The sequence below is a fragment of the Microcoleus vaginatus FACHB-2002 genome (assembly GCF_040004035.1).
GTDB lineage: Bacteria > Cyanobacteriota > Cyanobacteriia > Cyanobacteriales > Microcoleaceae > Microcoleus > Microcoleus vaginatus_C.
Genome location: NZ_JAMPLN010000018.1, coordinates 1 through 55,090 on the forward strand (window position 1 = coordinate 1; position 55,090 = coordinate 55,090).

Below are 55,090 nucleotides of genomic sequence, written 5' to 3' on the forward strand. Positions count from 1 at the left end.
GATGTTCCCACCCCATATCCTGCTAACTATTAAATGTAGCTAAAGATTCCATCCTGTTTTGAATAATGTTTTTGGCTCTTGATCGCTACATCATACATCAATTCAGCAACGCCAGAAACCGGATTTGGCATTCTCAGGCTATACACTAAGTTGGCAATCTTCACTCTTCCTTAGAATCATCATTTTTTTCTCCCCATTTTGCCGGTGATTCTGCTGCTTTTTTAGTCGCCTCCCGATTAACTCCGTAAATCGGTGTCGGTTTGATAGTTTCTAATTGCTGATATTCTGGCTGCGGCGGTTCTATTTTTGTTTTTACTTGGGGTTTGTGAGGCTGCATTCCTCCTCGGCGGCGTTGAGAAGTTCTTTCTTCGCTGGTGTCTTCGGTGACGACTTCGTAGAGAATTGCTAACTTATTTACATCGCTGCTTTTGCGGAGAACTCGACCCAATCGCTGAATGTATTCGCGTTCGCTGCCGGTACCTGACAATATGATAGCAATTCTGGCATCGGGAACGTCCACTCCTTCGTTGAGGACGTGGGAGGCGACGAGGGTTTTGTATTCGCCGCTGCGAAAGCGTTCGAGGATTTCGTGGCGTTCTTTGACAGGGGTTTGGTGGGTAATTGTGGGGATGAGAAATTCTTGGGAAATTCGGTAAACTGTGGCGTTGTCTCCGGTGAAAATTAGCGTGCGCTGGGGAGAGTGTTCTGCTAGTATTTTGGCTAAGATTCGCAGTTTTCCTTCGGTACAAAGGGCGATTTCTTTGGCTTGGCGGTGGGCTAGCATGGCGCGCCGTCCCAGGGGCGATCGCGCGCTTGCCATGATAAACTGTTTCCAACCTTCGAGGCTCGATATTCTGATGTTAGACTGTTTTAAGAAGTCGTTGCGAATGTTGATTAATTCGGCGTAGCGAGTTCCTTCTTCTTGTGACAGTTTTACCATAATTTGAACTATTTTATGTTCGGCTAAAGCATCCCCTGCCAAATCTTCGGGTCTTTTGCTAAATACTGTCGGGCCGATGAGGAAATGCAAATCGCTGTGGCGGCCATCTGTGCGATCGGGTGTGGCTGTCAGTCCGAGTCGAAAAGGCGCGATCGCATATTCGGAAATTACTCGATAAAAGTCCGTTGGCAAATGGTGGCATTCGTCAAAAACCAGCAAACCGTATTTATTGCCCAAGGTTTCTGCATGGATACTTGCACTGTCGTAGGTAGCCACTAAAATTGGCGTTTTGTCCCGCGAACCTCCGCCCAACAATCCGATTTCGATGTCGGGAAAAGCTGCTTTTAAATTAGCATACCACTGGTGCATTAAATCGAGAGTTGGTACTACAATTAATGTACTGCGACCAGTGACTTGCATGGCTAATTGTGCCAGATAAGTTTTGCCGGAAGCGGTGGGGAGGACAACTACTCCTTGGCTTCCTGCTTCCTGCCAAGCTACGAGGGCTTGTTCTTGATGTGGGTAAGGCTGCATTTCCACGCTGGGTACGAGTTCGAGTAGTTCGTATGCCCTAGCTTCGTCGGTGAAGTGAATGCACTCGGCTTGGAGGCATTCTACCAGCGGGCGGTAGTGAATGGCTCGAATGCGGTATTTTTCCACGCGATCGTCCCATGTTGCAAAGTCCACCCAGTCTCTGCCTTTGGGCGGCGGGTGTAGCAGTAGCGTTCCGCGATCGAATGTTAAGGTAGGTATCCGTGGCATTTGTTTAGATAGGGGGGCGAGTTATGCCTGTTAAATTATAAGTTACAGATCAAATATATTGACTCTTCTTGAAATTATCTGCGTTACTCTGCGTTAATCTGCCCTACATCTGCGGTCGATCTATCAATCAAAAAATTATGTAATTCAACTCTAAATTGAGGAAATTGCGCTCGCAGTGGATAAAAATTAAACAAATATTCTCCTAGCCGGATTGGCGGATTGCCAAATCTAAAATCTACAATGGTATTATCCCGCTGGGGATGGTTTTTAGGTTAGATTCGATCTACGTATGCCTGAGATTAGAGGTTATAGATGGAAATAGGCGTCCCCAAGGAAATCAAGGATTTGGAGTTTCGAGTCGGGCTAAGTCCCACAAGTGTCCGGGCTTGTTCGGACAAAGGTCACGCAGTTTTTGTGGAAACGAATGCTGGTGCTGGGGCCGGTTTCGCGGACGAGGACTACGTTGAAGCAGGGGCTAAGATTGTCTTAAAGGCTTCAGATGTCTGGAATCGCGAACTAATTGTTAAAGTTAAGGAACCGCTGCCTGCTGAGTATCCGCTGATGCAAAAAGAGCAGTTGCTGTTTACATATTTGCACTTGGCGGCAGATCGCACATTAACCGAGCATTTAATCAGCAGCGGAGTCCAGGCCATCGCCTACGAAACCGTCGAACTCCCGGACAGAAAATTGCCACTGCTGACGCCGATGAGCATTATTGCAGGGCGTTTGTCCGTGCAGTTCGGAGCTCGGTTTCTGGAACGACAGCAAGGTGGCCGGGGCGTACTTTTGGGTGGTGTACCGGGGGTAAGACCGGGTAAAGTTGTGATTTTGGGCGGCGGCATTGTCGGCACAGAAGCAGCCAGAATTGCTGTAGGAATGGGCGCGAGAGTGCAGATATTAGACGTAAATGTCGATCGCTTAGCCTACTTGGAAACTCTGTTCGGTTCCCGAGTAGAATACCTCTACAGCAGTCCTTTGCAAATTGAAGCAGTTGTTCCGGATGCTGATTTGTTAATCGGTGCGGTTTTGGTATTGGGCAAAAAAGCTCCGGTGCTAGTTTCTCGCGAATTTGTTGGGAAGATGCACCCCGGTTCTGTGATTGTTGACGTAGCGGTTGACCAAGGCGGCTGCGTGGAAACTTTGCGGGTAACTTCTCACACCAATCCTATTTATGTTGAGGAAGGAGTTGTGCATTACGGCGTGCCGAATATGCCGGGTGCTGTGCCTTGGACTGCGACTCAAGCTTTGAATAACAGCACTTTGCCTTATGTTTTGCAGTTGGCAAATAGCGGGATTAAAGCTTTGGAAATGAATCCGAGTTTGGCGAAGGGATTGAACGTGCAGAATCACCGATTGGTGCATCCGGCCGTGCGCGAGGTTTTCCCCGATTTGGCCGATTAGATTCCCATTTTTTCAGCAAATCCCGTAGGGTGCGTCAGATCAAAGCTTGTGGATTATTAATAACCGGACGCGATCTGACGCACCCTACTCAACTACACTGCATTTTGCGATGTTTAGCTAACAGTAAATCCTCGAAACTAAAGCATTTCTCAACCCCAACAGTAATTTGTGCAAAATATTACTCGCAGCCCACAAAAAAATAAATTCCCCAAAACACTTGACAGATTAGCGAACTTATGGCAGAGTAGTAAATCGTGACCGATGCGGAACTGGCGGAATTGGTAGACGCGCATGATTCAGGTTCATGTGGTGCAAGCCTTCCGGGTTCAAGTCCCGGGTTCCGCATTCCAAAGGCAGAAGGAAGTTTGGGGTTAACCCGATACAGGCAATAACCCCATTCGCTCTGCTGAATTAAACAATGCTGACAAGTATTCAAAACCCCCTAGTTAAAGAAATTCGCAAGCTGCACAGCTCGAAGGGACGCAGGGAACAACAATTATTTTTACTCGAAGGGACGCACTTGCTGGAGGAAGCTTGCGCTGCCAAATACACACTAGCAACGGTGTGCTGTACTCCCGAATGGCTGGATCAGCACGGGGAACTTTGGGAGCAAGTGGGTAATTTAGCCGATCGCACAGAATTAGTAAGTGCAAAAGTGTTAGAGTCGATCGCCACTACAGTCCAACCCGACGGCATTGTCGCCACCGCACCCCGCACTGCAACAGAGCTCGCAAAATTGTCAACTTTAGGAATAGCCCTAGAAACCATCCAAGATCCCGGCAACTTGGGGGCGATCGTCCGCACGGCTGCGGCTGCTAATGCCGACGGTTTGCTGCTGAGCGCAGACAGCGCCGATTTAGACCATCCCAAAGTGCTGCGCGCCTCGGCAGGAGCTTGGTTTAAGCTGCCAATGGCAGTCAGTCCAGATTTAACCGCCGAAGTCTCGGCCTATAAAAATCGAGGAATGCAAATTTTAGCAACCGTCGCCGGGGCCAGTTTAAGTTATTGGGAAGTAGATTTGCGAGTGCCGACTCTGATAGTTTTGGGCAACGAAGGCTCTGGTTTGTCGGAAGAATTGAGGAGTTTGGCCGATCGACAAATCCAAATCCCCCTGAGTCGTGGCGTAGAATCTTTAAATGTGTCGATCGCCGGAGCCCTCATCTTGTACGAAGCTCAACGGCAAAGAACTGATTAGACTTATTGCATAAATTTTTGATTGATAGAGAAACCGCAGATAAACGCAGATGCAACGCAGATTCATTTCCAGATAGGAGAGCGAATGCCTGCCATTCAAATCTCTTATTTAATTGTTAATTAATCCTTATCTGTAGGGCGGGTTCATCAATATCTGTAACTTCACATTTATACCCTTGGACAGACGGCTGGCCTGAAACCGGGTTTTTCAACCAAAATACCTCGTTACAGCCCGCAGATTCCGTAAAAAGCCCGGTTTCTTGGGTCGGAGTGCGATCATCAACTGAAGCTGCCGGGCCTTTAAATTGTATTTTTCACTTCGCTGTCCCCCCAGCGTTTCCTCCCCCTCTACCAATCTCCCCCTCTGAGATGTGGCGGATTTTGTTTATATTGATGCAAACTGTAAAGCCAGGAAAGCGGATACTCTCGTATCAAAAGTTCAGGCTGGCATGAAATAAATATGAAGAAGTGTAGGCAAGTGCTCTCACAAATGTTAAGATTCTTAACATAACGTAGTATTGTGCACGCCCCAACCAAAACCTAACCTGAGACGGTGCTGACTGGGAGTAGTAGCTAGCTACCATAAAATTAAGCCTCTTTAAATGGAAGGAAAGCGCAAGTCCCCGCCCGCTTTCCTTCCCAGCTAAAGCTAGGGGTTTGCGACTACCGCAAACCTTTAGAGGCACAGATCCTCAGCGGGAAAAGCTCATGAAAACTCTTAAGTCCTCAGATACAGATTCTGTTCGCGCTTACTTGCGGGAAATCGGCCGCGTTCCCTTGTTGACCCATGAGCAAGAAATACTCTATGGAAAACAGGTACAGCGCTCAACCGCACTGCATCAGGAGAAAAATATTTTAGCCGAAGAGTTAGGCCGCGACCCGACGGCGGCTGAATGGGCACAGGCAGTTGGGCTGTCTGAGGCACAGTTGCAGCGGACGATCGAACACGGGGAAAGGGCAAAGCGCCAAATGGTGGAAGCGAATCTCCGCCTGGTAGTGTCTGTTGCCAAGAAATATATCAAGCGCAACGTAGATTTACTGGATCTAATTCAGGAAGGCACGATCGGGATGCAGCGGGGAGTAGAAAAATTTGACCCGACTAAGGGCTACAGATTTTCTACTTATGCTTATTGGTGGATTCGTCAGGCAATTACTCGGGCGATCGCCGAAAAAGGCCGCACCATCCGCTTGCCGATCCACATCACCGAAAAGCTCAACAAAATTAAAAAGGCTCAGCGCCAACTTGCTCAACAGCTCGGTCGCGCGGCCACGGCTGCTGAATTGGCATCAGAGCTAGAATTGACTCCCAAACAGATTCGCGAATATCTCGATCGCGCGCGCCTGCCACTTTCCCTGGACTTGCGCGTGGGAGACAATCAAGATACAGAGTTGGGCGATTTGTTGGAAGATACGGGTACTACCCCGGAAGATTTTGCCCTGCAATCTTCCCTGCGGACTGACTTAGACCACCTGATGGCGGAACTAACTCAGCAACAGCGAGAAGTGCTCGCCTTGCGGTTCGGTTTAGAAGACGGGCAAACCTTAACTTTGGCCAAAATAGGCGATCGTCTCAACATCAGTCGGGAACGAGTGCGGCAAATAGAACGGGAAGCTTTGACCAAACTCCGCAAGCGCAAGCAAGATATCAACGATTATCTAGCCAGCTAGCTAGATTGGGGATTGGCGATCGGGTCTCCCCCCCCTGGCAATCCCCAATCTAAAATCGTAAAAACCGCCGCTTTTAATTCGGTTGTGCCCACTTGGTTGCTATGACTGTCCTGCTACATTAGTAATTACTTAGTAATAAAGATCAGCAGCGATCAGATAAGGGTTATTTAATTTAACTGCCCGCGTCTAACATAACAAGCTGTGTCTGAAACGGAGGTACTCGTGAGCAACTCATCTAATAAATCCCCAGAATTCTTTGAAGAAGACGGAGAAAATGCCAACTTATTATGGCAATACGTGCAGTCAATGGCTCCCGACACAGTTTCTCAGTTGTCTAAGCCGACTTCTCACGAAGTGTTTCAAGTAATGGAGCGAAATATTGTTGGACTTTTGGGGAATTTGCCTTCGGAACACTTCGGGGTGACAGTGACTACCAGTCGCGAACATTTGGGTAGATTGCTCGCCTCAGCTATGATTAGCGGTTATTTTCTCAAAAATGCCGAACAGCGAATGACTTTTGAAAAGTCCCTACAAGCCAGTGAGAGACACGGCTCGGACGATTAGTAGATTGTTAACATTTAAGTGATCCAAGTGTCAAGCCCCCCCTCGCAAGATGGGGGCTTAATATTTTAGATTTTAGATTTTAGATTTTAGATTTTAGATTTTAGATTTTAGATTTTAGATTTTAGATTTTAGATTTTAGATTTTAGATTTTAGATTAAATAATTGAATAATTATTGATATTATTCTTAAATTCCCAATACCCAATTCCCAATACCCAATTCCCAATTAATATGTCTCTTCCTCCTTTGGCCCACAAAGTTATCGGCGTTGCTGCAATCTGGAACGATCGCCAACAAATTTTGATTGACAAGCGCCGACAACATGGACTGCACGGGGGTTTCTGGGAGTTTCCGGGCGGAAAAATAGAGCCTGGGGAAACAATCGAAGCTTGCATAAAACGGGAAATTATGGAGGAGTTGGGGATTGTCATAGAAGTGGGCGATCGCTTGATTACAATTGACCACGACTACACTAAATTTACAGTTAGATTATACGTGCACCACTGCCGCCACGTCAGCGGTGAACCGCAAACGATCGAATGCGATGAAATTCGCTGGGTGACACTCGACGAAATTGACCAATTTACTTTTCCCAAGGCAAACGCACAGATTATTGCTGCACTGCGGAAAAGTTGAGCTGTAATAGAAAATTCGGTTGCTACTTTTCAAGTGACAAATGACAGCTAACTTTTATTTTTGGACGGGCAGGGTAAAGTGAAAACAACTGCCTCTATCGGGTATAGAATCTACCCAAATTTGACCGTAGTGGGCGCGGATGATGCCTTGACACAGAGACAGTCCAATGCCGTAACCGTCTGTTGATTTATCTCGCTGCAAGCGAAAGCTGTCTTCAAAAATGCTCGCGCAATCTTCTTCAGGAATTCCCGGCCCGCTGTTGCAAATGCTGACTTGAACTTTGTAAGCGGTGCGGTGGAGAATGGAAAGATTAACAGTTCCTCGGTCTGGGGTGTATTTGCTGGCGTTGTCAAGCAGGTTGACTATGACTTGTTTGATGCGATCGGGATCGGCATAAACCAAGGGTAAATCTGCAGGAATGTCTGTTTCTAAGTTCAGACTTTTCGCCTGAAATTTGTCTTGAAATTGCCCTATTACATCTTGACAAATCGGCCGCAGTTCGATTCTTTTTGGTTCAATGTGGAGTTGGGCATTTGTACCCCGGGCTGCTTGCAGGATATCTGTAATCATACGATCGACAATTCGGATTTGGCGGCGGGCTTGCTTCATCAAATGAGCCGCCAGACTCGGTGTCAAACGCGACTTTTCCCCCTCTTTCACCTTCTGACTTGACTCCAAAGTCTCCAAAGCCAAAGATGCTGCCGTTAAGGGATTACGCAAGTCGTGAGCTAGCATCGCAATAATCCGGTCTTTCAACTGCAACTGCTCTTGCAGGTGTTCTTTTTCCTGTTTGAGGCGAAAAACTTCATCAGAAAGCTGCACAAGTTCGGCGGCGCAAGCAACGGAATAGAGTGGTTTTGGGTTAGTCAGGCTTTCAGCAAGTGCTGGGGCTGACTGCTGCTGAGCTGCGTATTCCTCTACAGAACGCTTCCAGCGGGGCCACCAGTGTTCGAGTTGGGCGATTAAATTGCTGCCGGCGAGAGTTTGTCGCGGATCGGGATGAATTTTGAGCAGCGAGGGAGTGGCTACAAGTTTAAAGTGTTCGGCTAAATCGGGCTGTTCTCCTACGTCGATGATTTGAAGCTCAAAGTCGCAGTCTGCTTTCAAATCCTTTAGGGACTTGCGGATGTGTCTGGTCTGTTCTCGGGAAGAGGAACGCTTGTCTACAAACAGCAAAAGCTGTAAAAGCGGTGCGGAATTGACCGGCTGTTCGGGAGAACAGTCAGTGCCGCTGGTGCCTGGTGTTGGATGGACGCTGTTGAGCTTTTCGATCGGGTGAAAATAATTGAGCATTGCCGAGCCGAGTTATTTCACTTCTACTTTAATTTAATACTTACTTTAGATTTATGCTATTGTCCGATAATTTCATTACAGGCGGGCAGATGATATTTTTGAGATGGAAGAAAAATGAGTCGCTGCGGGTGGTGGTTCAAGTGGCGGCCGCCTTTTTTGTGCTGTGCCTGTTGCTGACGCTGCACCGCTACTACAGCTTTTACGCTACTTACGACCAAGGCATTTTCAATCAACTTTTTTGGAACGGCACTCGGGGTCACTTGTTTGAGAGTTCCCTCTCTTCGGCGTTGTCCACTAATGTGGTTCACCAAAATCAGCTCCCGGAAGTATCTTACTACCGGTTGGGGCAGCATTTCACCCCGGCGCTGATGTTGTGGCTGCCAATTTACTCGCTGTTTCCCTCGCCCGTCACTTTGACTGTGTTGCAGGTGACTTTAATTACGGCGGCTGGAGGAGTGCTCTATGCTCTCGCCAGACACTATCTGGAACCAAAGCTGTCGGCGACTATTGTTGTGAGCTATTACTGCGCTAACGCTGTCATCGGCCCGACTTTGGGTAATTTTCACGATATTTGTCAAATGCCGCTGTATGTCTTTAGCTTGCTGCTGGCTATGGAGAAGCGCTGGTGGCCCTTGTTTGGGATTCTGGCAACTTTAATTTTGGCCGTGCGAGAAGATGGGGGAGTTGTTTTATTTGGCGTCGGAGTTTACCTGATTTTGAGTCGGCGCTACCCTCGGACTGGTTTAGCGGTCTGCATACTCAGTTTTGGTTATATGATCCTCCTGACTAATCTGATTATGCCTTTGTTTTCTGCTGACATATCCCAGCGGTTTATGATGGAGCGCTTTGGGCAATATGCCGATGGAGATGAAGCTTCTACTCTAGAAATTATTTGGGGAATGGTGAGCAATCCCTGGCGGTTGGTGGCTCAGTTATTTACGCCGTTTTTTGGTAAGATTAGATACCTGCTTGGCCAGTGGTTGCCATTAGCTTTGGTTCCTGCTTTCGCGCCTGCATCTTGGATGATAGCTGGATTTCCGCTGCTGAAGCTATTTTTAGCGAAAGGAGAGTCGGTGCTGGCAATTAATATTCGCTATGCGATGACTGTGGTTCCAGGGCTTTTTTATGGGGCAATTCTGTGGTGGGCCCAGCGTCAAAAGGAAGAAGATAGAATGGTGAGAGAGGAAAGAATGTTTTTGCGTTTTCCTTCTGCTTTATTTCCTCTGCCTTCGTCTTCAAAGTTTCGCCGCTTTTGGGCGTTTTGCATCTGTTTGTCGCTATTTTTTACCTTCACTTCTAACCCAAATCGGACTTTTTCTTGGATTTTGCCCGATGCGATCGATCCTTGGGTGCAGGTTCCTCTCGTCAGACAATGGCAGCACGTTTTGCAAGTGCGGCCGCTATTGGCTCAAATTCCTGCTGATGCTAGCGTGGCAGCGACGAATACTATTGTGCCGATTTTGTCAAGCAGGCGGGAAATTCTTAGGTTTCCGATGTTTGAACTCCGCAATGATGCGGGGAAGGCAGTGAAGATGCAATATGTAATTGCCGATATCTGGCAGTTGCAGCAGTATCAGGTTGCGTTTCGCGGGGAACGGGGACAGTTGCGGGAGATCGTACCGGCGATCGATCGAATGTCCAAATCAGGAGATTACGGCATTGTTGGCTTTGAAGACGGCGCGATTTTGATGCGTCAGGGTGCTGTTTCTAATTCTGCATCTGCTGCTGCTTGGACCCGTTTTCGCGGCGAATTGGAGCCGATTTTGAAGAAACGGTAAGCGGGTAGGCGCGATCGCCATTGCTGCCCTCAGTGGCTCAAGTCTTGAGGAAACCTGTTTTTTTCAGGTAATGGCGATCGAGCAGTTTCATGCAAAAACTAGGTTTAGGCATGATTTTCTGTCTTTGTTGCTGCCAAAAGTCAGGCATTGGGCATCAACTTACGATCAACTCAAATTTGAGGCTGATCATTTTACAATAAATCAGTTAATCCTAAACATTAAGTTATATAAATTATTTGGAGGAAGAAAGATGAAAATTTTGGTATTGGCATGGGAGTTTCCTCCCAGAATCGTAGGCGGTATCGCCCGCCACGTATCGGAACTGTATCCTGAATTGGTAAAGCTGGGTCACGAAATACACTTAATTACAGTAGAGTTCGGCCACGCGCCGATGTACGAAGTGGTGGAAGGAATACGTGTGCATCGGGTGTTGGTGGGGCACGCCAGGGATTTTTTTCACTGGGTGGCGAATCTCAACCAAAGCATGGGTCACCAAGGCGGGAAACTGATGCTTGAGGAAGGCCCCTTTGATATCATCCACGCTCACGATTGGTTAGTGGGAGATGCGGCGATCGCCCTGAAGCATACCTTTAAAGTACCGCTAATTGCCACCATCCACGCCACCGAATACGGGCGCTTCAACGGCATCCACAATGAAGGGCAGCGCTATATAAACGCCAAGGAAAACGACCTCGCTTACAACGCTTGGCGGGTAATTGTTTGCAGTGATTATATGCGGCGAGAAGCCGAACGGGTACTATCGACTCCGTGGAACAAAATAGAGGTAATTTACAACGGAATTAGACCAGATAAAAAGCCCCGGTGGCACGAATTTGACGCGATGGATTTCCGCCGCAGGTTTGCTGCTGATGATGAGAAAATTGTCTATTATGTAGGAAGAATTAGCTATGAAAAAGGTATTGGTGTATTTCTAAATGCGGCACCTAAAGTAATTTGGGAAATGGGGGGTAAAGCAAAAATTGTAATTGTTGGCGGTGGCAATACCGACCAGCTTAAACATTTAGCTTGGCATTTAGGAATTTGGAATAAGTGTTATTTTACTGGGTTCATGTTTGAGGAACATCTTGATAAATTTCAGACGGTGGCTGACTGCGCGGTTTTTCCCAGTCTTTACGAACCTTTTGGGATTGTAGCGTTAGAAAGCTTTGCTGCAAGAGTGCCTGTGGTGGTTTCGGATGCGGGCGGACTTCCAGAGGTGGTGTTGCACACTAAAACTGGCGTTGTTACTGAGGCAAACAATCGGGATTCTTTGGCCTGGGGAATTTTGGAAGTTCTCAAAAATCCGGGTTACGCGCAGTGGTTGGTTGACAATGCTTATCAGGATTTGGAACGCCGGTTTAGTTGGCCGAAGTTGGCGATAGAAACCGAGTGGGTTTATGAACGGGTGGTGCAGGAAAGGGCTGAGGTTGATTGGTAAGAATGCTGACTGTTGACTGTTGACTGTTGACTGGGGATCATCCCGGTTTTGCAAAAGCCTCAAATGGCTAAGAGGTCGTTGAGGTAGGCACAACGAAGTTTTAGCATTTGATTGACATTTTTTTTCATTGAGAAAAAACCAATTCTCAACTTTCTATCTATTTGTTTGACCGTCGATTCCACCGATCCCGAACCGATGGAACAAATCTTGTCTTGTGAGAATTGCTCATAGTTAACAATTCGATAGCGATGCTTTTCTAGATACTTGCAAAAGTTTTATGCAATCCGACAATAGTTTCAAGAGTTGGCTCGGCGACTTAGCACTAGCATTGTTACTCTATTCAATAACTTAGAAATAGCAAAAAATCGGGGTGGAATTGGGACCGGTGGACTAGGTATTGCTTCATCAATTAACTCAGATATTGGAGGTCTGGAGGTTTTATGGGTGGTTTAGGTTTTGGTGGAAGCGATCGCTAATTCAATGAGTAACGGGTAAGCGCAAAAAAACCATAGTAAGTAGTAAATACTATGGTTTTGTCGCGGTGCGTGACAGCCCATAGTCCCACCGCGACGAGTTAAAGTTTTCCCGTTGTCACGCACCCTACGACTCCAGGGATTGTAGTGCGATCGATGTTTGAGAAAAATCAACGGGCGATCGCGGATTATCTAGAGGGCCGAGGGGCTAAAGTTAAAACAAGAAGTAGTTCTCAAGTCAGCAGCGCGGCGGGTTTTTATTCGGGGTATGAAGTGGGCGACAAAATTAGTTTGCACAAGCAAGTGCAGCCGCAAGGGGATATGAAGCAACTTAATGAATGTCTTTGAGTTCTGGATAGTAATTGATGGATAATCAAAACAGGGATAAAATCAAAGCAAATTACAAGTTATGTCAGTTGGCGTACTGAAAAGTTGAGTATCATGCACCTTGATCCTGACTATTCTTAAGAGTTTTGAAAACTTCCCACAAGATAAATGTAACCATTACGCTGATGAAAAGTGCAGCCAATCCCCAAATTATCACTGATAGAATAACAGAAAATATTCCGATTAAGGCTAAGGCAAATAATAATCCAATAAATATTGGTATAACCAACCAATGTTTAAATGCCAGTCGAATTAAAGATTTAAATAACTTGGAATATCTTTGTTGTTCTAAATACAGAAAAACCAATTTAATCAGTATTGCTATCTCTCGTTCATATTCCCCAAGTTCCTTGGCAATTGGTAAGGTCTGCTCGTATAACTCAATAGCTTGTGGTTTGTATCCTAGTTTTAAATTGGTAGATCCTAAACGAGCCAATGCTACCATTTCCATGTCACGAGTCCCTGTTGTTTGTGCCAATAATATAATCTGCTCGTAACAACTTTTTGCTTTTATGTAATCTTCTTGGTCAGAGTAAATACCTCCCACACTAACCAGAGCCAAGATTTCGGCTTCACTGTTATTGATTTCACTTAGAAGAATTAATATTAGCTGATAATACTCTATAGCTTTAGGATAGCTTTTTAGTTCCTTATAAGCTTCTGCAATACCCAATAATACAGCTATTTCTCCCTGGTTGCCCATCTGTCGCACAATTGGTAAAGCCTGCTGATAGCACTCAATTGCTTTGACATAATCTTTTGAAGCTACATAAGTTGTTCCCAGACCAAACAAGACCAAAAACTCTCCTTCAATGTCGCTTTTTATTTGTCGCGCAATGCTCAAACTTTCCTGGTAAAAATTAATGGCTCGATCGTAATCCTGTTGTAGGTAATAAATCCATCCCAAATCTGCTAGTGCCTGTCTCTGACCCAATGGATCTTGTATTTCTTTGGCTAGTGATAAATGCTGATTGTGACACTCAACCGCATTCGTATAATCTTTGAGACGGCGGTAACCTGCACCCACATTCATAAAAGACTTTTCCACACCTTTACTGTATTGAATGTCTTGCATTATATTCCTGCTTTCCAGTAGGCATTGCATAGCTGTAGCATATTCTTTACGAGAGCGGTAAACCACTCCTAAACCTCCTAATGCTGCTCCTTCAAGTTGGCGATCCGAAATTTCGTGTGCAATGAGTAAACCTTGGTTTAAATACTCTATTGCTTGAGTAGAGTTACCCTGGGTATGGTAAAAACCGCCCAAATTTGTTAGTGCCACGCCTTCCATACGACGGTCTGGAATTTGCCGTGCAATAGCTAAACTAGCCTGATAGCAATTCATTGTTTTGGAAAACTTTCTTTGAGATAAATAAGTATTTCCGAGACTTACCAAAACTATCCCTTCTAGATAGCGGTCTTGAGTTTCCAGTGCAATACTCAAGGCTTGCTGATTGTATTCAATCGCTATTTCATAGTTTCCTAAAGCTTGATACGCATTGCCCAGACCATTTAAAAAACTATAATTTTTTATACCGTTTAACTTATGTAAAATCCGGCTATAAACTTCAATTTGTTGTAAATAGTATCCCCAATTACCCAATTGATTGTGTAAATTTTGATGGGTTTGTGTATCTAAAGAAGTAAAAAGAATTTCACTAGCTCTTTCCCAGTCTTCGACTTCACAAAGATGGTAAAACGCTTCCAAATATCCCCGGACTTTCTCAAGATTGGAAGCATCTGACTTCGGTTTATAATCAGTTAGCCACTGTACAACTGCTCTGTACTGAAGCCGCTGCTCGCGAGTGGGAAATTGGGCCGGAAGATTATGAGGATTGATACCTAACTTTTCCACAATCAACTCACCAGATGGGAGCAGGTTATTTTGCATAGTAAGTTTCTCCGATTTTTTCATTTTTATGGAAGGATTAATCTGTGAGCGATCGCCACACTGCGAATCAAATTATGTTGTCCCACCAGCCTATTATCTTCATCGTCAATTCCTCCATCTTCAACTAAATAGCGCTCGCGCAGAGTTTGCATTGCTGCCTTTTGCTGTCCCTCACTGTAACCCTCGTCTTCTAAATTAATCAGCCACCACTTTTCTTTGACTTCGCAGCGATATATTGAGGCAGTGCAAAGCAAAACATAGGCATCATAAACATCATTTTTTAACCGTTCCAATATATTGTCAATCCGTTCCTTAACTTTTCTTCGCAAGACTTTCGTGTATGATGCTAACTGCCACCTATCCTCATCGCCTTTAACTATTCCTTGGTTACGAGCTTCGTCTATAGCCTCTTTTACCTCTTCAATATAACGACTGTTATCTTTCCAGTAAGCTCTAACTTTCCCACCATAAGAACCCTTAATTTCTCCGGCAATTGTCCGCAAGGCTAAAGGATGCCCGTCATAAACTTCCCCAATTACTCCCAGGGGACTATCTGGTGATTGTATATCGCCATCTAGTTCAGCTTTTTGGAATAACGCTATTTGCTCAGTTCTTTCTAATCCTCTTAAGAGCTGGCAATGCCAGAGATTTTTGTAGCGATCGCACTCTGCTGTCTCAAATTTAGTTGGCAAATCTTGAGATGTGAGGATGAACCGACTTTTACAAGATGGTTCATACAACAAACTTACAAAGAACTTCCCCCACTCCTCATCCGCAAAATCACCCCATCCATCATCTGGATTTCCCGTAAGTAAGTATTCAATAGAATCCATTAAGATTAGATGCTGATGATTACATAAGCGTTCGACTAAGCGTTGTCGCAGATGCTGTGGCTGACGCTGATCTTGTGGAACATCTACTTTCCACTTCTCCAGCCATTTAAGCGCAACACTGGCAAAATCTGGAACTTGCTCCCTGCTTTCAAAATTCTCCTTGTCTTCCCTCCAGTTTCCCCGCAACTCCTCAACTAACCTCTCAGCAAGGGCAGTTTTGCCAATCCCTGTGATGCCCACCAGGATCAAGACGCGACAAGACTTGCACACCTTAGTGCTCAAGGCTTCAATCAGTTTCTCCCTTTCTTCCCCTACCCAGTTATCGTCATAGACCGAAAAATCTATGTATGAAGCTGTTGGCTGAATTGGACTGTCATCCACCATTTGTTGCCAGTCTTCTAAACCTACAGCCCTACAAATATCGACAAAGTGTTCTTGCACAATTGGTTTGCCCGCCCAAAACTTTTTCAAGGCGTCTTCTCCAACCTTAGCAGTCAGATACCAAGCAGCAGCCCTTTTTGTCCAGCCCTTCTTCTTTCTAGCCTGATCAACTTTCTCTCGCCCTTGTATGGATAATCTCAGAGAGCTTGCCATTATACCACCTACTTGGCTCTTTATGCGGCTTACTTTTGGGGGTACTGGCCCCGTGTGAAAAAAGTACAGCCATAGAACTTTTATACCTCAAGGATTCTAGAGATGTACACAACTCCAAATCAGGATTAAGACTATGCAAGCACAAAATTTCGTTCAACTGGAACTACCAGGCGTTTTACCTAAAAAAAACGACACCATTAAACAAATGGAAGAAGCAATTCAAAGTATGCTAGGTCTGACATGGAAAACAGTGCTGCTTCACATATCACCGCGCAGCACTAAAGAACTGATGCGACAACACGGAAAACTGATTGCTCTCAATGATGGCGAAGCCCGAATTAAAGTTTCCTCAACACCAGTTTTGCTAATGGCAATTCAAAAACTTCCCGATGTTGAATCAGCCTTCAGAAAAGCTTTTGGCACTACAGTCAAAATCCGTCTCGAAGTGTAAGTGATATCGTTTCCGGTGACAGCGTATTATTCAATGCTTTTCCCGCGTGCGGTGCGTGACAGTCAATAGTCCCACCGCCGCGAGTTAAAGTTTTCCCGTGGTCACGCACCCTACGACTGATATCTTGCACAGAGTACGATCGCCCTCAATCAATCAATCAATTCCGCTTCTTCAAAAATCTGTCTAGTCGTCAACTCCAAACCAGGCAGCAACTCATCCACAATCGGTGTATTATCCGTATAAACTTGACTAGAACCATCGGTCAAAAAACTTTTAATTAAAATAGCCTCTGGATCAATCACCCAAACTCGCGGAACTCCCGCCGCCAAATAATCTTTCGCCTTCTCTTCAAATTCCTTCATACTTTGATCGGGCGATATAATCTCAATCACCAGTTCAGGAATTGCGGGACAAGCTTCATTTCGCCGCCAACTTTTCGGCAGACGTTCATAAGAAATGTACGTTAAATCGGGAACAGGTGCCCAATCTTTATCCTGACGTTTTAACAAAATTGCCCATTCTGGAAGCACTCGCCCGCGTCCTTTACACCATACACGAATCAGGCGACACAAAGTAAACTGTAAAGTCGAATGAAAATATTTTGGAGACACTTTGGGGACTGCTTCACCATCTACAAACTCACAATATACATCTCCGTCGGGCAAAGCTAGAAATTCTGCTAAAGTGAGTTTGGTTCCGATGCCTACCATGACTCCCAGCCCTCTCGCTAATTAATTCAAATATCAATTATACAAAATTTCCCAACTTTCCTAGAAGTACGATCGCCCCTGGGCCTCTATTCCAAAAACAGAATAACAAAATCCCCGACTTCTTTAAGAAGTCGGGGATTTAACAGCGATCGCATTTTAGGTTAGGCGTTTCGCCTGTTTCTATGCCAAAACAGGCACGGGCTGCGGCCAACGACCCATGACTTTACCAATCACCGCCAATTCTTCCATCAACTTGTCGAACTGATCCGGTGTTAAAGATTGCGGCCCGTCAGACAAAGCTTTTTTCGGATTCGGGTGCACTTCAATCATCAGCGAATCAGTACCAGAGGCGATCGAAGCAAAGGCCATTGACGGTACAAACTGCGCCCAACCGGTGCCGTGACTGGGGTCAACCATAATCGGTAAGTGAGTCAGAGTCCGCAATACTGGTACTGCCGACAAATCTAGCGTATTGCGCGTATATTGCCTGTCATACCCGCGAATTCCGCGCTCGCACAAAATCACGTTCGGATTGCCAGAAGCCATGATATACTCAGCAGCCATCAACCATTCTTCAATGGTTGCGGAAATGCCGCGCTTCAGCAAAACAGGTTTGTCTTGAGCTCCGACTTTCTTCAACAGTGAGAAATTCTGCATATTTCTCGCCCCGACTTGGATTACATCGGCTACTTCTGCGATCGCACTTAAGTCCGCCGCATCCATAACTTCGGTGATAATTCCCAAACCGCTAGCTTCCCGCGCCGCCGCTAGCAATCCCAAAGCACTCTCGCCGTGGCCTTGGAAAGCGTAGGGGGAAGTTCTCGGTTTGTACGCGCCACCACGGAGAAAATGAGCTCCAGCAGCTTTGACGCGCATTGCCGTTTCGACAATCATTTCTTCGTTTTCGACCGAGCAAGGGCCTGCTACGATCGCGATCGGGTGATGCAAGCCGATCATCACAGTTCCTAAAGGAGTAGCAACTTCTACTGTGCTGGGTTCTCCTTGGCGGTACTCCAGAGAAGCGCGTTTGTAGGGTTTTTCCACGCGCAGCACTTCTTCAATCCAGGTGCTCATTTCGCGCAGTTGCAGAGGTTCGAGCTCGGCGGTGTCGCCTACCAAACCCATCACAACTTTGTAACGGCCGACGATTTTTTCTGGTATCAAACCCCAGTTAGTGCGGAGCTCTTCGTCTAGTCGATCGATCTCGGCTTCTGGAGTGCCGGCTTTCATTACAATAATCATATTTTTTTTGCCTTTTTAGTTGGGCTAGAAACGGATGATGACTCTGATGCACTGAGAAAAATAGATGCAATGGCGATCGAGAATCTATTTATATCAGTATTTTTAGCATTGTTGTGGGGCGGGTTCTTGTTCCCTCCCCAAAAACAAATTCTAGATGGTTAACATTTTAGTTGTTAGCTAATGACTAATGACTAATAACTAATAACTAATGACTAACTTTTTGGCTTGGCGGCGCGCCACGCTTCTCGCATCCGTCCAAAATTGGTATTAAATTCTTCCCACCCCAGACTGCTTCCTGAAATTTCTTCATCCCAGGAAGCCGAGAGGACTCCGTAGCTTAATCCCAGAACGCCTAGACCAAAACAGCCCATGCTTACCAGCAATACTGCTGTGTTGGGCAGATCAAACAAGCCCTTGCTGACTACGAAATAGCTTACAAAAAATGTGCAAATTCCCAGCAGGGTCGGTATGCCGCAGAATACCGCTATGCGAGATATCATGCGTTGGCTGACTACTTCTGGGATGGATTGCGACTGTTTTCCGGTTTTGTTAGCTTTCGGCTGCTTATCGGCAGAATCCGACTCTAAGGCTAAGCTTGCTTGGGGTTCTGGGGGCTTTTTAGGCGTTTTTTTACGATTTGTTGCCGGTTCAAAGGGCAAGCGCTTGCGGGGTGGTTCGGAGGACATATTTTATCTCTAACCTGAAATCTCGAACATTTTTCAATAAGTCTTGGTGTTTGCCCAAGATTAAAGAATATTGTCGCAAATTTTGGCTTTGGTGTTTAGCCGCGAATGCCTAGACGGGCAATCAATGCTTTGTAGCGATCGACATTTTCCCTTTGGATGTATGCCAGCAGGCGCTTGCGGCGGCTGATCATCATCATCAAACCGCGCCGGGAGGCGAAGTCTTTTTGGTTGATTTTCAGGTGGGCGCTGAGTTTTGTGATGCGATCTGTCAGCATCGCGACTTGGACATCTGCTGAGCCTGTATCGGTTTCATGGGTTTGGAAGTCGCCCATGATTTCTTGTTTGCGCTGTTGTGTAAGAGCCATGAATTGATTTTAGGTTTTTTTGTACGATTGTCACAATCTGCAATTGTACCACAGGGAATGGACAAGGTTGCAGCGTGCGGGATGAAATTTTTGCTGCAAAAGTTCGCAGACCGAGTTTCAATCCCCTTGCGGGAAAAAGTGAAGTGCGACAATTCTTAAAGCTGATTAATTGCCCTAAAGATATTACAGAGAGTTTTAATCCCCTTGCGGGGAAAAGTGAAGTGCGACATTGAAACCAGCGAGCGCCAACAGTACCAAATTCTTTAGCGCCAGCAACGGCGCGCACTCTCTCTGTCTGGCCCCCGCAAACAACCCCGAGAGTTGCGATGACCCCTCTAATAATGTCGCAAGCTATTTCTATAATGGTTGGTGGATAAAGGCCCAGTGCCCTGCATAAATGCTTTTTATGGCACCCACCAAACGTAATAAAATTCTGGCCGCTGTGGTGGGTGACCGCTTGCGCGCTCGACACAGCAAATGCACAATCAGAAAAACCCCGGAACAAAATGGCAAAGCCACCCGGTCTAAAGACCTTCCCCAAGTTACTGTCTCAAAAAGAGGTAGACCTCATTGTGGCAAATGACGAGTACACCAAGAACCCAGGCGATGTACTCTTTCGCTACTACGGAGACTTCGGACACAACACCCCCGAGCCAACCACACCCCCAAACGCCGACGCGCCCATCCGTCGCGGAGCCCCCGGCAAAGAGACCCCGCCACCAAGCCCCTGGATGCTCGCTTGGGGGAAGACCCTACAAGACCGTGGGTTCTTCGATGAGATGCCCAATCAATACCGCGTCACGGATTGGTTCGGCAGCCTCTCGGCCCAGTTCAAATGGCACATCGACAACCACCGACACGGAGAGAGAATCCTCGCCATCAGCCTCTCCAACAACCGGGTCATTGGCTTTCGCAAAGATGCCAATAGCCCCGTGTTTGAACTCGAACAACATGCAGGAGACGCCTATTTAATCGCTGGTTCAATCCGCTGGAGTTGGCAACACTGCGTGCTGCCAAGAGGCAAAGACAAGAGCGGAGGGAGAAGTTTTGTGGTGAGCTTTAAGCGCCCCGCGCAATAATCAGCCACGCCCCCTTCCTTCACTTCAATTAAAGAGTTTCAATCCCCTTGCGGGGAAAAGTGAATCGCGACTTGCGATCGACTCAAAGTCTCGTATACATCAACAGAAGCTTGTTTCAAGTAGGGAAACGGCATTGCCCTGTCCAGAGTTGCTATCGGCTCAAATAGGCGATCGCCTCACGTATCCAATCATCCGCATCACCTTTGGCGGACAAAGTGCTGTCTTGACTGAGGGTTTGCAGCGCTTGCAAGACTTCAGCCGCAGTGTATCCCATCGCCAGCAGGATCATCTCGACTTCTTCTTGAATAGCTGGGGGGACTCCGGCGGCGACTGAAGTTGTCAAACCTGCTTGCTGTCGCCATTCCGAGAGTTTGCTTTTGAGTTCCAGGGCGAGACGTTCTGCGGTTTTTGTTCCCACGCCCGGAGTTTTGGCGAGGATGCGGGTGTTACCGCCGACGATCGCCTGGACTAAATCTTGCAATCCTAAAGTATCGAGAAGTGCGATCGCCAGTTGAGCACCGACACCGCTGACACTCGTCAACTGCCGAAACAAATCGCGTTCGGCCGCGCTGCCAAAACCGTACAATACGATTTGGTCTTCTTTAACTTGCTGGTGGGTAAAAATTTGGGCGACTTCCCCGGATGCTGGCAATTGACCGGTCACGCGGGGCAAAATTTGGATTTCATAGCCAATTTGATTGACTTCCAGAGTCAATATGACGCGGTTGCTGCCTTTGGCGATATCGGCGACTGTGCCTTTGAGATAGCTAATCATAGAGTTAATAATACACCGCTATTGGCTTTCATCAAACTCGGCGATGATGCTGCGGATTTCGTTGAGGCTGATATCTGTTCGATCGGATTTTGAGTAAATGGTTAACAAAAGTACGATCGACGGCGATTCGACTTGATAAATCATACGATATCCTGCACTTTTTCCTTTTTGGATGTTGCTGTTTTTCACCGGGACTTTTAAGATGATATAATCTTCGCCCATTCCGGGAATGCGATCGCCAATAAAATTGCCAGCCTGTATTTGTTCAATTACGGGCTGGACATCATTGCGGATACTGCGATATCTTTTCGCGATGGCATACAAATTTGCTTCAAAGTCCTCCGCAAATCTGATCGTGATTGCTTCGGCTTCATTCGGCATCGATTCTCTCCCACAATTCAGAGATTGGTCGGGTTTGTCCGGCTTTGGCTTGCTGCAACGCTCTTCTGAGACTGGCTTTTACTTCTTCAACTGGAGTATCGTCGGGGTCGTCTTCACCTTCATCTGTAGGTTCCTGAAAGAGGACGATGATTCGCACGGGGCCCGGAGTGTCTAGTGTTAAAGGTCGATCGAGAATTAATTGACCTTTTTCGTCGATCGTTCCTGTGACTTCAAAGGCTTTCATTTGTTTGTCCTGGATTTTTTTAAATTAATACTATTATATAACCCTGTCGGAGCAATTTTCTTATTCTCAAGTCAAAATAAGATGCTCTTTAACCAAAGACAAATCCGTCTTACCAAAATTCACAACCAAAGCCACATTGAAATTTTCCAACGATTTTACAAACCACATAATTTCATTAGAAGCTTTACCTTCATAGTGATTAAACAAAATAGAAAATCGCTTTTCCAACTCTGGTTTGACTTTGCCCGAAAGCAGTACAAGTTTCAGCAGTAAACCCATTGTCCTGCTGGCGCCGAGGTTGTACACTAAATCGTAAAAAACGTAGTGGCTGGGATGTTGGGAATTTTCCACTACTAAGAAGTTGAACAACTGGTGGCAAGTACGAACTAACAATGGATTATTGAATTTCACCGAGTCATTTTCTCGCAATGTATTTTTGATTTGTTTGTACAAACGGTCATTAAATTGACGCCCGCCGTATTCTGGTTCGATCGACGATATTAAATATTCATATAAATCAACTTTAAATGAGGCGTAAGATGGAGTTTTTCTGGAATCTCTCAGGAAAAATTGAGCTGCTTCTTTGTAACTGCGATCGCCTGCTACTTTTCCGGCAAATTCCCTGACCGCTAAGTGCAGTTCTGCATCGTTCAAAAGTGTGGGATTAGCGGCTCGCTGCACAATTCCTATTTCTGTATTTCTCGGCTCAACCAAATAATTTAAATATTGAGACAAATGTGTTTCAAATTGTCGCTGTCTTTGAAATGCCAGTTTTTGAATGGTTTGTTGGTCTTCCTCAATGCTGCCCTTACTCAGCAGAGAATACCCGTACAAATAAGGATACCGACAAATCAATTCGCCCAAAGGAGAATCTGTATCTTGTTGCTGCGGTTCCGACTCTCTATCTAAGGCTTTTACTAAGCGCTCTAGGGTCTGAAATTCTTCACTTTTAGTAAAGAAAGCTATTTGTTCTTGTAAGCGCTTGACTATGTAAAATTCCGTCCCGAATCGGGGAGAAGCCTGCTTAAATAAAGCTACCAACTTGGCGATCGCGAACTGGTTGTGTGATTGCAATTGCCAGCGGTTGATCGGGATATAACAGCAGCGGTGGAGGATATATTTAAAGTGCTGATCCAATCGCTTGACGGAGACTATACTGTACAAAGTTGCTTCAATCTCTCGATCGGGATAGCCCATGCCGTCGATAAATAGCTTTCGGAACCGCTCGATCACCTGTGCGGGGGATTCTGTTTCCACGCAGGAGACGATGTGATCGTACAATATCTGTTCGTTGCTGCCAGTTGGAACACTATCTGAGGGCGGGGTGAGGATGCGGCTGTCTGCATCTGTGTCTACGCTGCTGTCTGCAACTTGTGCGACAACCACTGTCGGTTTTTCCTCAAAAGTTCGATCGGGATTCAAGAACCAATAGTGTTCTTGGCTTAATTGTTTGTTGGCAGCCCAATCCAAAGCTGACTGTAAACTTTCCCCTGTCAATAACAGCGATTCATCTTCGCGGTTTGAAGCCAGCCATGCTGCTAGTGCCGAGTGGTAGGGAGCCAATTTTCCCAGCTCTTTTTCCACCCAGAATCGATTAAAAACTGACTGATAAATTAGGTTGGAAACTATTAATTTACCGTGAGACTTAATAACCAGTCCTGACAGTTGCAATTCGATTTTTTCGGGAGAGTAATCTGCTGGTACTCCCTGGGATTCCCCCGGTTTCGTTGCATTGATCGGTTGCAAAGCTTGCTGGTACAGCGTTAACAGCCGCGTCAGGTCGCAGTGGCTATGGAAAATGCGATCGCGTATGGGTATCAAATGTTGGGGTTCGTCTTCTTCTTCCCAATTTTTAATAATTCTGTGTTTGACGAGTTTTTCAACCTGCTGAGCTTCGGAATTTCGGCCAATGAAAGGCCCGTATTCAAGTACCAAGTGGCAAAGTTTTTGAGTTAGAAACGGTTGGCCTCCCGTCCAAGCTAATATTTCTTGGAGCACTTTTTGGGGGCGAAAAGCTTTCAGGGCTAATCCTTTTGCTAGTGGCAAACTTTCATGCAGTTGGAATCGGCTTAAATGAATCTGTCGTCCAATATTAAAAGGATTGCATCTGGGATCTCGGATCAATTCTGAGGGGGCTGCTACTCCCATAACAGCAAAAGTCAGGCGATCGTATTCCGGTTGATCTGCCCGTTTGGAGTAACAAGCCCGGATCAAAGCAAAAAAATCGCTGGTTCTGAAATTTAGGCTGCTGATGCTGTCAATGTCATCTATGAAAATAACCAGATTTTGCTGAAGTGACTTGAGCAAAACTTTTTCGATAAATATCTCCAATCGCTGCACCGGCGATAGCAGTTCGCGATCGTTCCACCACTTGATGGCATCAAACCTGTTTGTAATGTGTAAGCTGCTTGCCATGCGGTACATGATTGCTGCGTACCACTTTTGGGGGGAGATATCTGGGCTGCTGATGCTTCTCAAGTTGATGGCGGCAAAAACTGTACCTTCGGCTTGCAACCTTTTGGCCGTTTGCACTAGCAGGCTGGACTTGCCCATTTGTGGCGAACTCAACACGTAGCAGAAGTCTCCGGCTTTGAGTCCTTCGTAGAGCTCGCTGTCTGCCGATCGCCTGACATAGGTGGGCGCAGCGGCAGGCAAATATCCTCCGACTTGATATTGGTACGTTGAGTTGACTTCTGCTGTCATCTGGGAATTCATCAAGATTTTACACCCCTATGCTGTGCGATCGAAAGGTTACAAATTGCAATTATGGCCCGCTTATAGCATTTTAGATTTTAGATTTTAGATTTTAGATTGGGGAAGGACTTATTCAATAAGGGTTTGGAGTTTGCCTGTCGCATTTGCATGGTTTTTTTTGAATCGGCCTTACTTTGGTGGAAAATTTTTCTTCCTCTTTCTCTATTGTCTACTAGCTCAGCTTTCTTCTCGTCAATCTTTACCGTATCTTTGCAAGCGTTCACCCCAAATCTTACGATCGGCCCAATCGTACCCCGCCACTTGATTATTTACACTCGTTCACATAATTAGATGAATTTTCACTCGATCGGATTCAAAAGGCTAAAACGCCCTTTTTTTCACATTTTTTTACAATAATACTTTAAAATTCACCCGGTGGTATGATGTGGGCAGGGAAACTCCTAACCACAGCGCCGTCAACCTTCTGCCTTCAGATCCGCCTGCCGGATGCCCCAGAAAAAGGCTGAGCAATGGCTGCCAATAAAAAACCCCAGCGTTTGGCTGAGGACTGCTTGAGTGGGAGATATCGTTAATCTGCGTTTTTTTAGTTGACTTAGATTGCATGGAATTCCATGCTGCTGACTTTCCCCGGGCTTTTGCGTTTGGGGATTCCTCAGAACAAACTTTTCAGGATGCATCCACAAAAAGTTTAATTCTTAAAGGCTTTGTCAGTACCAGGCTAACCACTCACTCAACTATAAAAGTTAAGTCGGTGGCTAATTGTAGAAGATGCGCCCTGATGGCTTAACTACCCGATGGATTAGCACCCTGATGGCATAACTCCCTGATGGATCGACGCCCTGATGGCTTTCGCTCCACTACCCAAAAAATTCGGGTTGGTGGATGATCGTGGACATTAGTAACACGTCACTTCCGGCGTTTCCGATCGCAAGCGGGTGTGCCTGTCTGAATTGATTATGGCAGGCAGATTTATCAGAAGACAAGTGGGCTATTGCATCAACCCATTTCTGACAGATCGGGTTAGCCAAAAAGTGTCAATCTACGCAAATCAGGGTCATCGAACATGAAAAACAGCATCTTAGTATTAGGGGTAATTGCCTCGGCTGGCTTCGGCTTTTTCCAGGCAGGCAGCGCCAGCGCTTTAGCGATCGCCCCACAACATTCATCAGCCAGCAGTTTGACGGCTTGGGAGAGTCGTCCCGACTTTAACTACACTGGAACGAATGAGGATGGGGAGCAAGAAGAGGTAAAAACGCGTAAAGGCAGGAAATAATTGGCGCTATTGTGTGGTTCGCTCTGATGCGGTTGTGGTTGTTGTTGTGGTGCTTGTTGTCCCAACCGCCTCTGATCGAGGTAGTTAAAACTCGATCCCAAGATCAGTCTACCTAATCCCAGGGGTGGGGATCAGTTTCAGAGAACGGTGGATGGGAAAATAAATAGGTAAGGCGAGTCTGTCGGTGGAGTTTCCCCGCCTATCAACTTCCTTACCTTCTGATGTTCGGGATTTGGATCTGGCACAATCGTATTTCATCTCGTAAAAACCCAATGGAAAATACTCTCGAAACTACCCGCAGACAGCGCGTATTGACAAGAACCCAGGAACGGCGTCAGGCAACACCCAAAGAAAAACAGTTAATTCATCTGCTAGCCAATATGGCTTGCAGTTTGATTAAATACGACTACAAACACGCAGCGGGCAAGGGTACTCTCCCGCCTTCGGAAAGCAAGCGTTTAGCGGAATGGCACTACCTGCGAGTTCAGCAAATTCGCCGGATCGAACGCTCATTGGAGCCCGTAGCGACCCTTAAGCGCGTGTACTACAAGAGCATCCTCAGTCCGAGAGATCTGAAGTCTTTGAAACTTCTGTGGCTGGAGGAGGACAAAAACCGTGTCAAACGGGTCGATCCTGAGTTGGACGACATCCTTAGCGAAGCTTTGGATCGCGGAGATACTTTAAAACAGCTATTTCACTCGATCGAAGTCAAAGAACGCACCTTTTCTGAAACTCCTCGCCCCGGCGCCGTGCCGCTTTGGGTCAAAGAGTGGGAAGACTCGGAATATGACATAAACTTTTTTCCGCCTTCGTTCTCTGCATGGGTTTCCATCGTGGACGACTAGGTTCAAGAAAAACTCTTTGACATGGCATCGATCGTAAAATTCAGATGGTAGACTTATTTGCTATTGCTGCCATTGGCGAAGAGGGTGGGGGCGTGAGGCTAAACTAGGCGGCGTTGCGCGCAGGCCTGCGAGTACAGAGAAGTGAATCGGAGTCAGTACCATTGTACAATGGGGGAAAACCAGGGCTTCAGCTAATAGCTGATAGCTGATAGCTGATAGCTGATAGTTTCTCATGACTGACTCGATTTCTACTTCTCCTCTAGACTCGGCGGCCGATACAGCCGAACTCCGCTCTCAGTTGAGGTCGGGTTCGGAAAAAGCTCAACTGCAACTGCTACAACAACAAATAGCAGATTCCGGTTGGGATGTATTGATGGAATTTTTATTAGAGCGCAAGTCAGAGGCACCGACTGCGGTAATGGGTAAGGCTTACCAAATTCTTTACAGTGCTAATTCTCCGAGAGCGGCGGAGTTTTTGCAAGCGAATTTTCCAACTGGGGTTGTGCCGCTGCGATCGGACTCTAACGTTGATTACACTCCGCTGCAACAATTATTGGCGTTACAGGAATTTCAAGAAGCCGATCGCTTGACTTTAGACAAGCTTTGTGAATTGGCGGGTGATACAGCTTCCGTGAGAAAGTGGCTGTATTTTACGCAAGTTGAGAGTTTGCCGGTGGCGGATTTGCAAACAATTAATACCCTGTGGAAAGTTCATTCCGAAGGCAAATTTGGATTTTCAGTGCAGCGGGAAATTTGGCTAAGTTCTGGCAAGAATTGGGATAAATTGTGGCCGCTAATTGGCTGGAAGAAGGGGAATAATTGGACGCGGTATCCGCAAGAGTTTATTTGGGATTTGAGCGCGCCTAGGGGTCATTTGCCGCTGTCGAATCAGTTGCGGGGAGTGCAGCCTTTTGCAGCTTTGATGGCTCACCCTGCCTGGTTGAAGTGAATGGTTTTGGGGCTTTTGGAGAATGTGGGGCGGGCTGGATGTCCGGCCCGACATTTGTTGGTGAGGGGGTGTGGGTTCTGACGGTAACACCCCCGTCATAACATAGATAGGGCTTGCTGGATAAGTGCAGAAAGGTTACACTGCCTGGTTATGCGATCGTGCGATCGAGAAAAGTATGCAACCCACATTCCGCAGTTCTGGCTGTGATGACTAAGGATTTTCATACATTCATTGTAGGAAAAACATTAGTGCCTACCTTTTCTAATTTTAGTATCATTATTTTCCGATTTTGGCGAGATATAAGAAATTTGAATTCACACATATTTCCTAATATATTCCTTCGCCAAGGTTTGAACTCATTTTCCATAAATTAGATATACATCCAAATTCCGGCAACATGATTGTTATGTTGCCAATGATTTAAATTTATTCAACAATATTCTCCGGCTTAGGTTTATTTTGATTGTTACCCATCTTCAACTATTAAATAATAGTGACCGCCAACCTTCCGTAAAAATAATTTAATATCTCCTGTTCTTTGTTAAGTTGCTCACCTGTTCGGCTCCATTTAGGTTGACTAAATGTACGGCTTGAAACATCTGGAATACCCACCGCATTATCGGTTTATTTGTCATTTTCTTGACCTGGTTTCTGATGCTGTCATTCGCTGATTCTAAATTTCCTGGCTCTTTCGGCTATCTTATATCCTTTTTTTGAGCTTGATTGCCATTTGCTTTCTGGGATTTATAAGATTTTATATTGGGCTGATTTGAGGCTGAAGGGGACTCTGGTTATCCATTTGATTCCTGTCATTGCTGAGAGGTTGTTCCTGGTATATAATGCGCTGTCTGCTACGCAGATTCCTTCAAATGTCCACTGTTTTTTGAATTCTTTTAGTCTTTCTAAAAATACGCTCTTGTCGTCGATGTTCCCTGAGTCTATTTTTAGATATAGTGGTATGTCTCCGTCTCTTGTTACGATCATATCTATGATAAATTGTTTGAGGCCTGGTCGATGGTCTCTGGAGTATCCGTGTACTATTTCTATTGGTTTCATTTCGGATGTTTCTGGTTCGGGTTCTTTTTCTGTTTGATTGGTGTTTTCGACTTCATTTTTATATTCTCCTTGTACGTACATTAAACTTCCATCTAAGTGGAGGCTGTTCCTTTTTACTTGAAGTTTATGGGCGGCTTTTATGGCGATTGCTGTGAAGATTTTTGTACTTCCTATTTGATAATATTTGTCGAGGGATATTCCGATTCTATCGTCGTTTAGATGTTTTTGTAGTGTTCCTTTTCCGATTAAATGTGATCTTTTTTTTCGTACGAAAAATTACTCAAATATGTATAACGGTGCGCTTAAAAATCCTATTCCATTCAAAATCATTGCTTTCATGACTTGTCCTGGGCTGAGAATTTATTGGGTTGTTATTCCTACTATGAAAGTTGACTTCTTCTACTAATTTCATCTCGTCTATAGCCATCCTAAATCATTTGTGAATTTCTTACTCCTTCCCCTTGATAAGGGGATGGTTGGGGTGGGGTCAAAAATTTACGACTCCTGCAAGGATTGCTATATTATGCCTGCTACTATTCCTAGATGGTCTAAATTTAGGACTTTTATGGCTTCTTTAGGCTCATTCATGGTTTTTTTCCTCTTTGACCTTGAGTCGTTCATTTTAAATCAAAAAAGCCTGGAGTGCTTGCCCAGCAATGACTTCAAGCTTAAATTTTTCAATTGTATAACCATCAATTCTGTTTAAAGACCTGCGGAATGTGGGTTTAACCTAGGATGCAACTCGGACGCTAATTAAAGCAATAGAAATCCAACAGCAACCCAGCCGCGAAGGGATGCAGAAAACTATTGCGAGTCCGAATTTTAGCGCCACAGGAGCAACCGGAACTATTGAGTGTGATCCCAATGGCGATCGCCAAAATGTTCGACCGGAGTTAGTGCATATTGTCAAGTGTGAGAAAGAAAAGTTTGGTGTAGCTTTTGTTCCCGTCAGTCAAATATCCGATGGCAAAAGCGGCGCGGCAGGTTTAAAGTCCGATTGAACTCGTTTATGATGGTTTCTGTGCCTTATTCCTGACTTATTTGCCCAATTCTTGAGAACGCAAACAAGCTGCTTTCACTGCTTCGATCAGCGCAGAACGAAAGCCGCTACTCTCTAATTTAGCAATTCCGGCAATAGTCGTGCCGCCGGGACTTGTAACTTGATCTTTCAATTGGGCCGGGTGCATTCCCGTTTCTTGCATTAGCTTCGCCGTACCGAATACAGTTTGCAAAGCTAATTGAGAGGCGATCGCCCGTGGCAAACCTGCACAAACTCCGCCATCTGTCAAGGCCTCAATCAAAATTGCTACATAACCAGGCCCGGAACCCGAAAGCCCTGTCACCGCATCCAGCATACTCTCAGGTACTTCTACCACTTCTCCCACGGCCTGAAAGATGCGCTTTACCAATTCTAAATCAGCCGGTTGAACAAGTTTTCCCGGAGCGATCGCGCTCATTCCCGCCCCCACCGTCGCCGGAGTATTCGGCATCACCCGCAGCACTCCCCGCCCGGGAAAAGCCGGTTCTAGCTTGCTGAGTGGCACTCCTGCCAAAATCGACACTACCAGCGCTTCTGGCTGGGAATCAGCCGTTTCTCCATTATTTCCCTGTTTGCGATCTGCCGCCACCGCCAATTCCAAAGCTACCGTATCAAAAACTTGCGGTTTAATCGCCAAAAACAGCACTTCTGTAGCGGCAGCAACTTCTAGATTGCTGGCTGTTGTTCCAATCCCGTAGGTTTCCGTCAAAAATTGGCGGCGTTGAAGCTGTGGGTCGCTCACCAATATTTCAGAAGGCAAATAAACTTTTTGTGCAATTAAGCGGGATAAGAGAGCTTCTCCCATTACCCCGCCGCCGATCGTACCAAATTTTATGTTAGTCATTAGTCAGTTGTCATTAGTCACTTGTCACTTTTGAGTTATCAGTTGTCAGTTATCAGTTGTCAGTTGTCATTGGTTACTTAGTTGTTAGCTAATGTTATTAATCCGCAGTGTTTATTCCACAGTTATTAGTTGTTAACTATTGACTACTGACTACTGACTACTGACTACTCACCACTGTCAACTGACTACTAACTAATAACTACTGAGCCATTGGAGCTTGTTCTGCCGGCCAGACTGTCGGTGCTGGAGCAGCAGGACGAGGGCGTCCTTGAGCAGGAGGCACTTCGTGAACCACACCAGACTGAGTTCTCACCTGCACGCAGCTAGGCGTAAACAAGAAAATACTTTCGCCAATTCGCTCTTGATGACCGTCAAGGGCATAAGTACCGCCCGCCACAAAGTCCACAGCTCTTTGCGCTTGGTCTGGGTCCATCACCGTCAGGTTCAAAACCACAGACTTCCGTTCCTTAAGGGCTCGAATTGCTGCCGGCATCTCTTCAAAAGTGCGCGGCTCCATTACTACAACTTCCGAAATCCCGTTCATAGCTCCAGGCATTCCTATCACGTTATTCATTACTGACCCTACTCCGCCGGTTGGTGCAACGACATCCATACCTGTCGATCCTACTACTGACCGCTCTCGCATTCTACGATTTTGACGACGTTCTTCTTCTGCTGCTGCGACAGCAGCGGGGTTGGGTTCAGGCGCTTGGTAGAAGTTCTGATAGCGCTCCCCTTCCGTTTCGTCGTACACGTCATCGTACTCAGGCTCATTGTTGATGCCTACAAAATCTCGCAGTTTAGAAAAAATATTCATGATTCACGCTCCTTCACGACTTCGCTGCCCCGACTATACTCGCGTTGCGTGTTAGTCGCGGGTGGCTGACTACTATATATTTAACCTAAATTGTCTTTATTAGAAGATTTGAATTATTTATCCCCTCCTAGAGCCAAATAAGGTTTGTCCTAGCCGTACCATAGTAGCACCTGCTTGAATTGCCAAATGATAATCTCCCGACATCCCCATCGAGAGCTGCTGCATTTGAATGCAGGGCAAATTTTGCTGCTGGATTTTCTCAGCTAGTTCGCGGGTGCTGTTAAATAATTCTAGGATTTGCGAGTCATCTAATCCCAGCGGAGGAATTGTCATCAAACCTTGAATTTTGATAGGCTGACATTTGTTGAGTTCTGGAAGGTCGGCCAGCAGTTCTGGAACGCTCCAGCCGTATTTGTCCGGGTCGGGCAACATTTTGACTTGCAGGCAGACTTGGGGAGAGCAGGACATTTCCCCTGCCAAGCGCGAAAGTCGCTGAGCGAGTTTTAAATTGTCGAGAGAGTGAATCCACTGGAAATGCTCTAGGGCCTTGGCGGCTTTGTTGGCTTGCAAGTGGCCGATCAAGTGCCAATTGATATCCGGCAAATCTTGCAGTTGGCTTTGTTTTTCGGCAGCCTCTTGAACCTTACTCTCACCAAAATCCCGGATACCGGCCTCGTATGCTTCGCGGATAGCATCAGTCGGTACCTGTTTGGTAACGGCAATTAACCGCACTGATTCGGGCAAGTGTTGGCGAATGCTGTTAATTCGAGAGGCTATGGTCATGGGTGCTCAACGATCTTGACTGGAGGGAAGGAAAATTAAGACAGTTACCAATTACCAAATTACCGGAAAATGAGAGGAAAGCCCCCGACTTCAGGCGTGGGGATGAACTCGGCAGCGGATGCGGCAGCCTACAGTCTTAGAAAAATCCTGGTTGATTTCTAAAAGCATGATATGATTATATCATGCTAACAGTAACTCACGAGTACAAACTACGTCCGACCAAATCTCAAGTTCAAATATTTGAGATTTGGTTGTCTGTTTGTCGTCAGGTTTATAACTATGCCTTGCGAGAACGGAAAGATTGGGTGAATTCTCGTAAGTCTTCTGTTAATGCTTGTTCGATAGTTGGTGAGTATATTATCTCACCGGATACTCCGAGACCAACCTATGCTAGTCAGTGCAAAGGTTTGGCAGAAGCTAAGAAGCATTGTCCCGAATTAAAGACCCCTCATTCGCAAGTATTGCAGCAAACTTTAAAGGTTTTAGAGTCGGCATTTGTGGCAATGTGGGATAGAGGGCATGGGTTTCCTCGCTTCAAAAAACGGATGCGCTCGTTTGTTTTCCCGGCTGTTAAGGATGCAGCAGTGGAGAATGGAAAGGTTAACCTGCCTAAGATTGGGTGGGTAAGGATGAAAATGTCTAGACCCACACCAGAGGGTTTTCTACTCAAGCAAATTAGAGTAGTTAAAAGGGCATCAGGATATTTTGTCATGCTGACCTACCAGTTAGCAGTCAACCTGCCCGAGCGCCCACCGTCAGGACATCCATTAGGGGTAGATATTGGGCTTGACAAATACCTCGCAACTTCAGATGGAGAATTAGTCAACAGACCGAGATTTTTTCAGGCACTTCACTGCGAGTTGAAATCACTGCAACGAAGATTAAAGCATCAAAGAAAAGGGTCTAATAATTGGCTTAATCTCCAGAAAAAGATTGCTAGAATTCATCAAAAAATCAGTGATACCAGAAAGGATTGGCACTATAAATTAGCTCATCGGTTATGTGACCAAGCAGGAATGATATTCGTTGAGGATATCAATTTTAAGGCTTGGGCAAAGGGGATGTTCGGTAAACATACTCTCGATGCAGCCTATGGTCAATTCTTCTCGATTCTGTCTCATGTGTGTTGGAAGCGCGGGGTGTATTTTGCTCGTGTTGATAAAAACTATACGAGTCAAATTTGCCCCCAATGTGGAACCCATACTGGTAAGAAAACCTTGGATGTCAGAATCCATAGTTGTCAGTCGTGCGGGTACACCACTCATCGCGATACAGCAGCAGCACAAGTAATTAGAGACAGAGGTATCCTTGCGGTCGGGCAGCCCGTGACTAAAACTGCTTCTGGAGGCGTTCTATCGGGGATCGATAGTAATATCGGTCTAGAGTCGAGCCTGTGAGAGAAGAATCCCCCGCATTCTATGCGTGGGGAGTGTCAATGATTTTCGTTATTGAAATGTGCGCTGGTGAATGGTCTGCAATTGGTCGTACTCCTGATATTGACCGCTGCGACGCAGGGTTCGCAGGCGAATTTCGACCATCAGGCGAGCGTCGGAGCGGCTGATTGGTTCAAATCTCAGCCCACCAGGGCCGTTTGTCACCAAAAAAAACAGGCGTTGGGCGTATAGGGTGGTAAATAATTCTTGGCTGTCTTCAACCTGGGATACCCTGAAGAGGAGGCCAAAGTTTGGATGATTCAGGTAAGTTTCGGTAGTCATTCACACTCACAATCTATCAATTTTAGATTAAAGATTTCGATTTTAGATTTTAGTTTCGTTCGATCGCCCGACGGCGTTGTTTGACGGCGGGCTACAAAGGGCTATAGCCGTAGCCGTGCAATAGTCTCCGTCGTGGCTGAGGCTCAATTGCCACTGGCAATTTCCCCAAACAGAGGCTTGTGCTGCTGCGGTTCCGTGCAGTTGCACATTGGGAGCACCGTTTTCGGAGCGCCGAATTTCCACATCTGCATACCGTATTCCCCGCCATCCCGTGCCTAGAGCTTTGACAACGGCTTCTTTTGCTGCCCAGCGCCCCGCTAGCTGGTTGCAGGAAACTCGATTCATTTTACCTTTAATGCTCCTGTGTTGAGAATTTAGTTGCCCGCAATCCCTTTGTTCGGCGGGCGTGTAAACTTTTTCGAGGAAGCGATCGCCAAACCGGTCTAATGCGGCTTGTATGCGCGGAACATATACGATATCTGTCCCAAGATAGATGTTCAAGGTCTTGGTTCTCTAAATATTTGTCTCCATTACTTTAGCAGTAGTGTGCAACCAATCATTCCTAATGCTTCAATCTAAAATTTATAAGGACTGACTTAGTATTGACGCTTTTGTGGGATATGAGATTCTGCTTTTCAATATCCTCAACAGTCAACAGTCAACTCTCAACTCTCAACTCTCAACTGTCAACTGTCCCAACCCCAAACCAAGCGGGCGCTCCAGAGGACTAGCAAGCAGCCGAGGGCTATCCAGTCTCGGATTTTCAATTGCAACTGGTGCCATTCTACCCGGTGTCGATCGGGACTGGTGAAGCCGCGAACTTTCATGGCGCTGGCAATTTGTTCAGCTCGCAGGAGCAAGTTTTCTAACAGCCGCTCCGCTATCATCAACCACACTTGAGCGGCGCTGCGAAATCCGAGTTTTTTCCAGTTTATCGCTCTGGTTCTGACCGATCGCACTAAATTTTGTATTTCTTCCAATACTAGGGGAATGAATCGCAAAGATAAAGTTAATGTTAAGGCTATTTCGGTAACAGGCCAATTCAAGCGGCGCAGAGGCTGCATTAAGTTTTCAATGGCGCTGGTGATTTCTTCGCTGGCTGTGGTAAGGAGATAGAGGTTGGTGCTATAAATTACTGTGAAAAATAAGGTGCTGACGTTGATAGCTAAATCTAGGGATTTGCGGGTGATTTTAATCGGGCCTTGTTTGAATACAATGTAACGGTAGTTTGTGGGTTGAGGGAGTTGATTTGGGCTTTGGGCTTTGGAATTGGGGATTGGGGAGTTTGAGCCTAAGTTAAAAGGTTTGTACCAGGGTTTGGGCTGTTGACGGGGTGGAAGAGTTGCGGGCTGCTGGGAAAAGGTTAATTCGTCGGCGGGGATGCGGGGCTGGTGTTCTGCGGGGAGTCCGTCGGGGGCGATCGCGCTGAGGCCAAATACTAATAGGCAGAATAGCAGCAGCAGTCCCATTTGCTGTTTCCACACGCGCAAGGGAATTGCTGCTGTTAGTGTCAGTACGATTAACATTCCTACTAGCATCAGCCGCCAGATGGGATTGGCGAGTATTGGGGCGATCAAAAATGTCATCAACCAGGCGAGTTTTACGCGGGAGTCTAACCGGTGCAGCCAGGTTACGGGTTGTTCTAGGTAAAGTCCAATAGGGAGCGATCGCAATAAATCCATTTTGTCGATTTTAGATTTTTAATAATATAAATTTATTGAACCGCGAAGACGGGTTAGGCGAAGCCGCGCGTAAGCGCTAGGACGCGAAGGAACAGAAAAGAAAGAAACGCAATTTGCTTTGATTATTAAACTGCGTTTTTTCTTTAATCTAAAATCTAAAATTACTTCACGCGCAGTGCTCTGTTGGTGGTACTGATTTCGCTGGCGCGAACTTTTTTGCCTCTCCAAAGCAGCCGCATTGGTGTACCCGTAAAGCCTAGGTGTTTGCGAAATTGGCTTTCCATGTAACGGCGGTAATTTTCGGTGAAGCGTTTGGGATCGTTGACAAATAGGGCAATTGTCGGTGGCTGCGATCGCACTTGAGTACCGTAATAGATTTTGCCTTGTTTTCCTTGGCGGGTAACTGGGGCTGAGTGCCAGGTTGTGGCTTCTTCTATGACTTCGTTAATGACGGCGGTAGGGACGCGACGTTTGTGTTCGTCGGAGGCTTTGTCTACTAATTCAATGATTTTTTCAACTCGCTGTCCACTCATGGCGCTAACAAAAATCATTTCTGCCCAGTCGAGGAAATAAAGTCGGGTTCTTACTTCTCTTTCGTACTCGTAGATGGTGTCGGAGTCTTTTTCTACTGCGTCCCATTTGTTGACGACTATGATGCAGGCTCGACCTTCTTCGCTGATGCGATCGGCTAATTTTTGGTCTTGGTCGGTAACGCCGTCAATTGCGTCAATTACTAGCAGTATTACGTCGGCCCGGCGGATGGCTTTGAAAGCGCGGTTGATGCCGAAAAATTCTGCCCCGTATTCGACGTTTTTCTTTTTGCGTATTCCGGCAGTGTCGATCAGGCGGTAGGTTTTACCGTTCCGTTCTACTAAGGTGTCGATCGCGTCGCGGGTTGTGCCGGAAATCGGGCTGACTATGGCGCGGTTTTCTCCGAGAAATGCGTTTAACAAACTCGATTTGCCGACGTTGGGACGACCGATAATTGCTACTTTAATTTCCTCAACTTCTGGTAATACTTCTGTGGGAAGGTAAGTAATTAATTTATCGAGCAATTCGCCGGTGCCGTTGCCGTGAATGCCGGAAATTGGGTAAGGTTCTCCCAGTCCCAATTGCCAAAAGTCGGCTGCTTGGGTGAGTCCTGTATTTTCCGATTCGCATTTGTTGACGGCGAGAATGACTGGGACTTTTTGCAGTCTCAGCCAAGATGCGATCGCTTCGTCGCCGCCGGTGAGCCCGGTTTTTCCGTCTACTACGAAAATGGCTGCGCTGGCTTCTGCCAGGGCCGCCATTGCTTGTTCGCGAATTAAAGGCAGAAATTCTGTTTCGTCGTCGAATACTAGACCGCCGGTGTCTACGACTTGATATTCCCGATCGCCCCAGTAAGCCGGTCTGTAAGTGCGATCGCGCGTGATTCCTGGTTCGTCGTGGACGATCGCGTCTTGGGTGTTGGCTAAACGGTTGACGAGCGTCGATTTGCCTACATTGGGGCGTCCAATAATAGCAACTATAGGTAGAGACATAAAAGTAGCAGCAATTAGGCTGCGCCGTAATTTTGAGGTTTAGCCTTTTATTGTAAGCGAAGCTGGCTGATATTGTATGCGATCGGGCTGCATCGTGTATTATACGCCCTCCGGGGCTGTGATCCCCGCGCCGTGAACTCATGGCAACCTCTGGAAACCAGATAAATTAGGCTCGGACTGTTAATCTGGATTACCAGAGGCTGGTAACGATAAATGCTTGCTGCACCTTCTCTAAAAATTGCTAAATGGAACGACTTATTTCTGTATTCGGGTTAGCTGTTTTTGTCGGTTTGTCCTACGCCTTTTCAGTTGATCGGCGCGCTGTCAAGTGGCCGCCCGTATTGTGGGGAATTGCTTTACAGCTAATTTTTGCTATTTTGATTCTCAAAACTGCACCTGGTTTGGCTGTTTTTAAATTTTTGGGAGATTTGGTCACGCAGTTTCTCAATTTTTCTGATGCGGGGGCAAAGTTTATATTTGGAGATAATTTTGCCGAACACTTTATCGCTTTTAAAGTGCTGCCCACTATCATTTTTTTCTCTTCGTTTATCACCATACTTTATCACTACGGCATTTTGCAGCGAGTTGTGCAAGCAGTGGCATGGTTGATGATTAAAACCATGAAAACTTCGGGCGCAGAAACCCTTTCTTGTGCTGGGAATATCTTTATCGGGCAAACGGAAGCTCCTTTGTTAATTAAACCTTATTTGGCGGCGATGACGCTCTCGGAACTCCATGCTGTCATGACGGGAGGATTTGCCACAATTGCCGGCGGAGTTATGGCAGCTTATATTTCTTTTGGAGTACCGGCTCAACATTTAATTTCGGCGTCGGTGATGTCTGCACCAGCAGCTTTGGCTATTTCTAAATTGCTGTACCCGGAAACTGAAAAGTCGCTGACTGCTGGGGAGGTGGAGGTGAAGGTGGAAAAGGTTTATGCTAATGCGGTGGATGCGGCGGCTTCGGGTGCTAGCGACGGGTTGAAGTTGGCGGCGAATGTGGCCGCTATGCTGATTGCTTTTTTGGGTTTGTTGGCTTTTTTTAATGCGCTTTTGGGGTGGTTGGGAGGGCTAATTAGTTTGCCTCAGTTGTCGCTCGAATTAATTTTAGCTTATTTGATGGCTCCGGTTGCTTGGCTGATGGGGGTGCCTTGGGCTGATTGTGCAGAGGTGGGGATTGTTTTGGGAAAAAAAACGATTTTGAATGAGTTTATTGCTTATTTAGATTTGATGGAATTGGTGAAACAACAGGCGATTTCTGAACGCTCGCAAATTATCTCGACTTATGCTTTGTGCGGGTTTTCTAACATTGGTTCGATCGGGATTCAGATTGGGGGAATTGGCGCGATGGCTCCGGAGCGGCAAGGCGATTTGGCGAGGTTGGGCGTGAGGGCGATGATTGCTGGCTCTGTGGCTTGTTTTATGACTGCTTGTATCGCGGGGATGCTGATTTGAAAGTTTTGAGTTGTCACTTAAGCAGTGCGGTGCTTATGGTGCACCTTACATTAACTCCAGTAAATGTTATTAAATTAAAATTAAAAAACCCACCAAATTATTTGATGGGTGCTATTGGTTTGATAATTGGCGAGGCAGGACATGGAATTTTAGCGATCGGCTATTATTGAAAATAAGCAGAAATTTAGTTTTTGACGAAAGCTTAAAACAGCAGCTTAAAAATGGAAACTAAATTTCCCTCAAAGCTCAACAAATTAGGTGGTAATATGGCTGTTCTGCAACTGGAAGACGGTAGAACATATACGGACATCCGGGCGATCGCGAATCAACTGGCAGTTTTAAATATTGAGATCGATTCTCTGCCCCCAAACGAAAATCCGGCGTTTCAAGAACTGCTCGTTCAAGACATTCTCAATGTTACAGAAAAACAGCAGATTCTCGCAGCATATAATAGCGAGTTTGAACAGTTTAAGCGCGCCAGCGGATATCGGTGGTGCGACTTAAAAGTGCTGCATCCAGGTTCGCAGCAGATTTACGCGCTGATGACTCAAAGCCATCGCACTCATACCCACACAGATGCAGAAGTTCTTCACATTTTAGCTGGGGAATGCGTTTTTGGGTTTGTGTATTCTAACGGCTCTCAGGTACAATTAATGCTGCAAGCTGAAGAATACATTAAAGTGCCTGCCAATACCGAACATTGGTTTTATCTCACTCCGTCGCTGTACTTGAAAGCCTTGCAGTATTACACAACTGCTCAAGGGTGGGTTCCTCAGTATACTAATCGGCAGTTAAAAATTAAAAATTAAGAGTCAGAAGAAGAGGGGAAATTTGTAGAGCAGGAAGAAGAAGATGAAACAGAATTGGGTGGCTTACTATCAAGCGGTGGAAGGTCGCCCGCCGCATGAAACTTTGCTGAAAGCCTTGTCAATTTTTGACACGGAACCGTTGCTCGATCGTCCTCGATTCGCTGTAGATTTAGGCTGTGGCGATGGACGAGATACGGTCGAGCTCCTGCGTCGAGGCTGGCGGGTTTTAGCGATTGACAGGGAACAAAATGCCTTCGATCGCCTGCTGGATCGTCCGATTCAACGCGATCTCCTGCAAACTCAATTGATGCGTTTTGAAACCTTAACTTTGCCTCAATCGATCGATCTAATCAATGCCAGTTTTTGCCTTCCTTTTTGTCAGCCCGCCGATTTCCCCCATCTTTGGGAAACGATCGTGACATCGCTAAATCCCGGAGGATATTTCTGCGGTCAATTGTTTGGCGATCGCGACTCATGGACTGTTTATCCCGATCGCACTCATCATACTCGCGAACAAATTCAAGTGCTGCTAAAGTCCTTTGAGATTGAGTGGTTTGACGAAGAAGAACATCCTGGAGTAACGGCGCTAGGCGAGGAAAAACACTGGCATATTTTTCACATAGTTGCTCGTAAGAGAGATTAATATATATAGTGCCGACTGCTTAAAGAAGTCGGCACTCTCTTGCAGTCGGAGTTCTGGAAAAGTTGCAGATCGTTTTTACTGAATTTTTCGGAATTTACCGTTAAATTAGCTTACTAATTGCTAAGGAACGAAAAATAAATAAGGTGACTAATAGAGCAATAGTTTAGCTTGGATCAAGGCTTCTGGGGTTTAATTGTGCAAGTTATTGATTTTTCATTCCTTAGTCTCGAACCTTTCTGATTTTTTAAATGCTTTCTCATTCAGCGGGTGTGGCCATTTCAATTTCTTCGCAACGCTGCAAAAGCGCTTCTATTTCCTGAGCTAAAAAAATAACTTCCGGCCAAGAAGAACCGTTGATTAAATCTTGAGCGTGAGCTAATTTGTTTCTCAATGCCTCTGCTGACTTTAAAAAACGCTCCCCGTAGCGTTTGGATTTGAGCCCCAGCCGATCGACTATTTCAGCCGAACTCAGGATTAAATCTCGCTTGTCGCAGAATTGCAGGTAATCGATTAAGTCAATTGCTTCATTTCTGGATCGCCCCAATTCCCAAAGGTGTTTTGCGGCTAAAATACGATCGCCCTTAAGGAATTTTTGCCAAGAATCTTGGGGAAAGTAAATCCGCACGATTCGCAATAAATTCATTTCGAGAAGCGTCACCAATCCAAACAGCAGCATCCGCACCGGTGCTTTTTGCAAATCGCCGCAGGTAACGATACCGTTGATCCTGTTGCTTTCCAATACAAATAATCTCGGTTTTTCTCGCAGCAGCGGCAGCAATTCCATCAAAGGAGTCGAAGCGGCAATTAATTGTGAGGGGTGAAAAATTTGCTGGTAGTCGCTGCACTTACCTGTCATTAAGTGCGATCGTTCTACATAGCCGCAAACCGTGCCGTTTTCTTCAATACCGAGCACGTCAAAATCGCGGGCCTCCATCCACGATCGCAATTTGGCTGCATCTTCGCAAGCGGGGACAGCTTTCAGCGGTTCCGCGAGGTATTTAACTGTAATGCTGTCTTTGAATAAATCCCGCAAGTCGGCGGAACTTGATTTTAAATGTTTCATCTCATGTCCGTTAATTTCATGAATCGTTGCGCGACAAAATGACAATTAATATTGTAACGGCAAGTAAATTGGATTGGCTTTAGTGCGGAGTGCGATCGGATTAATCTTAGTTAATGCCAAACGAAATTTTGATAAACTGCCAAAACAGATAACAGCAGTCAAATTTTTGCCTGCAATTAGTGCGATGTTTGTAATGTTATTGGGGTTGGGAATTACCGGACAGGCGATGTTTAAAATATTGGCGACAAATCAATGGGTCATTGGAAATGGGTAAGCATAAAATTATGACTCTCCCTCCTAACTACCAACTTACGAAGAAGTCTGCTTTTAGATACCCGATTTCTTGAAGAAGCCGGGTATCTGGGTATTCTGTTTTTTAGCCGTTGCTCACTTATCAGGCCGCACTATGTTTATTAATAATTTCGGCTAAATCCGGTACTCCCTTTTCCACGTAATTCTTGGCTGAGGGGCGGAGTTTGGCATAGGCGCCTTTAACCATCGCTCTTGTGCTTTTCTCGACTCTTTTGTCGCTGATTTGGAGCAATTCGTCTGCTACTTCACCTTTTCTTTGGGCTAGATATTCTACTGGGTTGCCATTGTTTACCCCTTCAGCCCACATCGGATCGAGTGCGATCGAGATTTCTGGCAGAAGTTGATCGACGACTTGGGCGCAATAGTCAGCCCGTATCCCCTTGACAGTAGAGTAGGCAGCTTTAAGAGCCATACCACCCAATCCTGACGCGGCAGCAACTTGTTGGTCTATCAACTTTACACAGTCATCAACAAAAGTTTCTCTGTGGTTTTCATTCAAGAGAATATCACTAAGTCCCATTTTCACTTTCCTTGATTTAATAGTCAATGTGCTTATTAGCTTTAAGCTCAATCTGACATCATATATCTATTTTGACCCTTTACTCAAGGTTTCCCAAGTTTTTTAAGGTTTGAATGCGTCTATGACACAACCTAATGTTGAGATTTGTTTAGTATGTTATGGGAATTAATGTTCTATCTGCTACTAATTATTTGCCTACGGTTTGTAGTAAGGGCTTTAGTCCTTATTAGGTGATATTAATGAGGACTAAAGCCCTGACTACAAACTGATGAGTTGTGAACAGTCACATAAAAAAGAGAACAGCTTGAAAAAAATATTAGAAAGGCTCTGCCTAAGTCCGATCGCACTTGCACGTATAATCTGGCACGTATGATTAGGATTGGACATTCGGCTTGATGCCCGCAGGTACTAAAACGATGGGAAGTTTCTGGGTTTGAGCCGGGCGATCGCTCGATCGCAATACCAAATTTTTCGGTAACGGCGCGGAAGTGCTTAGTCCGGGAAATATTTGAAGCGATAAGGTTAAGCCGGCAGCTAATAATAGTTTTTCTAACATGGTGTTGTCTCCCATACATATGCCCTAGGGCATAATTCCTCTTACACCTACAACATATAAACATCCTCAGTCGCTTGGTGCGATCGCACGGGCATAGTTTAAGTGACATCTATCACCACGGAGAAGGGGGTGATGGGAATAGGGGGTGTGGGGATAGGGGGTGATGGGCCCTAGGGAACTGGGGGAGAGTGGGAAATCTTTCATCGCACTTCTACCGTCAACATCGGTTGAACGTGTTAAATTGCTTACACCGGTTCGTTGGCAAACTTCCCTACAAATCAAGAATTGTCCTAGAGAAAGAAGCCGTTGAGTCTCTCTCAAAGGTAGAATTAGCGCGTAGAAGTTATTTGACACAGCGGAGGTACCGACAAGATGCTTGCATACATTCTGGCGTTGGCGGTCGGTCTAGGCAGCTTCAGTATTTACATGGCGGCATTCTTTTTTCCAGAAGTACACCGCAAAAGTGATTTTACCTGGAGCGGGGTAGGGCTTTTTTATGCGTTAATTTTATGGGCTTGTGCGGGACGAATTACTGGTGCTCTCCTGCTTGGTCAAATGGCGGGCGTGGCGATGTTGGGCTGGTTTGCCTGGGAAACTCTGACTTTGCGCCGGCAGGTGACGCCCCTTGCTGAGCAAACGCCGATTCCTCAGTCGGCGAATTTGGCTGCAGCAGGCTTGCCGTTGGCTGGCTTGTTTGCCAAGAAAAAAGAACCCGCAGCAGCGAAAAAACCTAAGTTTGTTCGATCGCCCAAACCGAAAACTGATGTGGTTCCAGCACCCACTCTGGATAAGGGCGAGGTAAAGCTAGAGGAACAGCCGGCGATTCCCCCCATAGCTGAAAGTATTGCTGAAAGTGCGATCGACGAGCCGACGGCCGAAAGTGCGATCGCCCCTGACTTGAATATCCCCGACTCGAAACCACCTGCAATTGCCGAAATACCAGTGTTTTCAGTCGAAACTCCTGCTGCTGAGACTTCACCAACCCCAGCAGAATTAGCCAGCAGCTTCACTCCTCTACCTCTACCTCTAGAAATTTCAGAAATAGCCGTTGCACCAAGTGTGGAGCCAGCAGAGGCTCAGCCAGAACCTCAACAGCAGCCAGAAGTCGATGATTTTGACGAGGAAACAGAATGGAGGGCAGCCGTTAAAGAGTCGCAGGCGGCAGCGGCGGCGGCAGCGGCGGCGGCAGCGACCCCAACTCCTCCAACTCCTCCAACTCCTAAACCCGCTAAAAAATCCGGCGGTTTCGGAAGTCTGTTCGGCAATATCAAAAATAGTCTCGGCGGTATGTTGGGACTCGGTGCGGGTAAAAACAAGTCTGATGTAACTCCCCAGACGCCCAAACCTTCAGTGACTCCAGAATCGATCGCACCTGAACCTAAAATAACGGCAACTCCTGCAGCGGGTATCGACCAAATTCTCGAATCCGAATTAGCCGAGGTGGCTGCGGAAGTGGCAGCCGAAAGTAGCAACACTGCTGTTGAAACAAGCCTTGGAGTGCCGTTTCCCACCGATGTTGAAGCAATGGCCGAGTTGATGGCCACAGAAACCGCGAGTTCTGACAAAATAGGGGAAACTCCGATCGAAGATCGATCGGCCGCTGACACTCAGACACCGCTGGCTGCAGTTGGTGAACCGGAAGCAGCAGCAGGCGTACCAGAAGCATCAGCCCCTGCTTTATATCTGGAAACCCAGACACCGCTGGCTGCAGTTGGTGAACCAGAAGCAGCAGCCCCTGCTGTATCTCTGGAAGCCCAGACACCGCTGGCTGCGGTTGGTGAACCGGAAGCAGCAGGCGTACCGGAAGCAGAAGCCCCAGCAGCATCGATAGAAATGACTGTGGTGGAAGTGGCAGCGCCTGTAGAGATAGAAGTACCGGGAGAACCTGGGTTGAGCGTGCAGGTGGAAACGGTTTCAGTATCAGTGATCTCGATCGAATCTACAGGTGAAGAACTCTCTTCTGAGGCAGAAAAAACTGAATTGAGTCCCCCGAATCACCCCGATCCGAATCTAGTCGAAACTGCTAAACCGGCCACTGAATCCAAGTCTGAGAAGGTATCCGGCGAAGATCAGCCGTCATCTTGAGGCAGAAAGTAAAAGGTAGAAACCAGAATTTTTTTATTCTGCCTTCTGCCTTCTTACTTTTTACTTCTTACTTTTTTCTTCTGCCCTCTTCCTTCACGCTTGACTTCAGTCCTCAACATCGATCGGTTAAACCGGTTAAATCCGTTAAATCCGTTATATCGTTTCCCGTTGCATCGGAATAATAAAATCGAGTCAATAGTTAACACTCAACCATTTAGTTTGTAGACGCCGAGTCAACAGTTAACACTCAACAATCAACAATCACGGACGGTGCAACCGGAATAGATATTAAATCCTTTACACTGCGCGTTGCCGAACTTCCTTCTCCCTTAATATTATGAAAGCAATTATGGTCGTGGGAACAACATCTCATGCAGGGAAATCTTTACTCGTGGCAGCTTTGTGTCGAATCTTTTCTCGGCGAGGCTGGCGGGTAACTCCGTTTAAAGGTCAGAATATGGCACTGAATTCCTATGTCACAGCGGCCGGCGGAGAGATTGGTTACGCTCAAGCAGTGCAAGCTTGGGCTGCGGGTGTCGCACCTTGGGTAGAAATGAATCCGATTTTGCTCAAGCCACAAGGAGACATGACTTCTCAATTGATTGTCAAAGGCAGGGCGATCGCCAATGTGCGAGCATCTCAATATTACGAGCAGTATTTCGATACCGGCTGGCAAGCTATTCGGGAATCTTTAGAATTTCTCTGCCAAGAATTTGACATGATTGTATGTGAGGGAGCCGGTAGCCCTGCTGAGATTAATCTCAAACACCGCGATTTAACAAATATGCGGGTAGCTAAATATTTAAAGGCTCGAACTTTGCTAGTAGTTGATATCGATCGCGGCGGTGCTTTTGCTCACATTATCGGTACTTTGGAATTGCTCGATCCCGACGAACGAGCTTTAATTAAAGGATTCATTATTAATAAGTTCCGAGGACAAAAATCGATCTTAGATCCGGGCCTGACTTGGCTAGAAGAAAGGACGGGAATCCCGGTAGTTGGGGTGATTCCTTGGATAGACGAAGTGTTTCCCTCAGAAGATTCTCTCGATTTGCTCGATCGGCGTTCCCCCAATTCTCAAACCGACATCAATATTTCGGTCATCCGCCTGCCCCGAATTTCCAATTTTACCGACTTTGACCCCCTAGAGTCGGAAACTTCCGTCACGGTCAAATATGTCAGCCCAAAAGACCAGTTAGGCCATCCAGACGCCGTGATTTTACCAGGCTCTAAAACTACAATTTCGGATTTGCAGGTGCTGCGCCAAACAGGTATGGCAAAAGCTATTCAAAATTATTTAGTAGCTGGCGGTACAGTCATGGGAGTTTGCGGCGGATTTCAGATGCTGGGACAAAGTATCACCGATAAAGAAGGCGTTGAGGGAGAAAAGGGAGAATTTCCAGGATTGGGGTTGCTGCCTTTGAAAACTGCGATGGCACCGAACAAAATTGCCCGCCAACGCATCGTAACATCTAACTATCCTCAACCGGGTTTGCCAGTTTCCGGTTACGAAATTCATCAAGGAAAAACGCAAATCCTAGAGTCAGATTTGACTCAACCGCTATTTGACGATGCTAGTTTAGGCATTGTCAATACTTCTCAATCAATTTGGGGTACATACCTGCACGGCATCTTTGACAACGGAGCTTGGCGGCGAGCTTGGTTAAATCACTTGCGGCAGCAGCGGGGACTCCGCGCCTTACCTACAGGTATTCCTAATTACCGAGAACACCGAGAAACTCTGTTAGACTCTCTAGCAGATACAGTGGAAAAGCATTTAGATATCAAGCATATTTTAGGTTAATTAGTTAACTGTTGACTGTTGACAGTTGACAGTTGACTGTTAACTGTTGATTATTGTTTGTGAGAGTTGAGGTTCAAATTCAATGACAAAAGTTTATTTTTTACCAGATAACGTGACAGTTGAAGCTGAACCAGGAGAGCTTTTACTAGATGTAGCTAAACGTGCAGGGGTTTCTATTCCTACTGGCTGCCTCATGGGTTCTTGTCACGCTTGCGAAGTAGAAATTGATGGCGGAGATACGATTTGTGCTTGTATTTCCGGCATCCCTTCGGGGAAAAAGCAAGTGACAATTAATCTGTATGTTGACCCGACTTGGTAATTTGTTAGTTGACGGTTGACTGTTGACGGTTGACTGTTAACAGACAACTGACAACAGACAACTGACTAATTTTTTTGCCATTCTTGCTGTTTCTTGCGAGCAGATTGCAGCCATTTTTGGGATTCGGGATAAACAGTTGTGCCGGGTTTGACGGATTCTAATTGATTGATAATTTCTTGCAATTGGCCGAGGGCGTAAGCGGGATTTTGACGGGGAGAATTTACATTATTTTGCAAGGAAGCAAACAAGCTCTTAGCCTGGTTTAAAGCTTCCACTGACTCTCTCTCTGCTGTCAGTCGAATCTTTGTAGTGCCTAAATTATTTTGATATTCAGCTAGTTTTGTTTGAGCGTCAAGATAGCCCGGATTATCAAATGTAATTTGGCTGAGTCTCTCAATGGCAGCTTGCCACAAATCTGCTATTTTTTGCCAACTTTCTGCTGAATGGGGCGGTTTCTGGGATGCGACGGCGGCAGTTAAGGCAAATTCTTTTGCTGCTTCGATTAAGTTGTCCGCACGCACCGATCCGGTGGCTACACCGCCCATTGCTTTAAAATCTCTTTCTGCTGCTGTGAGTGTTTTCTTAGCCGTTTCTCCCGCGAGGGTTTCGGCGGGAATTTGATTGAGTTGGTCGATCGCACTTTGCCAATTTACCGTCGCTTTTTGTCTATCCGCAGCCGTTTTGGCTTGCTGATACTCCTGTTTCGCGGCTTTTAGGGTTTGTTCGACTTGATTTAACTGAGTAAAAGCATTTTTTTGCTGGAAAATCTGAGCCTCCATCCGCCCGACATTTTTGCGGGCGGCTTCAAATTCATCGAATGTAAACTGCCAACTGCAGCGGAAAAAAGAGCAGTACCTCTTTGGGTAATAGCCGAGGAACCACACCGGTAAGGCGTCGAGGTGTTTTTGAGCCTCTTTTGCTTTTATTTCGCCCAAGTCAAAATCAGCGACAGCCGTAGCTTTATTCACCAGTTGATCGGATTGTTCCACAAGGGCGATCGCCTGCCGGTAATTGTGATCCATACTCATAAAACTCGGCAGCAACAATATCGGCATTGTTTTGGCCACGGGCCAGCGAATCATCGGAAAAGGTAGATTTAGCAGCCAAATTATCCCCGCAGCACTTCCCAGCAAACTCCCAGCAAAGATGATTTTACCGAACAATCCGGGCGGGCGGTTGGCTTTGACGGCAGCTTTGAGAGCTTGTTCGCTGAAGTTGGGAAATTCGTCTTTGAAGGTATCGCGGATTTCTTCTCTTGAGGCGAAAGTGCCGTTTTGCAAGCGTAATTTCTCTAACCGCTTGATTACCATCCGTCGGTAGACATCACCCGCTAGACTATCAGCCGCCGCGCACTTGTCAACTTCGGCCCGCAAAATTTCAAAAGCTCGATCGGTAAGACGCGCCATAAAACTCACCTATTCCCTTTTAACTATTTTATAGGTTCCCAGTCACAATAATTGTTAAAATATATAAACTTTATATCAAATAATCCGAATTAAGTTCATGCCCACTGCTTTAATCACCGGTGCTTCTGGCGGAATTGGTGCAGCCTTTGCCGCCGAATTAGCGAAACGCCAGCACAATCTAATCTTGGTAGCTCGTTCCGAAGACAAATTGCAACAGCTAGCTGCTACACTGCAACAACAATTCAAGGTTCAGGTAGAAGTAATTGTGCAAGATTTGAGCGCACCGGGCGCTGGAACTGCTGTATTTGATACGGTTGTTAAAAAAGGTTGGACGGTTGAGTTGTTGGTGAACAATGCGGGTTTTGGCGATTACGGTGTTTTTGCCGATCGCCCGCTTGCGAAACAACTAACAATGGTGCAACTAAATATTGTAGCATTAGTTGAACTCTCCCACTTATTTTTGCAGGGAATGCGGCAGCGAAAATCAGGAAGTATCATCAATGTTGCCTCCATCGCAGCTTTTCAACCGATGCCGTACTTGTCGATGTATGCAGCTACTAAAGCTTTTGTTTTAAGTTTCAGTGAGGCGCTTTGGGCGGAAAACAAAGATTTAGGAATTCGCGTTTTATGCCTTTGTCCAGGACCGACAGAATCGGACTTTTTCGCAGTAGCTGAATTCCCTCAATCAATGGCATCCAGCAGCGGGCAAAAACTCGTTCCCGCAGCGGAAGTAGTGCGAGATGCTTTGAAAGCTTTAGACAAAAATGAGTCTAATGTTGTCACAGGGGGAATTCCCAATCAAATCATCGCCAATATGCCTCGATTGATGCCACGAGAACTTTTGGTGAAGTCGGTAGAAAAGGTGTTTCGGGCGAAAGAGGAATAATCGCGATCGGGTGCATCTGAGTTTTGCAAATAAGTAAGTCGGTGAGAAAAAACCCAACTATGTTAAAATAAGTAAACCTAGAGAATACGTCTACTGAGGTAACTCAATATATGGGTGCTAGATTAAGGGTATTTCTCAGTCAAGAGCAAGATAAAACCCAATTAAAACTGAGAACTACGGATGTTCCACGTCATGAAGTTCAACAATTAGGGTCGAACTGGGAAAGCCAGGGTCTATATATCTTATTTTTACCCCAATATTGTTCAGAAATGAATCCGATAGAATTGGAGTGGCAACATATCAAAAAAGACGAGCTAACGGCGACATTTGTTTGAGGATGAATTAAAGCTGGCTTATGCCGTAATTAATGGCGTAGAAGCTAGAGGAAAAAAAGGAAACTACCCTACAAAACGTATTAAATTTAGCTCCGAGCTGGTCACTTAATCTTTTGTTACATAGTTATAAACTTTCCCGCAGACTTACTTATCTACACCGCATAGGCGATCGCATATTGCCTCAGTACAGGTGAAATCGTGTAAAAATTTGCTTGTTGTTCAATCAAGCCGCGCCGCGATAAAGATTGCAGCGCATTTAGCAAATCTGAAGCCGGAATTCGGTCATTTTCTAGCAATTTTGCCCGGTTGATTGGCTGGCTTTCTTTCGCTAATAAGGAGATTACTTGTTTTTCTAGTTCCGATAGGCGATCGAACTGCTGCTGTAAAACATCTTTCAAATCTTCCGGCAACAATATAGTATCATTTGGCAATAACTCTGTCACGCCTCCTCCCAAGTCTTGAATCAGATTCGCTACGCTTTTTAACCATAGGGGGTTGCCTTGGTAACGATGAATGAGTGCTTCAGTGTTGTCGCTTTCTTCTAACCCATAATCTCTGAGTATTTCCCGTCCGGCTGCGATGTCTAAACCTTTGAGTTGGAAGGTGCGAATAGAAGTATTTTGGCTTTTAACTTGACTCACTTCTCTCGGTTGTTCCCAACCGATTAAGAGAAAGCAGCTTTGATGGGATAATTTTTCTATTTGTTTGAATAAACAGCGATAGTCTTCGGATTCTGGTTTATATTTTCCTGCCAATTCGCCGCTACAGAAAAGGTTGTGAACGTCATCTAAGACGATTAAACAGCGATGGTTTTGTAAATACTTAATCAGCGGTAAGCGTTTTTGGTTTGTTGGGGATGAATTTTGTTTTTCGGAATTGGAAAAAAGCTGTATTAGGTTAGATTGAAATTTTTCTAGGGTGGGGAATTCGTCTAGTGTGTACCAAACTGCGTACTCAAACTCGTCTTTAATTTGTTGTACGAGTTGCACTGCTAGGGTGGTTTTGCCGATACCGCTGATGCCAGTGAGGGTGATGAGGCGGCTGTGTTGTTGTAGAATCCATGTGGTGAGGGTTTGGAGTTCGAGGGGGCGATCGTAGAAATCACCCAACTCCGGCATTTCGCTTAAATCTTGATGTAGAGTTTTAGTTTGTTTTGAGTTAGATGTTTCCTGATTTGGTGGGTGTGAGTTTGGGATATTTGGCGGGTGTCTAGCTTCTCCACAATAATTAACGCAACTTATTTGCACACAGTCTTGTGCAAAATGCGAAACAATGGAGATTTGCAACCTCTCCATTGCCGAGCAAAAATTATTTTTATTGACATCTTCCCCTAATTCTTCTGAAAGAATCCGCCATAATTCCGAACCCGCATTCCTAGCACTACTTTCAGAACAGTCAAAATCTTTGGCTATGTGCTTGTATGTCTCGCGTTCTAGAGTTCCCCGCAGTACCGCCTCTTGTAAATCCTCAAGGTGTTGACCCGTTTTCTCGAAGACTATGCGATCGGCGAGGTGTAACATTTCTTTCAGATTCATCGGGTCAAGAGGATGGGATTTTTTAGGTATCATATCACATTTTTGGATATTTTAGTAGGTTTTTAGATATTTTAGTACACAACTAGATTTAAAGAGAGTGAAAGTAGGAGAAAGTTATCGGCAAAATAGGACTTTTTTGACTAAAAAAAGCCCGGATTTATTAATAAATAATGGGAAAATTATTTAAACCTAAGTTTATGGTTAGAATGCTTGCCGTTTTATACCCTGTAGTAGCGTGTTATGCCGCTGTTGCGGTCTAATAAATAGTTAGCTAGAAGATCGACCATTTTTGTACATTTTTAGCTGGAAGGCCATTATGAAAATACTCATGAGACTTTTAATTTCTATCGGTGTCGTAGCTACAGTTTTTAGTTCGATTGAAGCAGCATATTCACAAATATCTGGATTACGAGGAAAGTTTGATGGCACACAAACTCAGGAAGCTCGGATTCGAGAGGTAGGCTCTCTTGCTGTAGCAGTAGAAGTCAATGATGGTAAAACCTGGCAACAATGGTATGCAACACGTCGGGGAGATACGAACTTCTCAAAAATAGTTAGTTGTACTGTTGGTGAGTTCAATGGTGATAAAAAGTCCGATATTGCTTGTCTGTATGACTATGGAAACTTTGATGTTGGAATATGGGTATTGACCTCGGACGGGAAGAACTTTAACTCTAGCATCTGGTGGAGAAGCGGTAAAGGTAACTTGAACCCAAATTCTGTTGTTGGGCGGATTGAGTCCATCGATAATAATAATGATGGTCTGTCTGATCTGAAAATGCCCTACCTTTATCCCAATGGTATCCGTAACGATATTGTTTTTTATTCAGATGGTCAGAAATTTTACCGCTAGTTTTTGGGATTTATTTTACCCAGTAAGTTATGCTGGATGCGCTAGTAGGTTGGGTTTTATGAATTCAACCCAACCTTTTTTTACAATCACAATGTTATCATTTCCACCATTCTCATAGGATGCTTGTAAAGATAGCGAGCGCCTCACCAATCATAAAGAGCGATCGCCCTATAGACAAAGATTTCTGCTAAAGTATAGCGCGTACTTAAATCAAACACCCTACACTTGTGGAAAGAATTCCAAACGAGGCCTTAGTAGTTCGTGGCGGTCGTAATCGCCCAGAAGATATTAAACGCAGCACGGCAACTCACCCCAGCGGCATCACGGGAATTTCTGTAGAATGTGCAGTAGGATTATCTGTAGCAGAGTTAGGAATGAAAAATAAATAAGGTGACTAATAGAGCAATAGTTTACCTTGGAGCAAGGCTTCTGGGGTTTAATTGTGCAAGTTATTGATTTTTTATTCCTTAGCAGTGACAATCCCTCATGGACAAGTTGGTGTGACCACAGTGGGTGAGGTTCGATCGTCCGATGGAGATGTCATCCGTACTTCGCAGCAGTTGCCCAAATCATGCAACATTAACTGGCTTAACACCAGAAAAAGCAAGTCTGCTGCTGACACCAACGATTCCTAATCCATCACAGCAATTATCCTGAGTAAAGTAAAAATATGAAATATCCCAGAATCTTTACAGATTTTCATAATGCGGATGAACAAGGTCGCCTTCGCCTAAATTGCGTTGGTACGATTGAAGATTTGAGTCACCAAAATATTAAGTTGGAAGATGGTCAATTGCTAGCATTGTATGACGAAGAATTAGAAGTCGATGGCGTAGTGCAATATTCAGAAGAGGAAAGTCTTTGGGTTGCAGTAATTGATTGGAAGCAAATTAGGCAAATAGAGGATATGCTTGTTCAAGCAACAGTCTAGTGCGATCGCTAGCTAAATGCGGGTATAAAGTAAAAGTTTCATTCCAAAAATTCGCACAGTTAGGCAACAGGAGCAATTAAATCTCCTAATATTTCACCGCTTCCTTTCATTGTGCCAAACACGGGGCGTGGGGTTTGGGTAGTGGCAGGATAAATAATCGCTAATGCTTTTCCTTCATGGATGACGGTTAAAGGGGTTTTGGTACGCTCGACCTCTATAAGTAGAGTCTGGAGGGTTTGAGGTAATTCAGTAGTGGTAATTAGTGCCATTTGTTCACCTTTCACAATCTTATTCTATTTCTACTATGATAATGCGAGGATTAGACGGAAAGCGATGCTTGAGTGAAAAAAGAGCGATCGCCCCTCACAGCAAATACCAAACACTACGATGATTCTACAGAGTGCGATCGCCACTTTCTTATACTCGGAAGGGTCAGGTTTTGCCGATAGTAAACCGGGTCGAGGTCAATAAGGGGCGATCGACACTCGTTATAATCAAAGTATCAATTCTCCACCAGATGCCGCGATGACCATCAAAGAACTCCTCATCCAAGAAATCGATAGCACCCCTGACGAACTGCTCGCAGATCTTCTTAGCTTGGTACGATCGCTAAAATCCACTCCACACCGCCAACTCAATACCTACGAACAACTGCTAGAACGTATCGACTACCTCGAAGCTATCATCGGCATCCGCAAAGGACTCGAAAGCTTCGATCGAGGTGAAGGTATTCCAGCCGAGAGAGCCATGACAGCGCTACAGCAGCAGTTCAACATCCCTCCTCGTCTATGAGTTATCAAGTCCTAATCCAACCACCCGCCTTTCAAGAAATTGAAAACGCCTACCGTTGGATGTGCGATTATCTGAGTGCTGATGCCGCAAATCAGTGGTACTACGACCTCCAAGATGCGATCGCATCCCTGCAACAGTTTCCTTACCGTTGCTCAGTTGCCCCCGAAGCTGCCATCATTGGTCGGGAAATTCGACAACTTTGGGTTGGTAAAAGAAGAACCTATCGGATTCTGTTTGTGGTGGAGGGCGATACCATTGCGATATTACATATTCGTCACCGCCGTCAACCCCCTCTCGATACTGAACCGCCAGAGTAATCGCCTCAAATAGTCAATAAAGGGCGATCGCCCCTCGCACCAAATACCAAACACTGCGATGATTCTACGAGTGGCGATCGCACATAATCATCATCCATAATTTGCGATCGACCTCCCGCATCAATTCTCAACAAAGCATCCGGCGTAAATTCCTTATCTGCGTCCAAGCACACAGTAGCATTGTCGCCCAATTCCACCCCAGCCAACATCTAATTTGATTGTGTGGTTCGCCGTGACTTCTGAATCTTACCGATGATGCCACATAAAATATTTTTTCACTCTATTCAGTTAGCGATAAAAATTTAAGTAAACATAGCATCGCGGGGGCGAGTTTTGCCGCACTAAACTCGCTCCTAATATCAAATTCTAACTCAATCCGCCCCTTAAACCTTCTGCTTCTTCCTTCGCGTCTTCGCGGTTCGTTTCTAACACAAATACCCAATCCAAGCCGGCAAAACCTCCGGCGAACCGTACCACTTCCCCGGAGAACGAGGCGAATGCCAAACCCCCTCCAACACCAGATTTTCGGCCCCATCCAAAACAGCAGCTTCCACCGGCGTAATTCCATCTCCCCAAGTTTCGCCCTTCCCCACAGTCAACTCGTAACTTTTATAAGCCAGCCAAGTCCCTAAACCGCGCTTGCCAAAAACAGCCTTCCCAGCAGCGCACACGTAGCGCACCTGCGGGTGAAAAGCCCCCGGATAGTGAATTTTGACAAAATCTAGATTTTTGCGCGTCCAGCGCTCTTGAGAGACGTGCGGCGTGCCTAAAGTGATTAAAGTATTCACACAGGGGTGAGCTTCCCACAAACCCGCGTCCTCAAGCACGTCGCCGTGAATCGTGTAAGGCTTTTCGCCCAAATAGATGCGAGAAATCCAGCCGCCGGCGGAATGACCGACGAGATTGATCTGGGGAACGCCGTATTGCTGTAACATTTGTTTGACCGTGCGATCGAGCTGTCGCAAAATTGGCACCATCGACCGCCCGCCAAAAGTCGGCAACCAATCTCCCTTGCCCAGAGGCACTGTTACTGTTGGGAAACCTCGATCGACCAGAGACTTTTCTAATTCCCGATAGTCGGAAGCAGCAGCAAAATATCCTGGTAAAATCACGGTTGGTAATGGCATTGTCAATTTGAGATTTTAGATTTTAGATTTTAGATTTTGCGGCCGGAGTGCTACGATCTGTTTTTCAAGTGCAAAGACGCTTGCCGAAGCATCCTTTGGATTGCTAACATCTGCCACTCGTTAAACCTTTTGCTTAGGGAATATCTACTTCTATGGCTCGCGAGCCGATTCAAACATGGTATTTTACCCTAGTTGTCGTTCACTTAGAAGACCGTTTTCTACTGGTACAAGAGCGCAAGTACGAGCAGCAGTGGTATCTCCCAGCAGGGCGAGTGGAAAAAGGGGAGACTTTGCTCGAAGCTGCTATGCGTAATACCC

58 protein-coding genes, 1 tRNA gene and 2 pseudogenes (1 of these 61 cut by a window edge) are annotated in these 55,090 nt (G+C 45.8%); 32 read left to right on the plus strand and 29 right to left on the minus strand.

Translation table 11 applies throughout. From position 1 onward, the window contains the following. Positions 1–160 precede the first annotated feature (160 nt). The gene (locus NDI35_RS16350; protein ID WP_445313662.1) at positions 161–1,702 is read right to left on the minus strand and encodes a DEAD/DEAH box helicase family protein; all 1,542 of its coding nucleotides are present in this window, start codon (positions 1,700–1,702) and stop codon (positions 161–163) included. Between the two features lie 312 nt (positions 1,703–2,014). Here NDI35_RS16350 and ald point away from each other — a divergent pair, with 312 nt between their 5' ends. From ald to mutT, 6 genes are all read left to right on the plus strand, one after another. Continuing rightward, positions 2,015–3,103, plus strand: a complete 1,089-nt coding sequence (gene ald, locus NDI35_RS16355; RefSeq protein WP_445313663.1) for an alanine dehydrogenase — start codon at positions 2,015–2,017, stop codon at positions 3,101–3,103. A gap of 263 nt (positions 3,104–3,366) precedes the next feature. Continuing rightward, a tRNA-Leu gene (locus NDI35_RS16360) sits at positions 3,367–3,448 on the plus strand. A 73-nt stretch (positions 3,449–3,521) separates the two neighbouring features. Beyond that, entirely contained in the window at positions 3,522–4,298 is a 777-nt protein-coding gene (locus NDI35_RS16365; protein WP_445313664.1) for a TrmH family RNA methyltransferase, read from the plus strand. A gap of 707 nt (positions 4,299–5,005) precedes the next feature. Next, positions 5,006–5,965, plus strand: a complete 960-nt coding sequence (locus tag NDI35_RS16370) for an RNA polymerase sigma factor, RpoD/SigA family (protein WP_190661889.1) — start codon at positions 5,006–5,008, stop codon at positions 5,963–5,965. 222 nt (positions 5,966–6,187) lie between these two features. Further along, the gene (locus NDI35_RS16375; protein WP_333163818.1) at positions 6,188–6,529 is read left to right on the plus strand and encodes a DUF760 domain-containing protein; all 342 of its coding nucleotides are present in this window, start codon (positions 6,188–6,190) and stop codon (positions 6,527–6,529) included. A 230-nt stretch (positions 6,530–6,759) separates the two neighbouring features. Next, positions 6,760–7,164, plus strand: coding sequence for an 8-oxo-dGTP diphosphatase MutT (gene mutT, locus NDI35_RS16380; RefSeq protein WP_445313665.1), 405 nt, complete (start codon positions 6,760–6,762; stop codon positions 7,162–7,164). 54 nt (positions 7,165–7,218) lie between these two features. Here the strand turns inward: mutT and NDI35_RS16385 are convergent, their stop codons facing one another. Beyond that, complete coding sequence (locus NDI35_RS16385) at positions 7,219–8,457, minus strand: histidine kinase (RefSeq protein WP_445313666.1); 1,239 nt, start codon at positions 8,455–8,457, stop codon at positions 7,219–7,221. Positions 8,458–8,510: 53 nt separating this feature from the next. Here NDI35_RS16385 and NDI35_RS16390 point away from each other — a divergent pair, with 53 nt between their 5' ends. Continuing rightward, positions 8,511–10,235 carry a DUF2079 domain-containing protein gene (locus NDI35_RS16390; protein ID WP_445313667.1) on the plus strand — a complete coding sequence of 575 codons (1,725 nt, stop codon included), beginning with the start codon at positions 8,511–8,513 and terminating at the stop codon, positions 10,233–10,235. A 250-nt stretch (positions 10,236–10,485) separates the two neighbouring features. After that, positions 10,486–11,673: a glycosyltransferase family 4 protein gene (locus NDI35_RS16395; protein ID WP_445313668.1), complete on the plus strand. Its 1,188-nt coding sequence runs from the start codon at positions 10,486–10,488 to the stop codon at positions 11,671–11,673. A gap of 59 nt (positions 11,674–11,732) precedes the next feature. Here NDI35_RS16395 and NDI35_RS16400 read toward each other — a convergent pair. Beyond that, a pseudogene (locus NDI35_RS16400) lies at positions 11,733–11,948 on the minus strand (ISKra4 family transposase); the annotation flags it as partial. 354 nt (positions 11,949–12,302) lie between these two features. Between NDI35_RS16400 and NDI35_RS16405 the strand changes: the two are divergent. Further along, a complete protein-coding gene (locus NDI35_RS16405; RefSeq protein ID WP_445313669.1) occupies positions 12,303–12,494 on the plus strand; it encodes a hypothetical protein in 192 nt (63 codons plus the stop codon). A gap of 91 nt (positions 12,495–12,585) precedes the next feature. On the opposite strand, the gene NDI35_RS16410 is transcribed toward NDI35_RS16405, so the two are convergent. Continuing rightward, a complete protein-coding gene (locus NDI35_RS16410; protein ID WP_445313670.1) occupies positions 12,586–14,424 on the minus strand; it encodes a tetratricopeptide repeat protein in 1,839 nt (612 codons plus the stop codon). A 26-nt stretch (positions 14,425–14,450) separates the two neighbouring features. Further along, positions 14,451–15,851 carry a P-loop NTPase family protein gene (locus NDI35_RS16415; RefSeq protein ID WP_445313671.1) on the minus strand — a complete coding sequence of 467 codons (1,401 nt, stop codon included), beginning with the start codon at positions 15,849–15,851 and terminating at the stop codon, positions 14,451–14,453. A 133-nt stretch (positions 15,852–15,984) separates the two neighbouring features. Between NDI35_RS16415 and NDI35_RS16420 the strand changes: the two genes are divergently transcribed. Next, positions 15,985–16,302, plus strand: a complete 318-nt coding sequence (locus tag NDI35_RS16420; RefSeq protein ID WP_445313672.1) for a hypothetical protein — start codon at positions 15,985–15,987, stop codon at positions 16,300–16,302. A gap of 149 nt (positions 16,303–16,451) precedes the next feature. On the opposite strand, the gene NDI35_RS16425 is transcribed toward NDI35_RS16420, so the two are convergent. The 4 genes from NDI35_RS16425 to rpsO form a co-directional block, all read right to left on the minus strand. Next, positions 16,452–17,012, minus strand: a complete 561-nt coding sequence (locus NDI35_RS16425) for a Uma2 family endonuclease (RefSeq protein ID WP_445313673.1) — start codon at positions 17,010–17,012, stop codon at positions 16,452–16,454. A gap of 180 nt (positions 17,013–17,192) precedes the next feature. Beyond that, complete coding sequence (gene aroF, locus NDI35_RS16430) at positions 17,193–18,254, minus strand: 3-deoxy-7-phosphoheptulonate synthase (RefSeq protein ID WP_445313674.1); 1,062 nt, start codon at positions 18,252–18,254, stop codon at positions 17,193–17,195. 212 nt (positions 18,255–18,466) lie between these two features. Next, the gene (locus tag NDI35_RS16435) at positions 18,467–18,940 is read right to left on the minus strand and encodes a PAM68 family protein (protein ID WP_445313675.1); all 474 of its coding nucleotides are present in this window, start codon (positions 18,938–18,940) and stop codon (positions 18,467–18,469) included. A gap of 95 nt (positions 18,941–19,035) precedes the next feature. After that, positions 19,036–19,305, minus strand: a complete 270-nt coding sequence (gene rpsO, locus NDI35_RS16440; RefSeq protein WP_190661928.1) for a 30S ribosomal protein S15 — start codon at positions 19,303–19,305, stop codon at positions 19,036–19,038. 506 nt (positions 19,306–19,811) lie between these two features. On the opposite strand from rpsO, the gene NDI35_RS16445 reads away from it, so the two are divergent. After that, entirely contained in the window at positions 19,812–20,384 is a 573-nt protein-coding gene (locus NDI35_RS16445; protein ID WP_445313676.1) for a hypothetical protein, read from the plus strand. A gap of 151 nt (positions 20,385–20,535) precedes the next feature. Here the strand turns inward: NDI35_RS16445 and ruvA are convergent, their stop codons facing one another. The 4 genes from ruvA to NDI35_RS16465 all read right to left on the minus strand — a co-directional run bounded on the left by ruvA (position 20,536) and on the right by NDI35_RS16465 (position 24,499). Next, positions 20,536–21,159 carry a Holliday junction branch migration protein RuvA gene (gene ruvA / locus NDI35_RS16450; protein WP_190742029.1) on the minus strand — a complete coding sequence of 208 codons (624 nt, stop codon included), beginning with the start codon at positions 21,157–21,159 and terminating at the stop codon, positions 20,536–20,538. An 18-nt stretch (positions 21,160–21,177) separates the two neighbouring features. Then, on the minus strand, positions 21,178–21,540 hold the full coding sequence (locus NDI35_RS16455; protein WP_445313677.1) for a type II toxin-antitoxin system RelE/ParE family toxin: 363 nt from the start codon (positions 21,538–21,540) through the stop codon (positions 21,178–21,180). Then, positions 21,530–21,784, minus strand: a complete 255-nt coding sequence (locus tag NDI35_RS16460; protein WP_445313678.1) for a type II toxin-antitoxin system RelN family antitoxin — start codon at positions 21,782–21,784, stop codon at positions 21,530–21,532. The genes NDI35_RS16455 and NDI35_RS16460 overlap by 11 nt, the downstream gene beginning before the upstream one ends. Before the next feature lie 66 nt (positions 21,785–21,850). Further along, the gene (locus NDI35_RS16465; RefSeq protein WP_445313679.1) at positions 21,851–24,499 is read right to left on the minus strand and encodes a Sll1247 family protein; all 2,649 of its coding nucleotides are present in this window, start codon (positions 24,497–24,499) and stop codon (positions 21,851–21,853) included. 1,063 nt (positions 24,500–25,562) lie between these two features. On the opposite strand from NDI35_RS16465, the gene NDI35_RS16470 reads away from it, so the two are divergent. The 3 genes from NDI35_RS16470 (at position 25,563) to NDI35_RS16480 (ending at position 27,566) form a co-directional block, all read left to right on the plus strand. Continuing rightward, positions 25,563–25,772, plus strand: a complete 210-nt coding sequence (locus tag NDI35_RS16470) for a hypothetical protein (RefSeq protein WP_445313680.1) — start codon at positions 25,563–25,565, stop codon at positions 25,770–25,772. Between the two features lie 272 nt (positions 25,773–26,044). Next, entirely contained in the window at positions 26,045–26,617 is a 573-nt protein-coding gene (locus NDI35_RS16475) for a hypothetical protein (protein ID WP_333175374.1), read from the plus strand. A gap of 232 nt (positions 26,618–26,849) precedes the next feature. Next, positions 26,850–27,566 (plus strand): GUN4 N-terminal ARM-like repeat domain-containing protein, encoded by a 717-nt coding sequence (locus NDI35_RS16480; RefSeq protein WP_445313681.1) that lies wholly within the window; start codon positions 26,850–26,852, stop codon positions 27,564–27,566. A 747-nt stretch (positions 27,567–28,313) separates the two neighbouring features. On the opposite strand, the pseudogene NDI35_RS16485 reads toward NDI35_RS16480, so the two are convergent. Then, positions 28,314–29,043 (minus strand): annotated as a pseudogene (locus NDI35_RS16485) (IS1634 family transposase); the annotation flags it as partial. Between the two features lie 373 nt (positions 29,044–29,416). On the opposite strand from NDI35_RS16485, the gene NDI35_RS16490 reads away from it, so the two are divergent. Next, positions 29,417–29,623: a hypothetical protein gene (locus tag NDI35_RS16490; protein ID WP_445313682.1), complete on the plus strand. Its 207-nt coding sequence runs from the start codon at positions 29,417–29,419 to the stop codon at positions 29,621–29,623. A gap of 36 nt (positions 29,624–29,659) precedes the next feature. Here NDI35_RS16490 and proC read toward each other — a convergent pair whose 3' ends face one another. From proC to NDI35_RS16505, 3 genes are all read right to left on the minus strand, one after another. Continuing rightward, positions 29,660–30,505, minus strand: coding sequence for a pyrroline-5-carboxylate reductase (proC, locus tag NDI35_RS16495; RefSeq protein WP_445313683.1), 846 nt, complete (start codon positions 30,503–30,505; stop codon positions 29,660–29,662). 199 nt (positions 30,506–30,704) lie between these two features. Further along, positions 30,705–31,322 carry a cell division protein SepF gene (locus NDI35_RS16500; RefSeq protein WP_333191520.1) on the minus strand — a complete coding sequence of 206 codons (618 nt, stop codon included), beginning with the start codon at positions 31,320–31,322 and terminating at the stop codon, positions 30,705–30,707. A 117-nt stretch (positions 31,323–31,439) separates the two neighbouring features. After that, entirely contained in the window at positions 31,440–32,105 is a 666-nt protein-coding gene (locus NDI35_RS16505) for a YggS family pyridoxal phosphate-dependent enzyme (protein WP_445313684.1), read from the minus strand. Positions 32,106–32,287: 182 nt separating this feature from the next. On the opposite strand from NDI35_RS16505, the gene NDI35_RS16510 reads away from it, so the two are divergent. Then, positions 32,288–33,502, plus strand: a complete 1,215-nt coding sequence (locus NDI35_RS16510) for an RNA-guided endonuclease InsQ/TnpB family protein (RefSeq protein WP_445313685.1) — start codon at positions 32,288–32,290, stop codon at positions 33,500–33,502. A 48-nt stretch (positions 33,503–33,550) separates the two neighbouring features. Here the strand turns inward: NDI35_RS16510 and pipX are convergent, their stop codons facing one another. From pipX to der, 4 genes are all read right to left on the minus strand, one after another. After that, positions 33,551–33,820 carry a transcriptional coactivator PipX gene (pipX, locus tag NDI35_RS16515; protein ID WP_006634205.1) on the minus strand — a complete coding sequence of 90 codons (270 nt, stop codon included), beginning with the start codon at positions 33,818–33,820 and terminating at the stop codon, positions 33,551–33,553. Between the two features lie 42 nt (positions 33,821–33,862). Beyond that, a complete protein-coding gene (acpS, locus tag NDI35_RS16520; protein ID WP_445313686.1) occupies positions 33,863–34,321 on the minus strand; it encodes a holo-ACP synthase in 459 nt (152 codons plus the stop codon). Positions 34,322–34,506: 185 nt separating this feature from the next. Beyond that, positions 34,507–35,502 carry an energy-coupling factor transporter transmembrane component T family protein gene (locus NDI35_RS16525; RefSeq protein WP_445313687.1) on the minus strand — a complete coding sequence of 332 codons (996 nt, stop codon included), beginning with the start codon at positions 35,500–35,502 and terminating at the stop codon, positions 34,507–34,509. Between the two features lie 161 nt (positions 35,503–35,663). Continuing rightward, entirely contained in the window at positions 35,664–37,025 is a 1,362-nt protein-coding gene (der, locus tag NDI35_RS16530; RefSeq protein ID WP_445313688.1) for a ribosome biogenesis GTPase Der, read from the minus strand. A 245-nt stretch (positions 37,026–37,270) separates the two neighbouring features. On the opposite strand from der, the gene NDI35_RS16535 reads away from it, so the two are divergent. The 3 genes from NDI35_RS16535 (at position 37,271) to NDI35_RS16545 (ending at position 39,931) form a co-directional block, all read left to right on the plus strand. Beyond that, positions 37,271–38,479 (plus strand): NupC/NupG family nucleoside CNT transporter, encoded by a 1,209-nt coding sequence (locus tag NDI35_RS16535; protein ID WP_445313689.1) that lies wholly within the window; start codon positions 37,271–37,273, stop codon positions 38,477–38,479. A 266-nt stretch (positions 38,480–38,745) separates the two neighbouring features. Next, positions 38,746–39,288 carry an acireductone dioxygenase gene (locus NDI35_RS16540; RefSeq protein WP_445313690.1) on the plus strand — a complete coding sequence of 181 codons (543 nt, stop codon included), beginning with the start codon at positions 38,746–38,748 and terminating at the stop codon, positions 39,286–39,288. Positions 39,289–39,331: 43 nt separating this feature from the next. Next, positions 39,332–39,931 carry a class I SAM-dependent methyltransferase gene (locus tag NDI35_RS16545; RefSeq protein ID WP_445313691.1) on the plus strand — a complete coding sequence of 200 codons (600 nt, stop codon included), beginning with the start codon at positions 39,332–39,334 and terminating at the stop codon, positions 39,929–39,931. Positions 39,932–40,187: 256 nt separating this feature from the next. Here NDI35_RS16545 and NDI35_RS16550 read toward each other — a convergent pair whose 3' ends face one another. Beyond that, a complete protein-coding gene (locus tag NDI35_RS16550) occupies positions 40,188–40,994 on the minus strand; it encodes a CBS domain-containing protein (RefSeq protein ID WP_445313692.1) in 807 nt (268 codons plus the stop codon). Positions 40,995–41,067: 73 nt separating this feature from the next. On the opposite strand from NDI35_RS16550, the gene NDI35_RS16555 reads away from it, so the two are divergent. Next, on the plus strand, positions 41,068–41,268 hold the full coding sequence (locus tag NDI35_RS16555) for a hypothetical protein (RefSeq protein ID WP_445313693.1): 201 nt from the start codon (positions 41,068–41,070) through the stop codon (positions 41,266–41,268). A gap of 120 nt (positions 41,269–41,388) precedes the next feature. Here the strand turns inward: NDI35_RS16555 and NDI35_RS16560 are convergent, their stop codons facing one another. Next, entirely contained in the window at positions 41,389–41,826 is a 438-nt protein-coding gene (locus NDI35_RS16560) for a DUF6918 family protein (protein WP_445313694.1), read from the minus strand. A 373-nt stretch (positions 41,827–42,199) separates the two neighbouring features. Further along, positions 42,200–42,382: a QAALIT motif small membrane protein gene (locus NDI35_RS16565; protein ID WP_445313695.1), complete on the minus strand. Its 183-nt coding sequence runs from the start codon at positions 42,380–42,382 to the stop codon at positions 42,200–42,202. 372 nt (positions 42,383–42,754) lie between these two features. Here NDI35_RS16565 and NDI35_RS16570 point away from each other — a divergent pair, with 372 nt between their 5' ends. The 3 genes from NDI35_RS16570 to NDI35_RS16580 all read left to right on the plus strand — a co-directional run bounded on the left by NDI35_RS16570 (position 42,755) and on the right by NDI35_RS16580 (position 46,590). Further along, positions 42,755–44,467 (plus strand): Ycf66 family protein, encoded by a 1,713-nt coding sequence (locus tag NDI35_RS16570; protein WP_445313696.1) that lies wholly within the window; start codon positions 42,755–42,757, stop codon positions 44,465–44,467. 337 nt (positions 44,468–44,804) lie between these two features. Beyond that, a complete protein-coding gene (cobQ, locus tag NDI35_RS16575; protein ID WP_445313697.1) occupies positions 44,805–46,271 on the plus strand; it encodes a cobyric acid synthase CobQ in 1,467 nt (488 codons plus the stop codon). 82 nt (positions 46,272–46,353) lie between these two features. After that, the gene (locus NDI35_RS16580; RefSeq protein ID WP_445313698.1) at positions 46,354–46,590 is read left to right on the plus strand and encodes a 2Fe-2S iron-sulfur cluster-binding protein; all 237 of its coding nucleotides are present in this window, start codon (positions 46,354–46,356) and stop codon (positions 46,588–46,590) included. Between the two features lie 65 nt (positions 46,591–46,655). Here the strand turns inward: NDI35_RS16580 and NDI35_RS16585 are convergent, their stop codons facing one another. Then, the gene (locus NDI35_RS16585; protein ID WP_445313699.1) at positions 46,656–47,996 is read right to left on the minus strand and encodes a hypothetical protein; all 1,341 of its coding nucleotides are present in this window, start codon (positions 47,994–47,996) and stop codon (positions 46,656–46,658) included. A gap of 97 nt (positions 47,997–48,093) precedes the next feature. On the opposite strand from NDI35_RS16585, the gene NDI35_RS16590 reads away from it, so the two are divergent. Together NDI35_RS16590 and NDI35_RS16595 are read left to right on the plus strand one after the other, a co-directional pair. Then, a complete protein-coding gene (locus tag NDI35_RS16590; protein WP_445313700.1) occupies positions 48,094–48,882 on the plus strand; it encodes an SDR family NAD(P)-dependent oxidoreductase in 789 nt (262 codons plus the stop codon). Between the two features lie 110 nt (positions 48,883–48,992). Then, positions 48,993–49,217 (plus strand): transposase, encoded by a 225-nt coding sequence (locus NDI35_RS16595; RefSeq protein ID WP_445313701.1) that lies wholly within the window; start codon positions 48,993–48,995, stop codon positions 49,215–49,217. 152 nt (positions 49,218–49,369) lie between these two features. Here the strand turns inward: NDI35_RS16595 and NDI35_RS16600 are convergent, their stop codons facing one another. After that, entirely contained in the window at positions 49,370–50,752 is a 1,383-nt protein-coding gene (locus tag NDI35_RS16600; protein ID WP_445313766.1) for a helix-turn-helix domain-containing protein, read from the minus strand. A gap of 316 nt (positions 50,753–51,068) precedes the next feature. Here NDI35_RS16600 and NDI35_RS16605 point away from each other — a divergent pair, with 316 nt between their 5' ends. From NDI35_RS16605 to NDI35_RS16620, 4 genes are all read left to right on the plus strand, one after another. Then, positions 51,069–51,605 carry a hypothetical protein gene (locus tag NDI35_RS16605; RefSeq protein WP_333091127.1) on the plus strand — a complete coding sequence of 179 codons (537 nt, stop codon included), beginning with the start codon at positions 51,069–51,071 and terminating at the stop codon, positions 51,603–51,605. A 227-nt stretch (positions 51,606–51,832) separates the two neighbouring features. Further along, entirely contained in the window at positions 51,833–51,994 is a 162-nt protein-coding gene (locus NDI35_RS16610; protein ID WP_445313702.1) for a hypothetical protein, read from the plus strand. An 84-nt stretch (positions 51,995–52,078) separates the two neighbouring features. Next, positions 52,079–52,240: a hypothetical protein gene (locus NDI35_RS16615; protein WP_445313703.1), complete on the plus strand. Its 162-nt coding sequence runs from the start codon at positions 52,079–52,081 to the stop codon at positions 52,238–52,240. Positions 52,241–52,275: 35 nt separating this feature from the next. Continuing rightward, entirely contained in the window at positions 52,276–52,536 is a 261-nt protein-coding gene (locus tag NDI35_RS16620) for a hypothetical protein (protein WP_445313704.1), read from the plus strand. Between the two features lie 59 nt (positions 52,537–52,595). On the opposite strand, the gene NDI35_RS16625 is transcribed toward NDI35_RS16620, so the two are convergent. Beyond that, positions 52,596–52,805 (minus strand): type II toxin-antitoxin system Phd/YefM family antitoxin, encoded by a 210-nt coding sequence (locus NDI35_RS16625; RefSeq protein ID WP_445313705.1) that lies wholly within the window; start codon positions 52,803–52,805, stop codon positions 52,596–52,598. A gap of 256 nt (positions 52,806–53,061) precedes the next feature. Here NDI35_RS16625 and NDI35_RS16630 point away from each other — a divergent pair, with 256 nt between their 5' ends. Both NDI35_RS16630 and NDI35_RS16635 read left to right on the plus strand, forming a co-directional pair. After that, entirely contained in the window at positions 53,062–53,328 is a 267-nt protein-coding gene (locus NDI35_RS16630) for a hypothetical protein (RefSeq protein ID WP_445313706.1), read from the plus strand. Continuing rightward, entirely contained in the window at positions 53,325–53,645 is a 321-nt protein-coding gene (locus NDI35_RS16635) for a type II toxin-antitoxin system RelE/ParE family toxin (protein WP_445313707.1), read from the plus strand. The genes NDI35_RS16630 and NDI35_RS16635 overlap by 4 nt, the downstream gene beginning before the upstream one ends. Before the next feature lie 5 nt (positions 53,646–53,650). Here NDI35_RS16635 and NDI35_RS16640 read toward each other — a convergent pair whose 3' ends face one another. Beyond that, positions 53,651–53,854 (minus strand): hypothetical protein, encoded by a 204-nt coding sequence (locus NDI35_RS16640; protein WP_445313708.1) that lies wholly within the window; start codon positions 53,852–53,854, stop codon positions 53,651–53,653. 216 nt (positions 53,855–54,070) lie between these two features. After that, positions 54,071–54,772: an esterase/lipase family protein gene (locus NDI35_RS16645; RefSeq protein WP_333123514.1), complete on the minus strand. Its 702-nt coding sequence runs from the start codon at positions 54,770–54,772 to the stop codon at positions 54,071–54,073. 152 nt (positions 54,773–54,924) lie between these two features. Here NDI35_RS16645 and NDI35_RS16650 point away from each other — a divergent pair, with 152 nt between their 5' ends. Further along, positions 54,925–55,090, plus strand: the 5' portion of a protein-coding gene (locus NDI35_RS16650; protein ID WP_445313709.1) for an NUDIX domain-containing protein. The gene runs 314 nt beyond the window's last position; only the first 166 of its 480 coding nucleotides appear in the window; its start codon is at positions 54,925–54,927; the stop codon falls past the right edge of the window.

Bases quoted from the DNA above. Each gene is read 5' to 3' on its own strand.
- NDI35_RS16350 (WP_445313662.1), bottom strand. From the start codon at position 1,702: ATGCCACGGATACCTACCTTAACATTCGATCGCGGAACGCTACTGCTA.
- ald (WP_445313663.1), top strand. From the start codon at position 2,015: ATGGAAATAGGCGTCCCCAAGGAAATCAAGGATTTGGAGTTTCGAGTC.
- NDI35_RS16365 (WP_445313664.1), top strand. From the start codon at position 3,522: ATGCTGACAAGTATTCAAAACCCCCTAGTTAAAGAAATTCGCAAGCTG.
- NDI35_RS16370 (WP_190661889.1), top strand. From the start codon at position 5,006: ATGAAAACTCTTAAGTCCTCAGATACAGATTCTGTTCGCGCTTACTTG.
- mutT (WP_445313665.1), top strand. From the start codon at position 6,760: ATGTCTCTTCCTCCTTTGGCCCACAAAGTTATCGGCGTTGCTGCAATC.
- NDI35_RS16385 (WP_445313666.1), bottom strand. From the start codon at position 8,457: ATGCTCAATTATTTTCACCCGATCGAAAAGCTCAACAGCGTCCATCCA.
- NDI35_RS16390 (WP_445313667.1), top strand. From the start codon at position 8,511: ATGCTATTGTCCGATAATTTCATTACAGGCGGGCAGATGATATTTTTG.
- NDI35_RS16395 (WP_445313668.1), top strand. From the start codon at position 10,486: ATGAAAATTTTGGTATTGGCATGGGAGTTTCCTCCCAGAATCGTAGGC.
- NDI35_RS16405 (WP_445313669.1), top strand. From the start codon at position 12,303: ATGTTTGAGAAAAATCAACGGGCGATCGCGGATTATCTAGAGGGCCGA.
- NDI35_RS16410 (WP_445313670.1), bottom strand. From the start codon at position 14,424: ATGCAAAATAACCTGCTCCCATCTGGTGAGTTGATTGTGGAAAAGTTA.
- NDI35_RS16415 (WP_445313671.1), bottom strand. From the start codon at position 15,851: ATGGCAAGCTCTCTGAGATTATCCATACAAGGGCGAGAGAAAGTTGAT.
- NDI35_RS16420 (WP_445313672.1), top strand. From the start codon at position 15,985: ATGCAAGCACAAAATTTCGTTCAACTGGAACTACCAGGCGTTTTACCT.
- NDI35_RS16425 (WP_445313673.1), bottom strand. From the start codon at position 17,012: ATGGTAGGCATCGGAACCAAACTCACTTTAGCAGAATTTCTAGCTTTG.
- aroF (WP_445313674.1), bottom strand. From the start codon at position 18,254: ATGATTATTGTAATGAAAGCCGGCACTCCAGAAGCCGAGATCGATCGA.
- NDI35_RS16435 (WP_445313675.1), bottom strand. From the start codon at position 18,940: ATGTCCTCCGAACCACCCCGCAAGCGCTTGCCCTTTGAACCGGCAACA.
- rpsO (WP_190661928.1), bottom strand. From the start codon at position 19,305: ATGGCTCTTACACAACAGCGCAAACAAGAAATCATGGGCGACTTCCAA.
- NDI35_RS16445 (WP_445313676.1), top strand. From the start codon at position 19,812: ATGGCAAAGCCACCCGGTCTAAAGACCTTCCCCAAGTTACTGTCTCAA.
- ruvA (WP_190742029.1), bottom strand. From the start codon at position 21,159: ATGATTAGCTATCTCAAAGGCACAGTCGCCGATATCGCCAAAGGCAGC.
- NDI35_RS16455 (WP_445313677.1), bottom strand. From the start codon at position 21,540: ATGCCGAATGAAGCCGAAGCAATCACGATCAGATTTGCGGAGGACTTT.
- NDI35_RS16460 (WP_445313678.1), bottom strand. From the start codon at position 21,784: ATGAAAGCCTTTGAAGTCACAGGAACGATCGACGAAAAAGGTCAATTA.
- NDI35_RS16465 (WP_445313679.1), bottom strand. From the start codon at position 24,499: ATGAATTCCCAGATGACAGCAGAAGTCAACTCAACGTACCAATATCAA.
- NDI35_RS16470 (WP_445313680.1), top strand. From the start codon at position 25,563: ATGAAAAACAGCATCTTAGTATTAGGGGTAATTGCCTCGGCTGGCTTC.
- NDI35_RS16475 (WP_333175374.1), top strand. From the start codon at position 26,045: ATGGAAAATACTCTCGAAACTACCCGCAGACAGCGCGTATTGACAAGA.
- NDI35_RS16480 (WP_445313681.1), top strand. From the start codon at position 26,850: ATGACTGACTCGATTTCTACTTCTCCTCTAGACTCGGCGGCCGATACA.
- NDI35_RS16490 (WP_445313682.1), top strand. From the start codon at position 29,417: ATGCAGAAAACTATTGCGAGTCCGAATTTTAGCGCCACAGGAGCAACC.
- proC (WP_445313683.1), bottom strand. From the start codon at position 30,505: ATGACTAACATAAAATTTGGTACGATCGGCGGCGGGGTAATGGGAGAA.
- NDI35_RS16500 (WP_333191520.1), bottom strand. From the start codon at position 31,322: ATGAATATTTTTTCTAAACTGCGAGATTTTGTAGGCATCAACAATGAG.
- NDI35_RS16505 (WP_445313684.1), bottom strand. From the start codon at position 32,105: ATGACCATAGCCTCTCGAATTAACAGCATTCGCCAACACTTGCCCGAA.
- NDI35_RS16510 (WP_445313685.1), top strand. From the start codon at position 32,288: ATGCTAACAGTAACTCACGAGTACAAACTACGTCCGACCAAATCTCAA.
- pipX (WP_006634205.1), bottom strand. From the start codon at position 33,820: ATGACTACCGAAACTTACCTGAATCATCCAAACTTTGGCCTCCTCTTC.
- NDI35_RS16525 (WP_445313687.1), bottom strand. From the start codon at position 35,502: ATGGATTTATTGCGATCGCTCCCTATTGGACTTTACCTAGAACAACCC.
- der (WP_445313688.1), bottom strand. From the start codon at position 37,025: ATGTCTCTACCTATAGTTGCTATTATTGGACGCCCCAATGTAGGCAAA.
- NDI35_RS16535 (WP_445313689.1), top strand. From the start codon at position 37,271: ATGGAACGACTTATTTCTGTATTCGGGTTAGCTGTTTTTGTCGGTTTG.
- NDI35_RS16540 (WP_445313690.1), top strand. From the start codon at position 38,746: ATGGCTGTTCTGCAACTGGAAGACGGTAGAACATATACGGACATCCGG.
- NDI35_RS16545 (WP_445313691.1), top strand. From the start codon at position 39,332: ATGAAACAGAATTGGGTGGCTTACTATCAAGCGGTGGAAGGTCGCCCG.
- NDI35_RS16550 (WP_445313692.1), bottom strand. From the start codon at position 40,994: ATGAAACATTTAAAATCAAGTTCCGCCGACTTGCGGGATTTATTCAAA.
- NDI35_RS16560 (WP_445313694.1), bottom strand. From the start codon at position 41,826: ATGGGACTTAGTGATATTCTCTTGAATGAAAACCACAGAGAAACTTTT.
- NDI35_RS16565 (WP_445313695.1), bottom strand. From the start codon at position 42,382: ATGTTAGAAAAACTATTATTAGCTGCCGGCTTAACCTTATCGCTTCAA.
- NDI35_RS16570 (WP_445313696.1), top strand. From the start codon at position 42,755: ATGCTTGCATACATTCTGGCGTTGGCGGTCGGTCTAGGCAGCTTCAGT.
- cobQ (WP_445313697.1), top strand. From the start codon at position 44,805: ATGAAAGCAATTATGGTCGTGGGAACAACATCTCATGCAGGGAAATCT.
- NDI35_RS16580 (WP_445313698.1), top strand. From the start codon at position 46,354: ATGACAAAAGTTTATTTTTTACCAGATAACGTGACAGTTGAAGCTGAA.
- NDI35_RS16585 (WP_445313699.1), bottom strand. From the start codon at position 47,996: ATGGCGCGTCTTACCGATCGAGCTTTTGAAATTTTGCGGGCCGAAGTT.
- NDI35_RS16590 (WP_445313700.1), top strand. From the start codon at position 48,094: ATGCCCACTGCTTTAATCACCGGTGCTTCTGGCGGAATTGGTGCAGCC.
- NDI35_RS16595 (WP_445313701.1), top strand. From the start codon at position 48,993: ATGGGTGCTAGATTAAGGGTATTTCTCAGTCAAGAGCAAGATAAAACC.
- NDI35_RS16600 (WP_445313766.1), bottom strand. From the start codon at position 50,752: ATGAATCTGAAAGAAATGTTACACCTCGCCGATCGCATAGTCTTCGAG.
- NDI35_RS16605 (WP_333091127.1), top strand. From the start codon at position 51,069: ATGAAAATACTCATGAGACTTTTAATTTCTATCGGTGTCGTAGCTACA.
- NDI35_RS16620 (WP_445313704.1), top strand. From the start codon at position 52,276: ATGAAATATCCCAGAATCTTTACAGATTTTCATAATGCGGATGAACAA.
- NDI35_RS16625 (WP_445313705.1), bottom strand. From the start codon at position 52,805: ATGGCACTAATTACCACTACTGAATTACCTCAAACCCTCCAGACTCTA.
- NDI35_RS16630 (WP_445313706.1), top strand. From the start codon at position 53,062: ATGACCATCAAAGAACTCCTCATCCAAGAAATCGATAGCACCCCTGAC.
- NDI35_RS16635 (WP_445313707.1), top strand. From the start codon at position 53,325: ATGAGTTATCAAGTCCTAATCCAACCACCCGCCTTTCAAGAAATTGAA.
- NDI35_RS16640 (WP_445313708.1), bottom strand. From the start codon at position 53,854: ATGTTGGCTGGGGTGGAATTGGGCGACAATGCTACTGTGTGCTTGGAC.
- NDI35_RS16645 (WP_333123514.1), bottom strand. From the start codon at position 54,772: ATGCCATTACCAACCGTGATTTTACCAGGATATTTTGCTGCTGCTTCC.